The organism is Streptomyces sp. WZ-12, from assembly GCF_028898845.1.
Taxonomy (GTDB): domain Bacteria; phylum Actinomycetota; class Actinomycetes; order Streptomycetales; family Streptomycetaceae; genus Streptomyces.
This window is the reverse complement of record NZ_CP118574.1, coordinates 7,086,252-7,141,724: the sequence shown is the minus strand read 5'-3', so window position 1 is coordinate 7,141,724 and position 55,473 is coordinate 7,086,252. Positions and strand designations below refer to the sequence as shown.

Annotated in this window: 65 protein-coding genes and 1 pseudogene (2 of these 66 running past the window's edge); 38 read left to right on the top strand and 28 right to left on the bottom strand. The window is 65.7% G+C overall.

The features are described from left to right. The 6 genes from PV796_RS31050 to PV796_RS31025 form a co-directional block, all read right to left on the bottom strand. Positions 1-1,140, bottom strand: partial view of a phage portal protein gene (locus tag PV796_RS31050; protein ID WP_274916874.1) — the 5' portion only. The gene continues 576 nt to the left of window position 1, outside the view; 1,140 of the gene's 1,716 nt are visible here — the first part of the coding sequence; it begins with the start codon at positions 1,138-1,140; its stop codon lies off the left edge, out of view. A gap of 123 nt (positions 1,141-1,263) precedes the next feature. Continuing rightward, positions 1,264-1,674, bottom strand: coding sequence for a hypothetical protein (locus PV796_RS31045; RefSeq protein ID WP_274916873.1), 411 nt, complete (start codon positions 1,672-1,674; stop codon positions 1,264-1,266). 65 nt (positions 1,675-1,739) lie between these two features. Then, on the bottom strand, positions 1,740-2,378 hold the full coding sequence (locus PV796_RS31040; protein WP_274916871.1) for a GNAT family N-acetyltransferase: 639 nt from the start codon (positions 2,376-2,378) through the stop codon (positions 1,740-1,742). A 24-nt stretch (positions 2,379-2,402) separates the two neighbouring features. Further along, on the bottom strand, positions 2,403-2,771 hold the full coding sequence (locus tag PV796_RS31035) for a hypothetical protein (protein WP_274916869.1): 369 nt from the start codon (positions 2,769-2,771) through the stop codon (positions 2,403-2,405). A gap of 113 nt (positions 2,772-2,884) precedes the next feature. Continuing rightward, positions 2,885-3,445 carry a hypothetical protein gene (locus PV796_RS31030; RefSeq protein ID WP_274916868.1) on the bottom strand — a complete coding sequence of 187 codons (561 nt, stop codon included), beginning with the start codon at positions 3,443-3,445 and terminating at the stop codon, positions 2,885-2,887. A gap of 495 nt (positions 3,446-3,940) precedes the next feature. Further along, positions 3,941-5,491, bottom strand: a complete 1,551-nt coding sequence (locus PV796_RS31025; RefSeq protein ID WP_274916866.1) for a phage terminase large subunit family protein — start codon at positions 5,489-5,491, stop codon at positions 3,941-3,943. Positions 5,492-5,648: 157 nt separating this feature from the next. On the opposite strand from PV796_RS31025, the gene PV796_RS31020 reads away from it, so the two are divergent. Both PV796_RS31020 and PV796_RS31015 read left to right on the top strand, forming a co-directional pair. Further along, complete coding sequence (locus PV796_RS31020) at positions 5,649-6,287, top strand: hypothetical protein (protein WP_274916865.1); 639 nt, start codon at positions 5,649-5,651, stop codon at positions 6,285-6,287. 10 nt (positions 6,288-6,297) lie between these two features. Beyond that, entirely contained in the window at positions 6,298-6,648 is a 351-nt protein-coding gene (locus PV796_RS31015) for a hypothetical protein (RefSeq protein WP_274916864.1), read from the top strand. Positions 6,649-6,937: 289 nt separating this feature from the next. On the opposite strand, the gene PV796_RS31010 is transcribed toward PV796_RS31015, so the two are convergent. The 4 genes and pseudogenes from PV796_RS31010 to PV796_RS30995 form a co-directional block, all read right to left on the bottom strand. Beyond that, positions 6,938-7,177 (bottom strand): hypothetical protein, encoded by a 240-nt coding sequence (locus tag PV796_RS31010; protein WP_274916863.1) that lies wholly within the window; start codon positions 7,175-7,177, stop codon positions 6,938-6,940. Between the two features lie 34 nt (positions 7,178-7,211). Beyond that, a complete protein-coding gene (locus PV796_RS31005; protein ID WP_274916862.1) occupies positions 7,212-7,637 on the bottom strand; it encodes a KTSC domain-containing protein in 426 nt (141 codons plus the stop codon). Between the two features lie 145 nt (positions 7,638-7,782). Further along, entirely contained in the window at positions 7,783-7,965 is a 183-nt protein-coding gene (locus PV796_RS31000) for a hypothetical protein (protein WP_274916861.1), read from the bottom strand. A gap of 9 nt (positions 7,966-7,974) precedes the next feature. Continuing rightward, a pseudogene (locus PV796_RS30995) lies at positions 7,975-8,364 on the bottom strand (MazG nucleotide pyrophosphohydrolase domain-containing protein); the annotation flags it as partial. Between the two features lie 304 nt (positions 8,365-8,668). Between PV796_RS30995 and PV796_RS30990 the strand changes: the two are divergent. Then, complete coding sequence (locus PV796_RS30990) at positions 8,669-9,301, top strand: M15 family metallopeptidase (protein ID WP_274916859.1); 633 nt, start codon at positions 8,669-8,671, stop codon at positions 9,299-9,301. 17 nt (positions 9,302-9,318) lie between these two features. Here the strand turns inward: PV796_RS30990 and istB are convergent, their stop codons facing one another. From istB to PV796_RS30965, 5 genes are all read right to left on the bottom strand, one after another. Continuing rightward, the gene (gene istB, locus PV796_RS30985) at positions 9,319-10,149 is read right to left on the bottom strand and encodes an IS21-like element helper ATPase IstB (RefSeq protein ID WP_342456935.1); all 831 of its coding nucleotides are present in this window, start codon (positions 10,147-10,149) and stop codon (positions 9,319-9,321) included. After that, on the bottom strand, positions 10,146-11,822 hold the full coding sequence (istA, locus tag PV796_RS30980) for an IS21 family transposase (protein WP_446750638.1): 1,677 nt from the start codon (positions 11,820-11,822) through the stop codon (positions 10,146-10,148). Before istA ends, istB begins: the two co-directional genes overlap by 4 nt. 379 nt (positions 11,823-12,201) lie before the next feature. Continuing rightward, on the bottom strand, positions 12,202-13,269 hold the full coding sequence (locus tag PV796_RS30975) for a tyrosine-type recombinase/integrase (RefSeq protein WP_274916858.1): 1,068 nt from the start codon (positions 13,267-13,269) through the stop codon (positions 12,202-12,204). 196 nt (positions 13,270-13,465) lie between these two features. After that, on the bottom strand, positions 13,466-14,107 hold the full coding sequence (locus tag PV796_RS30970) for a hypothetical protein (protein WP_274916856.1): 642 nt from the start codon (positions 14,105-14,107) through the stop codon (positions 13,466-13,468). Between the two features lie 189 nt (positions 14,108-14,296). Next, positions 14,297-14,488, bottom strand: coding sequence for a hypothetical protein (locus PV796_RS30965; RefSeq protein ID WP_274916855.1), 192 nt, complete (start codon positions 14,486-14,488; stop codon positions 14,297-14,299). Between the two features lie 388 nt (positions 14,489-14,876). Here PV796_RS30965 and PV796_RS30960 point away from each other — a divergent pair, with 388 nt between their 5' ends. Beyond that, complete coding sequence (locus PV796_RS30960) at positions 14,877-15,386, top strand: hypothetical protein (RefSeq protein WP_274916853.1); 510 nt, start codon at positions 14,877-14,879, stop codon at positions 15,384-15,386. Here PV796_RS30960 and PV796_RS30955 read toward each other — a convergent pair. Further along, the gene (locus PV796_RS30955) at positions 15,369-15,644 is read right to left on the bottom strand and encodes a hypothetical protein (protein ID WP_274916852.1); all 276 of its coding nucleotides are present in this window, start codon (positions 15,642-15,644) and stop codon (positions 15,369-15,371) included. The two genes, PV796_RS30960 and PV796_RS30955, sit on opposite strands and share 18 nt — an antisense overlap. Between PV796_RS30955 and PV796_RS30950 the strand changes: the two genes are divergently transcribed. The 28 genes from PV796_RS30950 to PV796_RS30815 all read left to right on the top strand — a co-directional run bounded on the left by PV796_RS30950 (position 15,631) and on the right by PV796_RS30815 (position 35,444). Next, complete coding sequence (locus tag PV796_RS30950; protein WP_274916851.1) at positions 15,631-16,197, top strand: hypothetical protein; 567 nt, start codon at positions 15,631-15,633, stop codon at positions 16,195-16,197. The two genes, PV796_RS30955 and PV796_RS30950, sit on opposite strands and share 14 nt — an antisense overlap. A 2,387-nt stretch (positions 16,198-18,584) precedes the next feature. Continuing rightward, the gene (locus PV796_RS30945; protein ID WP_274916849.1) at positions 18,585-18,797 is read left to right on the top strand and encodes a hypothetical protein; all 213 of its coding nucleotides are present in this window, start codon (positions 18,585-18,587) and stop codon (positions 18,795-18,797) included. Between the two features lie 10 nt (positions 18,798-18,807). After that, on the top strand, positions 18,808-19,320 hold the full coding sequence (locus PV796_RS30940) for a hypothetical protein (protein ID WP_274916848.1): 513 nt from the start codon (positions 18,808-18,810) through the stop codon (positions 19,318-19,320). A gap of 44 nt (positions 19,321-19,364) precedes the next feature. Continuing rightward, positions 19,365-20,138 (top strand): hypothetical protein, encoded by a 774-nt coding sequence (locus PV796_RS30935; protein WP_274916846.1) that lies wholly within the window; start codon positions 19,365-19,367, stop codon positions 20,136-20,138. 9 nt (positions 20,139-20,147) lie between these two features. Beyond that, positions 20,148-20,360 (top strand): hypothetical protein, encoded by a 213-nt coding sequence (locus tag PV796_RS30930; protein WP_274916845.1) that lies wholly within the window; start codon positions 20,148-20,150, stop codon positions 20,358-20,360. A gap of 14 nt (positions 20,361-20,374) precedes the next feature. Beyond that, positions 20,375-20,551, top strand: a complete 177-nt coding sequence (locus PV796_RS30925; RefSeq protein WP_274916844.1) for a hypothetical protein — start codon at positions 20,375-20,377, stop codon at positions 20,549-20,551. Positions 20,552-20,647: 96 nt separating this feature from the next. Continuing rightward, on the top strand, positions 20,648-21,130 hold the full coding sequence (locus tag PV796_RS30920; RefSeq protein ID WP_274916843.1) for a hypothetical protein: 483 nt from the start codon (positions 20,648-20,650) through the stop codon (positions 21,128-21,130). A gap of 86 nt (positions 21,131-21,216) precedes the next feature. Further along, positions 21,217-21,648 carry a hypothetical protein gene (locus PV796_RS30915; RefSeq protein WP_274916842.1) on the top strand — a complete coding sequence of 144 codons (432 nt, stop codon included), beginning with the start codon at positions 21,217-21,219 and terminating at the stop codon, positions 21,646-21,648. A gap of 7 nt (positions 21,649-21,655) precedes the next feature. Further along, a complete protein-coding gene (locus PV796_RS30910) occupies positions 21,656-21,967 on the top strand; it encodes a hypothetical protein (protein ID WP_274916841.1) in 312 nt (103 codons plus the stop codon). Between the two features lie 18 nt (positions 21,968-21,985). Further along, positions 21,986-22,417 (top strand): hypothetical protein, encoded by a 432-nt coding sequence (locus PV796_RS30905; RefSeq protein ID WP_274916840.1) that lies wholly within the window; start codon positions 21,986-21,988, stop codon positions 22,415-22,417. Between the two features lie 291 nt (positions 22,418-22,708). Beyond that, a complete protein-coding gene (locus PV796_RS30900) occupies positions 22,709-22,960 on the top strand; it encodes a hypothetical protein (protein ID WP_274916838.1) in 252 nt (83 codons plus the stop codon). Then, positions 22,957-23,268 (top strand): hypothetical protein, encoded by a 312-nt coding sequence (locus tag PV796_RS30895; protein WP_274916837.1) that lies wholly within the window; start codon positions 22,957-22,959, stop codon positions 23,266-23,268. The genes PV796_RS30900 and PV796_RS30895 overlap by 4 nt, the downstream gene beginning before the upstream one ends. A 1-nt stretch (position 23,269) precedes the next feature. Next, on the top strand, positions 23,270-23,632 hold the full coding sequence (locus PV796_RS30890; protein ID WP_274916836.1) for a hypothetical protein: 363 nt from the start codon (positions 23,270-23,272) through the stop codon (positions 23,630-23,632). 173 nt (positions 23,633-23,805) lie between these two features. Beyond that, a complete protein-coding gene (locus tag PV796_RS30885; RefSeq protein ID WP_274916835.1) occupies positions 23,806-24,162 on the top strand; it encodes a hypothetical protein in 357 nt (118 codons plus the stop codon). 88 nt (positions 24,163-24,250) lie between these two features. Further along, positions 24,251-24,757 (top strand): hypothetical protein, encoded by a 507-nt coding sequence (locus PV796_RS30880; RefSeq protein WP_274916833.1) that lies wholly within the window; start codon positions 24,251-24,253, stop codon positions 24,755-24,757. Next, positions 24,750-25,061 carry a hypothetical protein gene (locus tag PV796_RS30875; RefSeq protein ID WP_274916832.1) on the top strand — a complete coding sequence of 104 codons (312 nt, stop codon included), beginning with the start codon at positions 24,750-24,752 and terminating at the stop codon, positions 25,059-25,061. The genes PV796_RS30880 and PV796_RS30875 overlap by 8 nt, the downstream gene beginning before the upstream one ends. 212 nt (positions 25,062-25,273) lie before the next feature. Next, on the top strand, positions 25,274-25,702 hold the full coding sequence (locus PV796_RS30870) for a hypothetical protein (RefSeq protein ID WP_274916831.1): 429 nt from the start codon (positions 25,274-25,276) through the stop codon (positions 25,700-25,702). A gap of 180 nt (positions 25,703-25,882) precedes the next feature. After that, positions 25,883-26,647, top strand: a complete 765-nt coding sequence (locus tag PV796_RS30865; RefSeq protein WP_274918887.1) for an IS5 family transposase — start codon at positions 25,883-25,885, stop codon at positions 26,645-26,647. A 126-nt stretch (positions 26,648-26,773) separates the two neighbouring features. Further along, positions 26,774-27,529 (top strand): hypothetical protein, encoded by a 756-nt coding sequence (locus PV796_RS30860; RefSeq protein WP_274916830.1) that lies wholly within the window; start codon positions 26,774-26,776, stop codon positions 27,527-27,529. Positions 27,530-27,626: 97 nt separating this feature from the next. Next, positions 27,627-28,070, top strand: a complete 444-nt coding sequence (locus tag PV796_RS30855; RefSeq protein ID WP_274916829.1) for a hypothetical protein — start codon at positions 27,627-27,629, stop codon at positions 28,068-28,070. A gap of 15 nt (positions 28,071-28,085) precedes the next feature. Beyond that, positions 28,086-29,219 (top strand): hypothetical protein, encoded by a 1,134-nt coding sequence (locus PV796_RS30850; RefSeq protein WP_274916828.1) that lies wholly within the window; start codon positions 28,086-28,088, stop codon positions 29,217-29,219. A 16-nt stretch (positions 29,220-29,235) separates the two neighbouring features. Then, complete coding sequence (locus tag PV796_RS30845) at positions 29,236-29,571, top strand: hypothetical protein (protein WP_274916826.1); 336 nt, start codon at positions 29,236-29,238, stop codon at positions 29,569-29,571. Positions 29,572-29,626: 55 nt separating this feature from the next. After that, on the top strand, positions 29,627-30,109 hold the full coding sequence (locus PV796_RS30840; protein WP_274916825.1) for a hypothetical protein: 483 nt from the start codon (positions 29,627-29,629) through the stop codon (positions 30,107-30,109). 57 nt (positions 30,110-30,166) lie between these two features. Then, on the top strand, positions 30,167-31,240 hold the full coding sequence (locus PV796_RS30835) for a hypothetical protein (RefSeq protein ID WP_274916823.1): 1,074 nt from the start codon (positions 30,167-30,169) through the stop codon (positions 31,238-31,240). 40 nt (positions 31,241-31,280) lie between these two features. Beyond that, complete coding sequence (locus tag PV796_RS30830) at positions 31,281-32,327, top strand: hypothetical protein (RefSeq protein ID WP_274916822.1); 1,047 nt, start codon at positions 31,281-31,283, stop codon at positions 32,325-32,327. A gap of 113 nt (positions 32,328-32,440) precedes the next feature. Then, the gene (locus PV796_RS30825) at positions 32,441-32,776 is read left to right on the top strand and encodes a histone-like nucleoid-structuring protein Lsr2 (RefSeq protein WP_274916821.1); all 336 of its coding nucleotides are present in this window, start codon (positions 32,441-32,443) and stop codon (positions 32,774-32,776) included. Then, positions 32,773-33,366: a hypothetical protein gene (locus PV796_RS30820; RefSeq protein ID WP_274916820.1), complete on the top strand. Its 594-nt coding sequence runs from the start codon at positions 32,773-32,775 to the stop codon at positions 33,364-33,366. The genes PV796_RS30825 and PV796_RS30820 overlap by 4 nt, the downstream gene beginning before the upstream one ends. Positions 33,367-33,575: 209 nt before the next feature. Beyond that, a complete protein-coding gene (locus tag PV796_RS30815) occupies positions 33,576-35,444 on the top strand; it encodes a DUF2075 domain-containing protein (protein WP_274916819.1) in 1,869 nt (622 codons plus the stop codon). A gap of 338 nt (positions 35,445-35,782) precedes the next feature. Here PV796_RS30815 and PV796_RS30810 read toward each other — a convergent pair whose 3' ends face one another. After that, entirely contained in the window at positions 35,783-37,147 is a 1,365-nt protein-coding gene (locus PV796_RS30810) for a tyrosine-type recombinase/integrase (RefSeq protein WP_274916817.1), read from the bottom strand. A 368-nt stretch (positions 37,148-37,515) separates the two neighbouring features. Between PV796_RS30810 and PV796_RS30805 the strand changes: the two genes are divergently transcribed. The 3 genes from PV796_RS30805 (at position 37,516) to PV796_RS30795 (ending at position 38,501) form a co-directional block, all read left to right on the top strand. Next, positions 37,516-37,704 carry a hypothetical protein gene (locus PV796_RS30805; RefSeq protein ID WP_274916815.1) on the top strand — a complete coding sequence of 63 codons (189 nt, stop codon included), beginning with the start codon at positions 37,516-37,518 and terminating at the stop codon, positions 37,702-37,704. Between the two features lie 156 nt (positions 37,705-37,860). Further along, a complete protein-coding gene (locus tag PV796_RS30800) occupies positions 37,861-38,124 on the top strand; it encodes a hypothetical protein (RefSeq protein ID WP_274916813.1) in 264 nt (87 codons plus the stop codon). Continuing rightward, positions 38,121-38,501, top strand: coding sequence for a hypothetical protein (locus PV796_RS30795; protein WP_274916811.1), 381 nt, complete (start codon positions 38,121-38,123; stop codon positions 38,499-38,501). The genes PV796_RS30800 and PV796_RS30795 overlap by 4 nt, the downstream gene beginning before the upstream one ends. Positions 38,502-38,510: 9 nt before the next feature. Here the strand turns inward: PV796_RS30795 and PV796_RS30790 are convergent, their stop codons facing one another. From PV796_RS30790 to PV796_RS30755, 8 genes are all read right to left on the bottom strand, one after another. Further along, on the bottom strand, positions 38,511-39,419 hold the full coding sequence (locus tag PV796_RS30790; protein ID WP_274916809.1) for a TrmH family RNA methyltransferase: 909 nt from the start codon (positions 39,417-39,419) through the stop codon (positions 38,511-38,513). 53 nt (positions 39,420-39,472) lie between these two features. Beyond that, entirely contained in the window at positions 39,473-40,714 is a 1,242-nt protein-coding gene (gene cobA, locus PV796_RS30785) for a uroporphyrinogen-III C-methyltransferase (RefSeq protein WP_274916808.1), read from the bottom strand. Between the two features lie 173 nt (positions 40,715-40,887). After that, entirely contained in the window at positions 40,888-45,135 is a 4,248-nt protein-coding gene (gene cobT, locus PV796_RS30780) for a nicotinate-nucleotide--dimethylbenzimidazole phosphoribosyltransferase (protein WP_274916806.1), read from the bottom strand. 235 nt (positions 45,136-45,370) lie between these two features. Then, positions 45,371-46,591 carry a precorrin-6y C5,15-methyltransferase (decarboxylating) subunit CbiE gene (gene cbiE, locus PV796_RS30775; RefSeq protein ID WP_274916804.1) on the bottom strand — a complete coding sequence of 407 codons (1,221 nt, stop codon included), beginning with the start codon at positions 46,589-46,591 and terminating at the stop codon, positions 45,371-45,373. 175 nt (positions 46,592-46,766) lie between these two features. Continuing rightward, the gene (locus PV796_RS30770; RefSeq protein WP_274916803.1) at positions 46,767-47,402 is read right to left on the bottom strand and encodes a GNAT family N-acetyltransferase; all 636 of its coding nucleotides are present in this window, start codon (positions 47,400-47,402) and stop codon (positions 46,767-46,769) included. A gap of 407 nt (positions 47,403-47,809) precedes the next feature. Further along, positions 47,810-48,667 carry a MetQ/NlpA family ABC transporter substrate-binding protein gene (locus PV796_RS30765; protein ID WP_274916802.1) on the bottom strand — a complete coding sequence of 286 codons (858 nt, stop codon included), beginning with the start codon at positions 48,665-48,667 and terminating at the stop codon, positions 47,810-47,812. A gap of 102 nt (positions 48,668-48,769) precedes the next feature. Continuing rightward, positions 48,770-49,504: a methionine ABC transporter permease gene (locus PV796_RS30760; protein WP_274916801.1), complete on the bottom strand. Its 735-nt coding sequence runs from the start codon at positions 49,502-49,504 to the stop codon at positions 48,770-48,772. After that, on the bottom strand, positions 49,501-50,553 hold the full coding sequence (locus tag PV796_RS30755; protein WP_274916800.1) for a methionine ABC transporter ATP-binding protein: 1,053 nt from the start codon (positions 50,551-50,553) through the stop codon (positions 49,501-49,503). Before PV796_RS30755 ends, PV796_RS30760 begins: the two co-directional genes overlap by 4 nt. Before the next feature lie 662 nt (positions 50,554-51,215). Between PV796_RS30755 and PV796_RS30750 the strand changes: the two genes are divergently transcribed. Together PV796_RS30750 and PV796_RS30745 are read left to right on the top strand one after the other, a co-directional pair. Next, positions 51,216-51,584: a hypothetical protein gene (locus tag PV796_RS30750; RefSeq protein WP_274916798.1), complete on the top strand. Its 369-nt coding sequence runs from the start codon at positions 51,216-51,218 to the stop codon at positions 51,582-51,584. After that, entirely contained in the window at positions 51,577-52,038 is a 462-nt protein-coding gene (locus tag PV796_RS30745; RefSeq protein ID WP_376569378.1) for a hypothetical protein, read from the top strand. Before PV796_RS30750 ends, PV796_RS30745 begins: the two co-directional genes overlap by 8 nt. Positions 52,039-52,089: 51 nt before the next feature. Here the strand turns inward: PV796_RS30745 and PV796_RS30740 are convergent, their stop codons facing one another. Together PV796_RS30740 and PV796_RS30735 are read right to left on the bottom strand one after the other, a co-directional pair. Beyond that, the gene (locus tag PV796_RS30740) at positions 52,090-52,578 is read right to left on the bottom strand and encodes a GNAT family N-acetyltransferase (protein ID WP_274916797.1); all 489 of its coding nucleotides are present in this window, start codon (positions 52,576-52,578) and stop codon (positions 52,090-52,092) included. 218 nt (positions 52,579-52,796) lie between these two features. Continuing rightward, a complete protein-coding gene (locus PV796_RS30735; protein WP_274916796.1) occupies positions 52,797-53,978 on the bottom strand; it encodes a glycerophosphodiester phosphodiesterase in 1,182 nt (393 codons plus the stop codon). A 327-nt stretch (positions 53,979-54,305) separates the two neighbouring features. Between PV796_RS30735 and PV796_RS30730 the strand changes: the two genes are divergently transcribed. Then, positions 54,306-54,977, top strand: a complete 672-nt coding sequence (locus tag PV796_RS30730) for a lysophospholipid acyltransferase family protein (RefSeq protein WP_274919310.1) — start codon at positions 54,306-54,308, stop codon at positions 54,975-54,977. An 83-nt stretch (positions 54,978-55,060) separates the two neighbouring features. Here the strand turns inward: PV796_RS30730 and PV796_RS30725 are convergent, their stop codons facing one another. Beyond that, on the bottom strand, positions 55,061-55,473 hold the 3' end of the coding sequence (locus PV796_RS30725; protein ID WP_274916795.1) for a bifunctional metallophosphatase/5'-nucleotidase. It continues 1,558 nt past the right edge of the window; 413 of the gene's 1,971 nt are visible here — the last part of the coding sequence; the start codon falls outside the window, past its right edge; it ends in the stop codon at positions 55,061-55,063.

The following is a 55,473-nucleotide window of genomic DNA, read 5'->3' as shown; positions in this document are numbered from 1 at the left end:
GAAGCCCAGCGTGTACTGCATCTGCTTGAGGGAAGCGCGCTGCACCAGCGGCTGGAACTGGATGGCCAGGGCCACTCCGGATGTGTTGCTCACGGGCTGCATGGCGCCAAGTGCTGTTGCCGGGACACCAACCAGCTCGTGCATGGATTGCTTGAGAACGTCCAGGTACTCCAGTGGCCCCTTGAGGTCAACGCCCGATTCGAGGTTGAAAACCGAGGCGTCTTTCGGAAGGCCACCCCACAGTTTCCGCGCGCCCTTCTCCAAGTTGGTGGCCTTGGCGCCGGTGATAACGGTGGTGGGAGCGGCATGGTAATTGACGATGTCGGCGATGTCGTTGGTGACGTTGTTGTACTCCCGGTTGAGCGGGATGATGTCATCGATGTCGCTCTTGCCCCAGGGGCTGCCGCTGATCGCGATGTTCTTGATGTGGGCGATGGGGATGATGCCCAGCGGGTTCGGTCGTTCGTCCACCAGGTCGTCGTTGATGAACTCCCGGATGCGGTCGTCGGTTAGCTCCTCGACGTAGGTGTAAGTGGTGCGTGTTCCCTCGGTGGTGGTTCCGAAGAACTTGTACTTGATCTTGCAGCGGATCATCCGCTCCCGGTCGTGGGGATGCCATTCGGGGAACACGTGGGCGCTCGAAAGCGGCAGGATGCGGACGCGGCCGGGATGCTCGCGACCGGCGGCGTCGGTTCGTGCCTCCTCGTAGGCGACTTTCACGAAGCTGTCCCCTGTGACTCCACCGTTCTCACCGATCTCGTAGAGAAGGGACCGCTTGTCGTTGTCCTCTTCCCAAGCACGTCGGAGGAGGGCGGGCACGATGTGCTCGTACCGCTTCTTCACCTCGAAGTGAATGCCCCGTCCGAAGGTGAAGTGGTTGACGTAACGGGCCAGGGCCCCGACGTAGTTGATGGTGTTCTGGGTCTCCCCCGCCTCCCGTCGGTAGGAGTGGTGAAAGCCCAAGTAGAAGGCCCAGTTAGTGGAGTAGCGTGACAGTCGTTGACCATGTATTTCAAACTCAACCGAAGGGTCTCTCCTCGTCAGACAACTCAACCAACCCCAAAGGGGAGATGGATATGGCAAGGTCTGACGAGGCAGCGCGCATACTCGGCGGGTAGAACGCGAAGGACATCCGGGCATCACCTCCCATACAGGTACGTGCAGGAGGCGACCCTCGGAGCACGACTTCAACTTACGCAGAAAATCCTCCCAGCGAGTCTGGAAAGACCGGTAGCCGGGAGGATGTTCTGGTGTCGTGCCTGTTTACTTGTTGGAGTCGGAAATCCGCGCGTAGTTGGGACGGTTCTGGTGACCGCCATCGCGAACAGCCGCCTGGTACTTCAGCTCCGCGCCCGAGCCAGCGCCGTCGACGAAGGACCCAAGAAACTGGGGTCCCTCCGGCCATGCAGCGGAGCCGACATGTGCCCGCTCCTGGAGCGTCTCAGCAGCGGGCTTAATCCAGACACGCTTGTTGTGATTAGGTCGACCGGGTGCGGTCTCATAACCGGAGAGCACGCCAACTCCGAAATCGCGCGGAACATCTGTATCCGTGGCGAGGCCCTCTTCGAAACGCAGACGACCCTTCCGGGAGGCGTTGGTGGTGGTCTTGTTGGTGTACTCAGGCTGTCCCCTCTCAGGGACGCCCGGAACCGGCGCGAGTGGGCTGGAAGGCATATCAGTACCTCATTCATGGAGAGAGTGCACTCTTCTCCATGCTGCGGGCGGCTCCAGCCCGAGTGTTATCCGCGCTTCTGCTCGACGAAGAGGCAGGTCTCCTGGCCAACCTGAGCGCGGGTCAGTCGGCAGCCAGGCTGGATGGCCTTGGCGGCCAGGAGGTATCCGTCGCCCGTGTCGACGAGACTGAGAGGGCCTCGGCTGCTGGTGAGGATGATCGGCTCGCTCGGTGCGGCGATCGTGTAGCCCCGGCGCCTGTACCAGACCAGGATCTTGCGGTCCCGAAGGTCGACGTTCGCAAACAGGAGGTGAGCGCCTCGGTCCCTCTCGGCCGTCTCCACTGCTGAGATGAGTGCACCGCCGACCCCTTGCTCGCGCTGTTCCTCCCGGACGGCGAGGAGCTCGACCTTGGTGAAGTAGCGGGCGAGTAGGGGTTGGACGGCGGCGGGATGCGCCTCGATCCAGGAAACGGGTGGGGCTGTGTAGACCATCCCCACTACACCCTTGTCGTCTGCGGCGACGCGGCAGGTGCCTGTGCCGTGTGGCACCTCGACGTACCCGCCATGAGCGTCGATCTGCGCCGGCAGCCCCTTCCCCGGGTCGGGATCAGTACATCCCAGGGCGACGGCGGCGAGATCGCCGACGCTGGCGCCGTCACCGGCGGCGGCCGTACGGATGGACCAGGAGGTGGTGATCGGGCTCATGGTCCTGAGCCTACGCGGTGGCCGTCACCTGTTCATCCAGTTGTAGGTGTGGCTATTCAGCCGGGGGACGGGGATCTGTTGGTAGGGCTCGTCAGCCTCCAGGGCGTGGAGTTGCTGGACGGTGTCCCCAACGCCGGAGGGGACGCGGATTGTGAACGTGCGCCCACTCGGCATCACCTCCCAGACCGAGTAATAGATCGGCGTGGCCAGGGTCGGGCCGTTGGAGGCGGGCAGGGTCATCGTGAGCTTGCCGTCCCAGATGGGGACACGTGCTGTCTGTGGCAGAACGACCAATCCCTCCTTGGTGTCCACAAGAGGGGCGTTGGCGCGTACGAGGAGGCTGGCTCGGTAGGTGTCGGCCGTCCCCCACAGGAACCGAGCCTGGATCGTCACCTGCTCGATGTGCTTGGGGAACAGCGGCGGCTCCTCGGCGCCATCGCAGCAGGGCGGCCGGATCGGGTGCTGAGATGTCCAGCCAGGTATCCACCATGGATCGCATCGACATGTCACTGGACGACCGCGCGGACCGCCAAGGGCGCCGGCCGTCGACCGTCCGCTCCCACGGCCGTGACGCCGAAGAGGTACGACGGGGAGCGCGCGATGCTGCCCTTGAACGTCCAGGTATAGGAGGTGAGTTGGCCGTCGACCTCAACGAAGCGGTAGTGCTGCGGCCCCTCGATCTCGCCCTCGCGCATGTCGATGCGATACAGAGCCGGCGCGCCAGCCTCGGGTGTCTTCCAGGCGAAGGTGAACTGGGGGACGTTGTCGTCCAATGTGTACGCCGCCGTCAGCGCAGTGGGGCTCGTTGGCTTCCCGATGCGGGGCTGTTGGATGGTGTACCCCTCGGTGAGGAACGGGTCGTCCGAGGGAGTCGTCGGGTAGAACTGCGAAGGCTTCAGCCCGAGTAGGGCATCCTTCAGCTCCTCAGCCAGGCTGGTTTTGTCGTGTTCAAGCTGGGAGTTGCGTGCCGCCAGTTCGGCATTCTGCTTCTTGAGTCCCCCCACTTCCTTGTTGACTTCCGCGATCTGCCTCTTGAGATCTTCGATGGGGTCGGGCGGTGTCGACATAGGGCCTCCTGATACCAGCACGGTCAGCATCAATTATCCGGAAACATAAGGGGACTAGGTATCACATAACGGATGCAAGATGATCATGTCTGCTAAGATCACCACTTATCCTCTACCGCCTCGAATCACATAAGGACTGAACGTGAAGAAGTTAATAGCCCCTATCTCGATTGCCGCGGGTTCCCTGATCACTGGACTCGCCATTGGACTTACCGTCACGTCAGCCAGCGCCAAGGAGCCTGGCAAGGCTCCGTACATGGAGTGCTTCTTGACTGGCGAGGGAAAACCAACTCTGCCTACCTCACCTCCTCCGACCATTTCGCCCACACATGGCGGGACTCCTGGTCCCACCCATCCCATCGAAGGCACACCAGAAGGCACCACCGCAGGTGGGGCTAGTAATGGCAGCTAAGCTGATTCCTGTCGCCACTACTACGCCCAAAACACGCTGAACTTAATGAGCTAACCCTGGGCATCTCCGAAAGCAGCCTAGGGTTAGCTCGCATAAAAGGGGTTGGAGCTGCTTTGAACCTCGGGCATAGATAGCTCTGCTGACGCCCAGGTGGACAGAGCCAGGGAATCCACATAGTCGTCATGTGCGCCCACTTCGTCAGGCGCTGCCACGATAACGTTCGGACCCTCGAAGCGGAGTTCCGCATCCTCCATCTGCTGCTGGAAGCGCCGCCACACCTTGAGCCTGCGAGCCTTCGAATGACCGGGCCAGCCGATCTTTCCCTGCCGCATGAGCTCCATCAAATGCTTCCAACGCTGAGACTGAGCACCCCGGTCCGACTTACACTCGACGAGTTCGACGTCAGGCATGAGTACCTTCAGACGACTTGCCACGACGTCACCAACGCCACCAATATCGACAGCTATGGCCCATATCTTGTAGGCAGACAAGAAATCAACGATCCGATAGTACTGCTCTTCCCATTCCAATCCACCCAAGTCGAGCCAGTTCAGCACCCGGTGCTCATAGGTTCCATACTCGTCAGGATGATCCCAGTCCACCCAAGTAACCGTGACGATCGTCGAGTCCTGTTTGCGAGCCGGGTCAATGCCCACCAGGACAGGCGACAAGTTGTACGCCTTCAAGGTCTGCATCGAGTTGTCACACAGTCGCTCAAATTTCTCTGAGGTCGTGAGCATTCCCTTGTCGAGCATCCAGATGAGCCGGTAACTCAGCTTGAACTCATCGGAATCCTCGCCAATTTTGAGTTTCTCGGCTTCGACATAGACCCCGTAGTCAGGATGCGCTCGGGCGACGTCACGCCACGTAGCTTCGAAATGATTCTGGCGTACACTGCGCTTGGTCTGGGCTCGCTTGTTCTGCTGGATTACCTTGTAAAAGACACCCTTGTGATAGGTCGGCGTGCCCGTGAGAATCATCGTTCCTCGGGTGCTCGCCAGCATCGGGCTGATCGACTTGTTAACCACCCGCTCATCGGCGACCTGGGCCTCATCCACTAGGACTACGTGGTAGGTCCGGCCCTCGATCTGCGCCCTCGGATGGCACGTTTGTTTACGCACCAACGAGCCACACTTAACGAGCTTCAGTTCCTGAGTACGAGCCGATACCTTGTCATCGATCTCCGGGTCCTGGAGAAGCTCCTGAGCGCGTTCAGAGGTGAGCCGAGACGCAAAACGGCCGAATAGGTTGGACGCCATATCCTCAACCGGCGCAAACGCCCCCACCCACACACCCTCACGAAATCTCCCCATAAGGTTGGGGAAGATAGGGGCGAGTCGGGGAAACATGATCATCGCGGCACTGATCGTATTGACCAACACCTCCGTCTTTCCACTCTGACGAGCCCAGCATGCCGTGAGAGTTTTGGCGTCGCCGATGATGAGCGATTCCAAGATGCGCCGCGCCATGGGTATCTGATAAGGGCGCAGCGGGTGCCCCGACAGTTCATCGACGACTAGAAGCATCTTGTCGAGGACCTGGTCTACAGTTTTCTGACTGAACTCCTCTTGGACATCCTTGGCGATGACATCATCCGCTGTCTCCCCTGACTGTTGCTCGATGACTTCGGGCATCGATTTCCCCCTCAAACCTCTAGGAATGGTTCGAGGCTAAAATTCGTGCCGAACAACCTGTTACCCGCCAATTCCCGTACCAGTACGCCCAGGTGTGGGCGAAACGATCACTGGTCAGTAGGGTGGGAGTCCACGTCGTCAGGGTGGGGAGGATGCTGTGGACGTCTTCAGCGCAGCCGGGTGGGGATCAGCTGGAGTCCAATGGGGCGCAGGACTGGTCGATGAGTGGCGCGACCGCCAGGAGCACGGCGACGCCTGGGTGGAACGCAAGGTCGCCAGATGCCGCGGCTACGCCAACCAATGCACCTTCTACTCAAGAGTGCACCGCACCCTCACCGTGACCTCGGGAGTGGGCTTAGCCGGCGGCTTCGTGGCTCTGTTCATCACGATGCTCGCCAAGCCGTCCGGCGACTACGACGAGCACTACAACTGGATCGAGCCCGACCTGACGGTGCACAACGTCCTCGTCGCCGTCCTCTACACCGTCACGCTGGTATCGCTCCCCCTCTACCTCGCCACAGCAATACGGACGTTCACGAGGCTCATGCGAGCCTGGAACAGGGTCGAGCTGACCAGCCAACTACCGAAGTCGCACTCCGGCTTGGAGTACGCCACGCGCACCATGTCCCAGCCGGTCTACTGGATGTTCACCACGATGGGTCGCGCCGTGCTGTCAGCGCTGCCGGCCCCCCAGTGGCATACAAGGCTGTACCGTGAGGCGATCTACTGCTGCCTGTACCGAGGCATCGACACTGGCGACCTGCCGGGTACGCCGTGGCGCCGTCCTCATCGGTGAGGGGTTCCTCGTGTCGCTGATCAACCTGATCCGTTTCTACGGCGTCGCAGTCGAATCAGGACTGCTGGACGAGCAGATCGCTGTCGAGCATCTTGCACGCGACAGCAAGGGCCAGCTCACGCCCAGCGCAGCTGCCTCATGGCTTGATGACTGGCGAGCGAAAGTTGACCATCTGGAGCGCCGTCTCTGGGACATTGACGACATGCTCCATGCTCTCCAGCATGGCAAGCCAATCCCAGAGCATCTTCTGCACCGCGCGGATGCCCGTGTCCGGGCCGACTCACTCAACTTGGTCCGGCGCCCTCGGAAGCGTCAACTCGACAGCGACGGGCCAAAGTTTCGAAGGCGCCAACAAGAATGACCAGCGCCTCAGTTCCCTCCTCTAGGGCATCGGGAGTCGCGTTCTCCCGCAGCTGACGCATGGTCGCGCCGAGCTGGGTCTGGGCATTGTCGGCGATGGTGAGCACCTGGCCCCTGTCTGCCGTCTCCAACCGCCGGAGAACGGTGCTCCGGTGACGATGGGCAGGGAGCAGGTCCTTGAGGCGCTTCGTTACTCGCATTCGTGCATCAACCCCAGCATCTCCAGCAGTTCCATCTCCTCGTCGACGTCGGCGGCCTGGCGGGCAACGAGGTCTCGCACCACGTCGTGCTCAGCCATCCGCATACCTCAAGTCCAGCCGGTCCTGCCGGAAGACGGCAGCCATCGCCGCATCTTCGTTCGGCAGCGCTGCTTCCCACCTGCCGAAGGCGATGGCATGGTGTCCGCCGACGCGGACGACGAGGGTGTTCTCACAGCGCCGGTACGGCGAGGACATCTCTTGGGTCCACGTCCGGAAGACAAGCCGCTGGCCCTGGTTGACTCGGGTCCTGCGTACAAAGAAGTTCCTCATGCCTCAGAACGTATGTAGGGGCATGAGGAACGTGTTAGGCGATTCGCCGGTACGGATAGTTGTTGATGGTCGAATTGATGTACCGACCCTCAGACCGGGCCTTGCGGACATGGCGCCATACGTTCTCGGGAACTCGGTAGTACTCATACACCGCGCCGCCCCTTGTCCCACGCCCGTCTTCACCGTTACGGAACATCACGCGAAGAGTGTGCGTCCCGTAGTCGTATCCAGCAGCGACAGTTCGAGGACGGTTCCGGTTGATGGTGTGGTCCGGATAGGTGTTAAACGTGACAAGCGCGTCCAAGTCACCACTGTCGAAGGCTTCCAGGCGCTCCCGCGCCTTAGGACTGGCGTTCTTGCGGGCTTGATACTGGAGACGGTCGAGCTGCCGCTTCGAGTATTTCCCGGACTTGAGATGTGGCTGCGGAGTGGGGCGCGGCTTGGGGTATTTCTTGGCCATGGAGCTGCTCCTGCTGGTCGACTTCATCAATCGTCTGTCAGCGGTGCAGTCGGTCGTTAGCTTGCATCTGAGAGGCGGAGACCTTCCCAACTTCTGCAATGCGAAGGTCCCCGCCCTCCACGGGCGGGGACCTGTGTTGTCAGTTCTATTCGCTGTCTATCAGGTAGATCGGCCACTGAGGTTTACCGTTTATCCAGACCCGCTCGCCAATTCTCACGCCGTAGCGGGGTGTCTGCTTGAGCCGGGTCAAGTTCCGGGCGTAGGCGTGCAGATAGTCGCTGGCATCCTGATGGCTAAGAAAGGTGTCGAGCCGCTCCACAACCGTCATCTCAATCCCTCACGCAGCCATCTTCCCGGACATCACCCCAGCGACGTCCGCCTCCTGGTAGTTGGGGCCCTTCAGTACCTTGCCGTCGTGCCGTCGCACCGGTCGGCCACTGAGCCCCAGCTTGGACATGTTGCTGCGGTGCACCTCCTGGAAGACGTCCTCCAGGGGGATGCCGAGGATTTCAGCAGTGCCATAGGTGACGTACAGAATGTCGGCCAACTCCTTTGCCAACGCCACCCGGGCACTCTGTCCATACTGACCGCGCGCCAGCCTGCGCCCCAGGCGCGTCAACTCAACAGCGGCCTCCTTGCACTCCTCCTCGATGAGGCGCCGGCGCAGCGCGAGCAGGTTCTCCTTGTCGTCCGTGGAGCCTTCACGCTCGACGCCGAAACGATCGTGGAACTCCCTGACTGTTTTTGCCGGGGCATATGAGAGCCGGGGTTCCGGTGAGAAGCGGAGCCAGTGTTAGGCCGTCCGCGGTGGGGATGGACTCGGCAGAGGGGCCGTAGTCTTCGGCGGGATTGAGAGCCACCTATCGGGTGATGCCCGGTGTGGTGCGGAGTGTCCCGGATCGCGGCAGAGACCGCGCGGATAGCTTGGCGGTCCGGGTCCTCCGGATTACGTCCCTGACAGACGTGGTCTGTGGGGCCCGGTTCTGTTTGTCCGAACGGTTGCTGAGTTCGAGGCGTTAGGCTGACGGCTCATGGTCTTGCTGAGCGATCCTCGGGTGATCAACATCCCTGTGTTCGATTGTGGCGAACCCCTGGTAGAGATCGCGACCGTTCCGGCTGTGACGCTGGACCCACGGGAACGGGACGAGGCTGGGGAGTGTGGGCGGGTCAGGGCCGGGGTGCTCGACCGCTTGCGCTCAGCGTCCGAGAAGCTCCCTGCGGGCATCAGGTTCCTCGTCATCGAGGGCCATCGCAGCCTGGCTGAACAAGGACGTCGGTTCGCGCTGTATGAGGAACGTTTGCGCCTTTCGGGGATCACGGACTCGGCCGAGCGTCGGCGCCGGGCCAGCGCGTTCGTCTCTCCGGTCGAGGTGGCCCCGCACTGTGCCGGCTCCGCCATCGATCTGACGCTCATCGACGCCGATGGCGTCGAGCTGGATATGGGCGGTCCGGTGAACGGACACCGCACGGGCGATGAAAGGACATGCCCACTTGACGCTCCGGGGCTGTCGCAGGCCGCACGGGATAATCGCAGCCTCTTGGCCCAGTGCCTGCGTGAAGAGGGCTTCGTGAACTATCCCAGCGAATGGTGGCATTGGTCTTATGGAGATCGCTACTGGGCGCTCATGACTGGTGCCCGCGCCGCCATCTACGGGCCGATCTGACCCTCCGCGTCGTTCGCTCACCGTCCAGAGGCGTTGGCGCGTTCAGACGCGGTGGCTTGGAAACGGTAGGACTCGGTGCCGGTTTGGATGAGCGTGCAGCGGAAGGTGATCCGATCGGCGATGGCCGCGCAGAGGCGAGCGTCGCCGAAGGTCTTGTCCCACTCGGCGAACGGGGAGTTTGTGGCAACCGCGGTGGCCTTCCGCTCCTCCCGCTCCGTGAAAATCTGGAACAGCAGCTTCGCACCCTTCCGGTCCAGGTTGAGGTATCCGAACTCGTCCAGGCACAGAAGGTCGACCTTGCTGTAGCGGGCGATCACCGAGGACAGGCGGCGGCCAGCATCGGCCTCGGCAAGCTCGTTGACCAGCGCGGAGGTGGTGGTGTAGCGGACCGAGAGGCCGGCTTCGGCGATCGCGGTGCCGACCCCGATCAGCAAGTGGGACTTGCCGGTGCCGGAGTCGCCGATCAGCACCAGAGGGCGTCCCTCACGGACCCAGGCCGGCGACTTCAGGTCCGCCACGACCTCCGGGGTGACGTTCGGATTCTTGGAGAAGTCGAAGTCTTCCAGCCGCTTGGGCCGGGGGAACCTCGCGGAGCGGACCAGCCGCTGCTGGCGGCGAACCTCACGGTCAGCGAGCTCGACCTGCAGCAACTCCAGCAGGAACTGCTTGTAGGTGGCCTGCTCACGCCGCGCGGTGGCAGCCAGTTCGACGAACCGCTCGCGGAACGCAGGGAGTCTCAGGTCCCGGCATGCCTCGTCGATCAGCACGTCTTCCGGGTCCCCGGGCAGCGACATCCGCCGCGGCGGCACCTTTCCCGCGTCGGTGATCGGCTCCGCAATCGCGGTCATGCCCCATGTCCTTTCCTCGTGGTGGCCTGACGGGTTTTCGCCACCGGTGTCAGCAGCCGGTCGTACTTGCTCATGTCAGGCAGCGACGTGCGTGGGTCCGGCGGCAGCCGACGGGCATGCAGCGAGATCACCCGGGCGCCCCCGGCATCCGCGACCGGCTCGCCAGCCTCGTCGCCCTCGGGAGGGGCCGAGGAGAACTCGGCGTCCTCGGCGTCGGTGCCTTCCATCGCCTTGCGGGCCTCGATCGCGACCAGGTCGGTGGAGACCGAGCCGACCCGCAAGCAGGTCTCCATCGCGGTGACCAGGGCATCGGCGGGAAGTTGCCGGTGCAGGAGCAGGACCTCGATCAGCATCCGGGTGCCTTCGCGGTCCCCGGCCTTCTTCTTCGCCGCGGCCCAGAACGCCTCGTGGACCTTGGTAAAGCCGCCCTCCGCACGTGCCTGCGCAAGAGCGGAGGCCCCAGCGAACGCGCCGGGCTTGACCAGCAGGATCTCCAGGTAGTGGTCAAGGATGTCGTGGTAGGTGTAACGGCGCGTCAGCCTCGGGTGCCGAGCGACGACTTCACGGCCATCGAACACCCACAATTCGTTGGCCCGCAGCTTCACCCGCACCTTGGAGCCGATGAACTTCGCCGGCACCGAGTAGTAGCACTGCCGCACCGTGATCCGGCCGTTGCGGGCGACCACCGGCGTCAGGTCGATCCCGCAGTCGTAGCCGTCGCCCGGCACCGGACGCAGCAACCCGCGCTCCTGCTCGAAATCGAACCCGATCGAGGTCGGACGGCCGTGGACATGACGGGCATCCTCCGCCGCGTCGATCGCGGCCAGGCGCTCGTTCAACTCCGCCAGTGAATCCACCTCAGGCGGCGGGACCAGGTGCTTCCTGCGGAACCTACCGCCCTCATGCTCCACCCCACCCTTCTCATGGGCTCCCTCTTCGCCCGGGGTGCAGTAGAACGCGGAGAAGGAGTACCAGGACTTGAACGCCGCCCACCTCGCCGACTCCGCCCGCGACCGCCCGAACAACACCTGTTTAACCGCCGGCTTGAGGTTGTCGTACCGGATGTGGACGGTCGGCACCCCGCCCAGGGCCTCGAACGCCTCCACATGGCCTTCCAAGAACGCCTCCTGGGATGGCGTCGCGTAGACCCGGTGCACCGCCTTCCCGCTGTAGGACATGCGCAGCGTGAACAGCACGCACTTGCGCCGCTGCCCGGCCAGGTCCAGCCACACGTCCGCGAAGTCGACCTCCGCCTCCTCGCCCGGCTGCTTGGCCTGCGGAACCATCCCCTCCAGAAACCGGCGCCCCTCGGCCATCTCCAGGGCGATCTCCGGCCGCCGCTTCTTCACGTACTCCCACACCGTGGTGTGCCGGGCCAGCTCGAAATCGTGCTCAGCCGCCAACCGCTCCATGATCCGCACGATGGTGTGCCGCTGCTTGGACGGAGCATTCACGTCTTCACGCAGCATCGCGTCGATGAAGCCCTTCACCGGCTCCAGCACGCTCGGCCGCGGCGGCGGCTTCTTCCGCTTCGGCGGCACCGGTGACGCAAGTGCCTTCCGCACCGTGTTCCGCGACACCTTGAACCGCACGGCCAACGCCCGCCCCGACAGACCCTGCTCCCGCTGGGCCTGGCGGATCTTCTCGAACAGCCACTCACGCGACCTGGACACACGGGTCTCCTGACACGACCGTGATCATCAAGCACAGCGTGAACGGCCAAACAGCCCAAGCCACCCATTACGCCAACAGCGGCATGCCACACACCATCACACCACCCGGCTCCCAAACTCACCGGAACTGCACTGGCCCCACTTCTCGCCGGAACAGTGGCTCCCAAACACCTCGGTAAAAACACCCTGACCATGGCCATTGGGGCGTACGTCACGCCAGGCAGCGTCGGGTAGATCTCTTCCAGGATGAGCTTCGCCTTGAGCTGGTATGTCAACCGAAGCTCGTAGCCGCTCGTGCAGTTGTGGTCCATCATGTGACCTACGCCATCGGTTTCGGCGATGGCCATGGCGACGTACTCGACGTCAGCTTGCGAATAGTTCATGTAGTCAACTCCTCCACAATTTCCTTGACTTGACCGTCGAAGCGCATCTTGAGCAACGGGTAGATCCGCTCCAGGAGGTCCCGGGCCTCGGCCAACTCTGGCGGAAGTACCGAGGAGGCAGCAGTCCTCGCAGTCGGTGAAGCCGCAGCTGCGTCGAACGCAGACTCGTGGTCGGCTTCCTCGTCCTTGTCGGGGTGGGCGAGGTGGGCCCCCAGCGCATGCGTCGGCGAGGACGACAGCGCGCGCCGACGCGAGTCGTAGTCCTTCGTCGTTCGGGGGTCCTTGTGATGCACCGCTTCCTGGACGAAGTCGAGGGGGATGCCCATCTCCAAGGCGAGCGTAATGAACGTCGCTCGCAGGTCATGCGGGTGCATGTGGCGAGAGAAGGCGCGGCGCGCCAGGCGCACGATGGTGTCGTAAGCGCCCTGCCTAGTGAGTCTCTTCCCGGTGCGCGTAACGAACAGCGCGCCGCTCGTACGGCCGTCCACGGTGCGCAGAAGCGCGCTGTACACCCGGCGGTTCAAGGGGGTGTCTACGGGAGTGTCTTCACCCTTGACGATCGTGGTCAGCACGGGCTGGTTGAGCACAGTCCCGAGGTCGGCGACGTCGGCTTCCACCACCTCGCTAACGCGCAGACCGGTCTCCAGGAGAAGGAGCACCAGGGCGTACAGACGCGGGCCTGAGTAGTACGCCTCCGTCAGGAGCACCTCCGCCTGTTCCTTCGTCAGGCCGAGCGACTTCTTCGACGAGACCGTCGCACGCTGAGTCCCTTCGGCAGGGTTGCGCTGGCAGCGTTCGGTCTCGCGGGCTGCGTAGTTGTAGAAGCTCTTTACGGCGGCCCGAGCTCGGTTCCACGCGGCCGGTCCGACGCCATGTTCGGTCAACCAGGTCGCGTAGCTGTCGACGTCGATTTGCCGGGCATCGAGCGGGTTGGTCTCGCGCCGTTCGCAGTGTTCGAAGTAGCGCCGCACATCCCGCTCGTACTCGGTCCGGGTGCGTCCCCGCAGTGACTCCAGCCAGTCCTCCTTGGCCTTGTCCGCGTCCGGGTATGCGACTGCGGGCATGGTGTTCCTCTCCCCTGGCTAGGACGGACGGGATTGCTACACCGCCCCATGAAGTCCGGTGCACTTGTTGATCAGCACCTGGAGGATCACCTTAACAGCCAACAAAGAGCACTCCAAGAGCATTGCTCTTGCCGTTCGGTTTAGACATGCAAAAAGGACCCGCCCCTACAGGACGGGTCCCTGATACTGCGACAGCTCACCCGGTCTTAGCTTGCGCCGCCTCGTGCATGGCCATCACCTTGCCGTAGAGCACCAATGCCTCCGGCGGAAGATTGGCCCCCTTGGGCAACCTTCCGACGAGCGCGGCCTCCTTCTCACTGAACTGACCGGGATTCCGCTGGAGTTCGTACCGCAGCACGCCACGGATCTCAGCCATGTCTTCCAAGTCACCGGTGTGCTGTTCCCAGCTACCGTCGGCGTCATCGACGGTTGAGCGCAACCGTCGCCAGGCGGCGATGCACTTGTCAGGCATCCGCCCTTGGCGGTGCTGCGGTCGGTCGCTGGTCATCATCTCGACGAGAGCTTGAACGGCTTCCTTCTCAGCGTCATCCAAGAAGAGCTTTGGGTTGCTCTCCCAGGCCCGCTTCAGCCACGACTTGATGTCATCCGAGGTGGCCAGGAAGCCAGTGTCATCGCGCCAGACTTTCTTGGCTCCATCGGGGGCCGCCTGGTTGCCCTTGATGAGCTTCTTCAGGAAACGTTCGGTGGGGGCAACATGCTGCCCACACAGCCAGACCTCGTAGTTCTCGCCATTGAGGCTGACCGGGTATGGGCGGCCCTTCACCTGCGCACCACACAGATCTTCGCCGTGCAGTTCGTACCCGCAGATCCCACCCATACCGTCTCCCAGCAGTCGTGTTTACACCTCGCAGCTGGTTGCAGGCACGCCCGCAACCGCCCTCGTAGGGTTGCACGGGCGACTGTAACAGGTGCGCACTAGTTGGTATGCATGAGCAGTGCTCTTTTGATCAAACCCATACGCCATAGATGGGCGCCCTGTCAGAGGATGAACGCGCCGGCTGGGCAGTCACGCCGCTTCCTGCACTCCTGACGATGCACGAACTTCATCGGCCATCTGCCGCAGCAGCCGGCGTTCCCAGTCAGAGGGCACCACGTAACGCACTTCCCCAGTGTTCCGGTTGACCACGAACGGCAGCCCGTCCAACCCACCGAAGGCGTACAGGAGCTTGGCTTCAACCGAGTCCGCACCCAGCTCCACGGTTCCCCCCAAGCGACTCCCCCTCTGCCGTCCCACACGAGCAGGGCCGACCTCGCCGTCCAGGGCGGCCCCATCCCCCCTTCCGCCGCGCCACTGGTTCGGCAGATTACGCATCCCTACCCCCTCGCCCCCGAAAGACGTTGTCCTGCTGCACGCCCACCATATCGAACAAGATTCGAACACTTGATGGTGCGCACGCGCCTGCCCTGCCGGGCGAGCATGCACCCGAAAACGGCGCACTTGGTCTGTTACTGACGATCACGATCATGTATCGCAGAATGCCTACTGTCAACTAAAGTGATCAGTGCGCTCGTTATCTGCTCCACCCTGACCGGACCAGCCAAATCCGGGCAAGACACCCCACATCCCCGGCAGACGGACCCGCCCCATGCCCACCCTCGCTGCAAAGCTGGCCTACCTCCTGCGTAGGAGACGCCGCCCAGACGGCGAGCTGCCCTCAAATCGCGACCTCTCCGGCGCCATCCAGCAGCTTCCCGGGTACACGCGCGGAGGGTCAGTCGGCCAACTCTCCAAGCTGCGACGCGGCGAGGACGAGAACCCCAGCATCAACACCGTCCACCAACTCGCCTCGGTTCTCGATGCTCCCGCAGCCTTCCTGCTCCCCGGCTGGGACGACTACATCGCCCTCGACGTCCTCAACCGCGACTCGACGGCCCGCGACATCGTCAGACACCTACGCGACCTACCGCCCAACGAAGTTGCCCACCTCCTCACCTATCTACAAGAGCGACGCGAGCAGCTCGGCCTGGAGCGCCACGTCTCCACGGACACTGTCGACGAGACCCCCGACTCAGGTGACGTTAACCGCAGGCACCGACGCCGCCGGACCATGAGGGAGGCCGCAGAATATGCGGCAGACTCACTGGAAGGCGTCTGAGCTCTTGAACAGCACCACAACAACGGCATCATCCACACCCTGGGACGCCGCAATCTTCGGCAGCGTTGCCCTCCTCGGCGCGATCGTCACCGCACTCTGCCTCATACGCGCCAGGCGGTCGCCCACTGTGGCCAACAGATCGATCACCGTGGCCTTCGGCATCTGCTCCATCGGCGTCACTTTCGCCATCCCGGCCGTCCACCAGGCCGCTTCGGACATCACCGGCATCGACAACATCGCGAAGTTGATCGCCCACATCTGCGCGATCCTCTGGTGCGCCGCACTCCAGGTCACGATGGTCGACATCGCGTATGACCCCAGCTATCTACGCACCGCCATCTACCAGCGCGCCACAGTTGCCGTCGTCGTCCTCGCCGCGATGATCCCGCTCTGGTCCAGCGCCAACGCCCACGATGGCATCGAGTTCACCACCGCACACGCCAGCGACACCGAAGTCAGGATCTACCTGCTCATATACCTCGGCTACACGTTCCTCACGTGCACCGAGCTGGCCTTCATGTGCGGCAAGAGCGCATTCCTCAACTGGCCCGGCCGCCCCTGGTCGAGCTGCGGCTATGGCTCCTCCGCCATCGCCGCCGTCTTCGGCATCGCCTACACCATCTCGAAGGGGAGCTACCTGATCGCCTACACGGTGGGATCGCCCTGGGACCTCAAGATCGAAGAGAAGCTGAGCCCCGCATTGTCGGGCATCTCGATCATGTTCCTCTTCATCGGACTGACCTTGCCCGTGTTCGGCTGGCTCATCCGCAAGGCCCGCCGGAAGCCCGTCGCCCTGGAAGCCGACGCCTAGCTCACCGCGACACCGAAGCCCCTGGAGTGAGGACCTTCTCCAGGGGCTTTCGCATGCCCAGCACCTGATCAGTCGCCGACGAGGGAACACCGCAGCGCCAACCTGACGCCCAATCAGCTTGATAGATCGTCAGGTGACGAGGATTCGACTGCACATGGTGAGAATGGGCCCGTTTTCCGGCCTGAGCGGACGTCACGCTAAGCGACATCGCCCATATTGCCTGATACTGCCTCACCGTCAGGGCCTCGTGCCGAGAGTGACACCAGGGGGCGCTTTTCACAAGCGCACGTTTAAGGGTGGGGGGTGTCACTTTGGGTGACCTTTCGCAAGAGAGTGGCACACATCACACGCCGCAGCATCATTGGCACGCGTTTCAAGATGTCCGCGAATGTCGCTTGCGCCAGGTATCACACAGACCAAACGCGCGTTTGGACAAGGTTCCCGCCGACGCGAGAGAAGAAAGCTCGCAGCTGTCAAGGGTCGTGCGTGCTGCCGCATACGCAGCGTGGAACGCACCCGCACACAGCGCCACAGAAAAGGTCACGGAAAGTACCGGCGAAAGGCGAGCGGCAAAAGGTGCAAAAGGTCGCTCGCGGCATTCTGATACTGCATCAGATTTCAGGGCACCCCGTGGGGCCACACCCTGACTAACGGACCATCACGCAACACGGAGAGTTGATACGCACACAGCGTAGACAATGAGGGGCATGCGCAGCCAGAGCGCGGGAGCACCTCAGCGCCTCTCTCTGCCTATATGGGAGTAGGGGTATGGGCGTTTCCCCGTCGCCCCCGAAAAACCTTGCGGGGAACGCAGGGTAGCCATGGCGGAGAGTCATTGAAGCGCGTACCAAGATAGACCAATCGCGGGGTGCTGTAACGGCGCGACGACGGGGCGCAATGGCAGCGCAATATGACACATCGTCAAGTAAAAAAACTGACACGGCATCACCTTTCCTTGCGTGACAACTCCGCGCGCTCATCACAAGGCGCCCCACGAGCGACGGTTCCGGCAAGGCGCGTAACCGCCCCGCCCCAATCGCCGACGCCCCAGTCGGGCGCCACGACCGGAGAGTCACACAGGGCGCGCGTGTGGGCCTCGTAGCGCTTACCGCGACAAGGGACACGGGCGCCAATACGCGCCGGCACACCGCCGTTGCGGGCCATGCGGTCGCACCACAGCGCAGAGCCACTCCCGACACCACCGACCACACTCCCCACCCTTGACGTTGTTGTGCAACGTCAAGCGATGTGCAATGATGTGGCTACGCCGAACAGCACGGGGCGCACACCTCGGGCAGGGAAGCTAGTCATTACCTCGCACTGCATACCGAGTAGGGGGCATGGAGCCCCTGAACATGCGGCGCAAGGGATGGCACCCCAAACAGATGACTTGACGTCGCTAGACAACGTCAAATCATCTGGTAGAGTGGGAACCACACCGACCGGGAACGGCGGGACCGGCCACAACGGCGCTCCCCCACGTGAACGGGAGGCGGCTTCTGCGCCTTGAGCGCATGAGGGAGTCGTGACACGACCACAAACAAAAACCGTCGTAGGTGACTCGTGAGGCTTGAAAGCCCACTGGCCGACCCCGATTACTCCCGTGGCCGATTCGTCCGGCACGGGCCGGCAGGTAATCAACTGCTTGCCGGGTGGTTTTCGTCAGTAACCCAGTGGAGTAAATCCAGAGCCTGTGATCGATAGACGTGCTGCACCCTGTTTCCCGACAGGTCCGGTTTCCGAGCCGGAACCATGTGCGGTGGTCGCAATACGAACGGTTCGTTCCTTGATTCGATAAACCGAGTAGGCAACGCTGGGAAGCCGCGCCGAAAGGGGGTGAGTCACACTGTCTCTGACAAAGATGGTGTGCGGTCGGTGGAAACAACCACATGGACTCATGGGGCACCCTGCCTAGCGGGGCACCTATGGGAGACGGGGCTAATGTAACGACAGCCGACGATAAATAAGACGTGTTATACCCCCGCGAACTGAGCCACGCGGCCTAAGTAGCCGGTGGTGCGGTAGTCGGGTGGACGGACACGCAGCAATTAGCGCAAGGCGGACTACGGGAGTTTTCTGCAACGCACCTTGTTTGGGCACCAACCCACTTGCGCCGGGTAACTCGCAGTTATGCGAGACCCAAAATCTTTGGTTGGACGGACATGCGCTCATTCCAGTAGCGGGTACCTGAGCGGCCCGCGTCCTATCAGCTAGTAGGTGAGGTAACAGCTCACCTAGGCAATGACGGGAGTCCTGCACGGAGCCTACCGTGCCCGGATTTCGATCCGGAGGGATGAGAATCCGGGACGTGAATTAGTGTATGTCCGTCCCCCAAATCGAGTCGCACGGACAGTAGGGTCCGTCGGCTGGATACGGGAGAGCCAGAGATGAACTATCTCAACCACACTTTTACGTACACGATCGCTGGAAGGGTGGTGACTTCCGGTCAGATCAAGACGTGGGAACCTGACGGTCGCACGACCTTCCGGGTCTTTGAATCCGCCTATCCTGATCTTTGGCCGGTCGGCAGCATCGGCGAGCTGTACCAGGTGCTGTTCCAGCGCAAGGATCTGATCACTATCACCAGCCGCATCAAGTAGGTAGGTCTCCATGGTCATTAAGCTCTGCCAGTTCTGTGACGACGAGACTCCGGCCGTCGCCCGCGTCTACTTCGCCTGGACTCGGCTATCTGACGGCGAACGCGAGGAGTCCGAGAAGAACCTGTGCGCAGACCACATGCGTAGCAAGCGCTCAGAGTTCACCGACGGCTCCGAGGATGGTCCGATGGACCCGGCCTTCGAGGTCTTGGCGGAGTTCGACGAGGCGCTGGAGGCTGTCGCGAGCGGGCAGTGGGACCAAGAGCTGGGGTACATCCACCCGTCGGGGATGCGGTTCGTGTGGCACCACGGCGCGTACATCGACGTGTTCGTGGAGTTTGGCGACAGCACCGCCGTCGCGACGATCGGGGTCTACGACTACGGCAAGGGTGCGCCCACGATCTCCACGTACGAGGAGTTCAAGCGGGAGTGTGACGAGTGGGTGACCGAACTCGACGACCATGACCGCCAGGCATACGCCAGCGAAGCCTTCTGGCAGAACAGGGACAGTCGAGAGCAGCGCTGACACCACGATTTAGTAGGGCCGAGCGGTTACCCGGGAGGGGAATCATGCAGATCAGTATTTCGATGACGGATGAAAAGGGCTTCGCGATCGTTGCTCAGCCGGATGAGAAGCACGTATCGGGACCGTACCCCGCCCCCCTGGGCCCGATGAACCGAATCGACGACACAGACAAGACCAACGGGGCGTGGAACGACGGGTACTGCATCATCGTCGACTCCGCGAAGTGGATTGAGCAACGCACCGCTGGCGAAGCCGAGGAGATGACGGAGCGGTGGGAGCACTTCAAGGACGCGGTGGCGGAAGAGATCGATAAGTACGCGGACGAGCACAGCGTGCTGCGCGCGTTCCTCAAGTCGCTTGAGATCGATCCGGACAACGGTGACGATGTCCTGACTGTCTTCATGCCCAACGTGGAGACCAACCTGGACCAGGAGCTTTCCGTCCTCGCTTTCGAGCACGACGGCTCCTGCTACGCCGCTGTCGCGGAGGTGAGCAACCACCGTGCGGGCTCGTACACGATCTACACCGACCCCACAACGGATCGGGCGTACTGGTACGAATACGACTACTACGAGCTGGCCTGCCCGAAGAACTACGAGCACAGTCTGACTGTCCAGGGCTCGGAGATCGTCGACTACGGCGGCAGCTTTCACACGTTCCGAGACCTGTTCCCTGACGGGCTGATCCAGGACTGCCACGACGAAGAGGACGCCGGCGAGGGACACCCGACGTGCGGCGCGTACGCCGTGTGCGGGAGTCACCACGTGTTCTGCCCGGAGTGCGGGACAGTCATGGTCCCCTACAGTCGCGAGTTCTGAAGGAGAGCCATGTCTTTGATCGTTCGTGAACGCAAGATGGGCATTCTGAAGGCTGGGAAGATCGAGTTCAGCAACGACAACGGGCGGTTGATTTGGTCCCCGAACACAGGCGCCTTCTACAGGCCGGTCGGCACGGCCGAGTTCTTGCTTAACGACGTGGGAGCGGAAACGCGCACTGAAGCCAAACGTATCGCTGTCAAATACCTCCACGGAACCTACTGATAGGGGCAAGTCGAATGGACCCCAATGAGGCGCTGAAGAACATCCGGAAGGCATTGCAGGATTACGAGGCGGATACTGACTACGACGAGGACGGAAGGATCGAAGCGGTGAGCCGGTTGCAGGAAGCCTTCGAGTGTCTCGACGAGTGGTTGAAGAAGGGCGGTTTCCCGCCGTCGGACTGGCAATGCTGAACTCGGTAGCCCCGTGAGGAGAAGGCGACCGGTTCGAATCCGGCGCGGGGCACTCACAGATACGACCAGTTCTTTAGATCCAGGAGAGGACTTCTCATGCGCACGTTGCAGGAATTGATCGAAGCTAACGGGATCAAGGTGCTGCCCGTCTACACGCACTCAGTGGATGGTGCACCCGACGGCGGAAAGGATTACGACGTCTTCGATTGCCTCCTGACGCTGGAGGCGGAGGTGAGTCTGTACGGCGGTCGGTTCAACGCCCGCACCCTCCTCTTCCGTGGGTTCGGGCAGTCCCCCACTCTCAGCCGCCGTCAGAACGGTGACGAGTTGGTGCCACCCACGGCGCCAGAGGTCCTGGAGTGGGCGCTCTCTGATGCTTTGGGTATCGACAGTCACGATGACTGGCGAGAGTGGGCCCGTGAGTACATGGGCAGCGACAGCGGCGCGGCCGGATTCGAGGAAGGGCTGACCGCGTATGACAAGTACCAGGAAGCCAAGCGGTGGCGTGACGACCTGGTGGCCTTCCTCGGTCCGGAGTTCGAGCAGTTCAAGAACGCAGTGCTGAACGGTGAGGGCTGAGTAGGTACGACCGCATCCCTGTTCCTCTCTTCTCTATCCCGATCCATTTCTTGGGTCGGGATTTTCGTTTTTTGGCAGGAGGATCGTTGTTCACTGAATCCGAGATCCGAGAGGCGCTCAAGGAACAGCAGCAGTGTGGCTGGGATGATCCCCAGAACAGCCTGGAGATTTCCCTGGTGGACATGTATGGCCGTCAGCAACACGACGCCACCGTGGTCGCGGCCGTCGTCTCCTATCTGACGGAACACATCCCGTCGAGCAATGGCCTGTTCGAATTCGTCGACCTCGATGCGGCGGAACGTGCTTTCCAGCGGATATACGCCGCCGCCGACGAAGTCGCACGAGACTGGGCGGAGGATCATTGGGACGGCTTCAATGAGGTTGGAGGCGAGCACTTCGACTACGCCGCTTTCGGGCAACGCCTCATGAGAGACAGCCCCGATGTGTTCATCACCGAGCCTGACTCCGGTCAGCTCGTATGCTTTTGGAACCCCAACGGCATCCCCAATTCGAGGTAGGCACGCCATGGCAATGAATGACGCAATCACTCTGGAGATCAAAGGGCGTGGTCAGTACCAGACGACTGCGCACCACCTCTCTGAACTCGTAGCGGAATACTTGCCTGCATCTATCGAATCTCTACGCAAAGTGCTGCGTGAATTCTCAGGGGATGAGTGCGAGGGGCACTACGACGATGACGACACACTGATGTCAGGCTCGGGCATTGGCGAGGCCACCCGTTGTGACGGTTCGTGTGTTCGCGCATACGGAGATCTCCAGACAGTCATCGAGTGCTTAATGGTCATCGCTGAATATCGCGGATACGCGACGAACTGAATCGGAGGTTGGTACGACATGCAGGACGACCAGGAGCAGAAGCAGAGGAAGGGCCAGTACTTCCACTTCGAGCCGTTCGTGTACGACATTGATGCCGCTCTGGAGATCATTCGCACTGAGCCACGGCCAGATCGCCTTCAGGAGATCGATGTCGTCGTCTGGGCACGGTCCCTCGGCCTGGATAAGAGTCGGGAAGAGATTCTGCAAGGCAGCAGCATTCCACTGCTGATCGGCGAGGTCGATGAGCAGTACGCCCGCACGCAGGTTGATCTGAGTGTGCCACTCATCTTCGCCGACCTTTCCCAAGAGGGCGAGGAACCGGGCTACATGCTGATCGATGGTACGCACCGACTCCGACGGGCCTCTATCGAGGGTGTGGCGAAGCTGCCTGTGTTCCTTCTCGATCGTGTCGAAGCGCTGCGCATCAGGGATGTGAAGTTCTACCGGTGAATTGGTGGCCCCAGAGCATGCCGTGAGGGTGCCGGATCGAATCTGGCCTGGGGCGCTCATCTCGTGAGGTTGCGGATCAACTCAACTGAATTAGTTGGTCCGTTGATGAATTTTCGAGTGCCGACGGATAGTGTTCGTCGGCATCGCGTCGTTTTGGGGAGAGGACAACGCATGTCGCAGACGACTTACACGCGGTACAACGCCCTTACGGGGCCAGAGGTTCGGCCGATTGGGGAGCCGGTAACTCATGTCGGCGATTCCGCTGATGCTCTGGCTGAGCAACAACGCCTTGTGCGCGTACGGCCCTTCTACCAGGTCGCCGAAAGCAGGAGCTGCCTGACGCCGGTGCGAAGCCCCTACGCGTTCGAGGCCAGGGTCACGCGGGCCTGGTCCGACGACATGGTCTCGGTCCAGTTGACGTGGAGCACGGCGAACGAGTGGGCACTGAGGGCTGCCTACAAGGTGAGCGAGTTGCACGACGTGCACGCATGTGAGTGCGCAGCTTGTGTCGGTGACGGCATCCACGCGAAGGAGGGGGCGTGACTACAAATCAGCTCACCGTTGACGGGGGCACCGCTGAGCAGTTCCTGGCCGAGCTGTTTGAGTTCGAGTACTGCGTCGAGTGCGGAGGCGATGCCGAGCACCACACGGCATCCCCTGACATGTTCGGCAAGTGGCACGCCTGGTGCGATGCCAATGGCACGTCGGTCCCTTCTGAGCCCGGCTATCACTCCACCTTGTGCGGCAGTCCGGTGTGGGAGGGCAACGGCTCAGGTACAAGGTACTGCGCCAGTCTCAAGGGCAAGGGGCTGGACTGGTGCCCCAAGCACGACCGTCTGAAGAGGAGTTGATATGGGCGACCACTTTCACATCGGGTTCAACACCGTCGGCTTCGAGCCGAACCCGGAAGATGTGCAGTGCCTTGACGACGACGTCTTGGCAGTCTCGGCGTTCGAGGACCTGCTGACGGACTACATCGACGAGTCTGCGGAGCAGTGCGCCCACTTCGGAAATGATTCGGAGTGGGTCGGGTGCTCGTGCGCCTGGTGCGCCCTCGTCCTCCAGGTCGAGAGGTACCGGGACGACATCGGTGACGACTCAATCTGGCACCGCCTCCTAGAGAACGGTCGGGACGGCGAGGTGTTCGGCCCACCCGGCCTCCAGAAGATCGCGTTCTGGGTGAAGCGGATGGACGGTGCTTGCTGTGCCGCGTAGGTACGACGACCAGGGCTTCGTGATCGTGCGGGACAACTCGGACCGCTGCCGAGACTGCGGTGAAGACAACGAGAACATCTGTTACCAGGAGATTTGCCCGGAGACGCTGATGAGCGCGTCCGTGTTCTGCCTGTGCAGGAAGTGCGACACGGACCGAGAGACGGAGCAGGATCATGCCGGGAGCTGAAGTAGCGCACCAGATTGGGGCCGAGGAAGCCAGTACAGCGTCGTACGGCTGGATCATTGACATCGAGCACGAACCGTCGGGGGGACGCGACGAGACCGGCACCATGGGTCCGCGCAACATCGCCCCCCAGATTGAGGCGCGGCTGCGTAAGGGCGAGGGGCGCACCTTCCGCATGTACGACGCCGATCAGGTCCTGAACTACACGGGCCGGATCATCACCTCGGAGGACGACGAGGGCAACGAGGACGACTTCGCCCCGCTCGATGGCTTCGGCGAGCCCAATGTGGGCTGCACTGAGATCCACTACTTCGACTCCGCCACTCAGTCGTGGCGCGAGCTGTAGGTACGACACCTGCCTGGCCCGAGACACACGTGGATGTAGGAGGCCGGGCTTTTCATGCCCGAAAACTCTGGGAGAGACGATGTCGACGATGTACACCCTGGTCCAGCACTCCGGCGGGTTGGGGTTCGAGAGGGCGGTGGAGGAAGTTTCGGTCTCCACCAAGGGGGAGCAAGCCCGCATCCAGCGCGCGGGGGGTGTTCTGTTCAAGACGTACAAGGCGGCTTCGGACGCTGCGGATGCGGAGAACTTCCCGCCTGGCATCGAGGGGATCATCCCGCAGGCCAGAGGCACCTTCTCCGACAAGCTCGTCAACGGGCTGCGGCTCTACATCCCGCCTACCGGATTCAACGCTCCCGTGGTGAAGGACCCGGTGATGATCCAGGGCTGGGAAGTCAAGCTGTGCTACCCCGTTGCCGACCGTCGGCTGATCTTCGCCCAACGCGGTCCCGAGGAGTTCGTGGTGGCCACTATCCCGGCTGAAGGGATCCCGTACGAGTGGGCCCACGGTTCCTACCGGTCGGATCCCGGCAGCACGGCGCAGCAGTTCGCTACCCGGTATGCCTCCCTGGCAAGCCTGGAGCTGGCGGATGGCTAAGCGGGTCCAGTCCGGTGGCAAGACGCTCATTGAAGGAGAGGGTGGTATCGGCTGGGAGCGCCAGTCGACGGGCACGTACCAGGCCGGGCTGTTTGGTGTGATCTACGAGCTGGAGAAGCGCCGCAGGTCCACGGTCGAGCAGGGAGCCACCGGCTGGTACCTGTACAGCAGCGGCGCCCCGGACGGCAACTTCTTCGGCGATTACGCGAGCAGCACTCTGTTGGAGGCCATCGACGAAGCCAACGACATGATCCATCGGCTCGATCTGCGCGGCCCCGGCTACGAGCCTCAATCCGAAAAGTAGATATCAGTGCGTGCGCAGGGCGGCCCTACGTCTCGTCACATCAGCGGGGCCGCCCTGCCAGCCAGTCACTCCACAGAGCACTGGAGGCTCAGTATGGCACTCTACGTCGTTCAACTCAGCAGCGTCATCTACGGTTTCGGTGCAGCTCTTCAGAAGCAGCGCCTGTGAGGGCGCGGCTGTACACCCACTGGTCCGTCGGCCTGGACTCATGGGTGAGCACCTACGAGTGCGCGGTTGACAGGGGCCCCGTCGAGTTCACGTACTACCTGTCGACGGCCGTGGAGACCATTCCCGGGGTAGAGGAGACCGAGACGTGGTTCTACGGGCTGCGCACTGGGGCCGCTCGGGTGGTCAACGGCCGGATTATTGTGCGTATGCACTGGAGCGTGGACGTTCCGGTGGAGAAGTGGCGGGCCTGGCGTGCTGAGTACGACTGGGGTGTGGTCGTGCAGCCCGGCGTGCGACGGGATGCCCTGCGGTTCATCGCTCAGCAGTTGTACAGCTCGGGCATGCTGCCGGAGACCGACGCCGTGATGACCGTGACGCGGGCCAGAGAAGGCCGCACGGCCCTTTGGCGCACCATTCCTGACCCGATCCGCGTGTATCGGCCTGAGGACCGCAAGCGCGCTGGGGCACGGTAGCTCGCTGCGCTCCGTTGCCTGTCGTTCGATTCTCAGCACTTGATGCACCCGTGACAGTGAGCCTTTGCCAACCTGCTGGGCTTGATGGGGTGTTGGGGTGGGGCCCAGGTGCGTGACATGACGAAGCTCCTGGTAGACGAGTTCACGACCAAGATCGCTCGTCTGCTCCAGGAGCTTCGCGTGCTTGTCTACCCGTCCGCGCTCGACCTGTCCACTTCCCACCTGCGGTTTCTGACGGCTCAACTGGCTGCACACCGGGCCGGGCGGGGTACGCGCTGGCGCCGGCTGCCCGCTGGCCGACAGGCCCTGCTGGTGTTGGCGCACCTGCGCTGTGGGCACACGTATGCGCAGCTCGCAGCCGGGTTCAAGGTTGGTCTCAGCACCGTCTACCGATATGTCGCCGAAGCCGTGGAACTGCTGGCCGCCCTGGCGCCGGAGCTCGCGGCGGCGGTGAAGGCGGCACAGGGCAAGGCGTTCGTCATCTTGGACGGGACCCTGCTGCCGATCGACCGGATCGCCGCCGACCGACCCTTCTATTCGGGCAAGCATCGCAAGCACGGGATGAACGTGCAGGTCCTCACCGACCCGCACGGCCGACTGTTGTGGGCATCGCCCGCCCTGCCCGGCGCCGTCCACGACATCAAGGCCGCCCGCACTCACGGCATCATCAACGCCCTGTCTGATGCCGACCTGGCCTGCTGGGCGGACAAGGGATACCAGGGCGCCGGCGGGAGTGTCCGGGTGCCCTTCCGCGGCCGGCACAACAACCTCTCCGCAGGTCAGCAAGCTGTTAACGTCGCACATGCGCGCATTCGGGCTCTCGGAGAGCAGGCGATGGCCACGCTCAAAACGTGGCGCCTCCTGCGCAAACTCCGCTGCAGCACCACCCGCATCACCGGCGTCGTTCAAGCAGTGCTGACGCTTCACCTGAACTGCTCAAAGTGAGGTTGGCAAAGGCTCAGTGCTCAATGACTTTCAGCTCATGCGCGCTGTCACGTTCTCATGCTCAATTCGCTTGGTGGTGGTTCAAGTTAGGGCCGAGCCACTGCTCCGACTATGACAAGGATGCAGATGTCCGAGAAGAGCTACATGGACGTGGTGGACCCGTGGCTGCGCCAGCGGGTGGAGGCAATCCAGGAGCTGGTCGAGAAGGTCGATCTGCCTCACTTCGATGCTCAGGCCGCCGAGATCGAGATGCTTTGGAAAGACGTGTGCAGCTATGAGGAGACGCGTCGCATGCGCCGGGAAGCCCAGCGGAAGCCGAGGCTAGCAGCCCTGACCGTCAACCAGTTGGCCGAGATGCTCAAGGAGATGTCATCCGGCCCGTGGCCCTCACGGAAGGGCGCGCTGATGGCCGCCGTGCTGGAGATGGAGTGGCACAGCAATGTGGTCTGGAAGGCGTACCAGGACGCGCGACAGTCCTACCACCAGTTCGATAGCTGGCGCGCCGCGCTCAAGCAACTGCCGAGTCAGCTTCAGGATCTGGAGGACGAGGCGGCTGGCATCGTGGGGCGTTTGGAAGGCGAGAGCAGCTCCGAGAGTGTGTACAACATGAAGCGGTACGGGATGAGCAGCATGGTCTCGCTCTACCTGGCGGAGGCTGCGGTGAGCGCGCGGCTGGCGTACCAGGAGGGGGGCTACTATCCGGCGGTGATCGAGCTGATCAATCAGGCTCGTCGGATGCTCTTCTTCACCTCCGCGAGCCGGATGGAGGTCAGCCTGGACGGCGCGAGCGAGGTGGCGAAGCTGTTCGCTGCTCGGGAGTTGCTGCGCCTGGTGTCGCGTTGGGTGCCGCCGGCTATGCGAGTGTACGTTCCGGCTCCCTAGCCTGGTACAGCCCACGTCTGCCAGGCCCCGGTCCTTGCATCTGAGCCCAGTAGAATCTGGGAAATGAACTATTTCCCAGGAAGAGGCTAGGTACGACATGGCCGAAGACGTCGAATGGTTGCGGCCGGATTTTCGCGACAAGTGGGGCGAACTGATCTCAGGCCCTGATGTGGTTTCGCGTGCGGGGATCTCGCGCCAGACTTTCTCCAACTGGCGCAAGTCCCTCAAGACCGTATGCCTAAAGAAGCGTCAGTCTGGCGGGGGCCATCCCGTCCCTTATTTCGTCGAGGCTGAGGTCGCTTCCTACATCGAGAAGTACAGCGAGCGACTCCGCGATGGAAAGAGTGAGGAACGCTACAAGAATTCATGTAAGGAGCTGAGCGAGAACAATCGACGCCTGACATGGCTGGCTGAGCAGAAACAGGCGGTAGAGAGTCAACTTACGGCCCTCCGTGAAGAGGAAAAGAAGCTTCAAGATCGCAATCTGAGCCTGGAGCCGTTCGTGAAATCTTACGAGCGCGAACACGGCATCACTAATTAAGAATGAAGGGGAGCAGTGAGTACGCAAGCTGTGCCTGAACGCCGCACGAGCAAGCAAGTTCTCGAAATCGCGAAGAAATGCATCGAGGCGCTTGCAGGGCACATCAGCTACTGCACGTCCACTCCTGGGGTGCGCGAATACGCCGCCTTGCTATTGGAGGCCAGGGAGGACACTCGTGTACCTCCGCACCTGATCAAGTTCCTCCCCACTCACAGTGCGGCAGCGTACAGCGACTTCATGGCGTCGGCTCGGGATACCGCGATCTTCAACTTGTGGGGGAAGTCGAAGGTCGTCTACGCCATGGACGATCTCATGCTCCATTACCTCTCTGAGTCTTCCGTGAGCAAGATCCCCACGACCGTCCTGGAGGATCTTCCGCACTCGAACCCGTTCGTGATGCTTCCTCGGCCCGACTGGTCCGACCCCGAGGTCGCCTACTATCGGGAGCACATTGGGGTACCCATAGGAGCGATCGTCTTCGGCCGCTTCAACTCGGCCCGGCAGGTGTGCTCCACCAACGAGGTACGCCGCGAGGATCTCGGCCTGATGTTCGTCGGATGGCTCGACGCCCCCGGTCGTGGGCCGGTCCTCCAAACTCTGCGCTGCACCATTCCTCTACGAGGCGAGCACTTGACGGTCGACGACGTAGTCAACGCGACCGTTGCGAAGTTCCACTTCAACGATGACCTCGGCGAAGAGGACAACAGCAAGCTGGAGGCATGGCTGCGTCGCTACGTCACGCAGGTGTTCAACTCGCTGTTGTACGTCTGCACGGACCAGCCCGATACCGAGACCTACCAGCCTGCGGTCAACCGTGCCGGGAAGGCGAAGGCCGGCAAGAAGCAGCGACGGTCCCGCCCCAGCGACATCGACACCGTCGTCAAGGTGGGTTTCCGGCTCGGTCCCGCGCTGCATGCCGCGAAGCAACGCTCGGGCGCCAACGCCCAAAGCGGCGGCGAGGAGAGCGGTCGACGTCAGCGTCCTCACCAGCGTTCTGGTCACTGGAGAACCTTCTGGACCGGGCAGGGGCGCGCAACCGAGAGACTGAAGTGGGTCAAGCCCTACTGGGTTTCTCAGGACCTCCTCGACCAAGGATCTGTCCACGACGTTGCAGTCCGCCCCGTGAAGATGAAGGAGAAGAAGCAATGAGCAAGGAGAAGAAGCAATGAGCCCGGTCAATGTCTGGATCGAGGAGCTGGACGTCAACCAGCACATCGACGCCGCCAGGGGGCTTGACCTCACCACTGAGGAGGGCGCCGCCCGCTTTGAGCAGGTGAAGGAGGCTGTGTGCACGGAGCTGCGCAAGTCTCGTCACTACCGCACAGACGAACAGCTCCAGCAGCTCCGCTCCAACCCCCGCACCAATGAGCGTGGTGAGGGCTTGGTTCTGGCCCGCTTGATCAGGGATCTGAAGGAGGCAGGCAGCGTGGAGCAGTTCGACCGTGAGATGAAGTACGTCTACCTGTGGGGCAACGATCGCCGCGTCTGGCTCGGAGGATAGGTACGACCGTCCAGGAGCCCTGAAGCCCTCACGCCCATCACGAAGAACGGCTGACATGCCTGCCCCCTACGTCATGATCTCCGCCCAGGAGTTTTGTGAAATCACGGGCCTGACCATGGCCCGCTTCAAGCGCTACCGCACCCTTCTCCGCAACGCACCGCCCGATCAGAAACCATTTCCGACGGAGGTGTACGAATACAAGACCACTGTGATCTTCGACGTTGAGGAGCTTTGTGGCTGGTTCATCGACCTCTACGAGGACATGGTGGCCCTGGAGGAAAAGCGACTGAGCGAGGCAGTCAAGACGCTCCAGATCAGCACGGGAGCAAAGGACCTGGACGCGCTCGTCGATCTGTCTTCAGCCGTATCCCGGGCCCGCCTCGGCTTGGCCCTTTACTCCAACCGGGAACGGCCCAAACTGCAAAAGCAGCTTGACGAGGCGCACAAGAACTATGTGAAGCTGCCCAAGGAGATCCTCGCCAGTAAGAAGGTTCTCGCTGAAGCCCAGCGCCTTCTCAAGAAGCTAGATGCTGCATGACGGACCTTCCCGCCCCCTATTTCACACTCAAAGCAGCACAGACCAACTGGAACCGCCATGCCTAGCCCGTTCCCGTTCAAGCGGCAGTTGCCCATTACGGCCTCAACCCTGATTGAGTCAATCCAGAAGGTTCAGGTCGAAACCGTCGAGCAGTACCTCCGCCGCTTCAACGCGCTTGACTACGCTAAGACGCTCTCCAACGGCGGCAATCCCCTGCCTGGCCAAGAGAACAAGGAACTGCGCCTGCCAACAGAGAACATCGCCAAGTCGATCCAGATCAGCGCAGGCGACTACGCCGTCTACTGGACCTGGCAGAAGGCGAAGATCGTCTACGACGTCGAACCGACACTGATGCGATCCCTCGCTGAGATGGACACCACCGATATCCTTCCCGGCGGTGTTCTAAGTCAACTGCCCCACCCCAATCCGGTCTTCGTCTTCACCTCCGGGTATCCCATCCTTCACAAGGATCAGATGCCCGGCCTGCTGCGGGCGATGTATGTCACTGGCCGCCGTGCTGACAACACCATGTGTGACACCAGCGACCCTGAAGCCACGCAGTACCAGCTGACCTTTAACTCCGACCTCGTCAACGACGAAGGCAACGTGATCGACGGCGACAGCGTCCGCATCTCCATCCACCTCACCGAACACAGTTTCACCATCCGCAGCGTCATCGACAAAGTCCTCAAGGATTACGCCTGGGAACCGCTGCTCGGCGACCATGCCAGCGAAGAGCAAAAACGCACCTACCTAGAAACTCTCGCCCACTTCGGCGTGGCCCACCTGCTGTACGTGTGCTCAGACAAGGCGGACAGTCAGCGCAGGCCCGTCGGCCGCAAGCCTCCCAAGAAGGGGCAGCGCCCTCCACGCCCGCTCCAACTCCACCAAGTTGGCTGGCGTATTGGCCCCACCATCAAGGCCACTCGCGAGATGATCGAAAACGACCGTCGCTCTCAAAGCGGCGCTGGTCGAACGGTGACGCCTCACATCCGCAAGGCACACCTGCATACCTTCAAGCACGGCCCGGGACGAACGCTATCCAAGGTGAAGTGGCTCCCCCCGATCTTCGTCAACTCTCACGGCGAGCAGATCACAATCGAGGGAACTATCGTGCCCGTCCAGAAGTAGGTCCAGGTACAACGCGCCCTGTTCACACCGAAAGAACACCATGACACTTCAGGCTGACGCCGCTCGGGCCGCCAACACCAGAAAGCAACTGCTCGAATGGTTCACCGGGGACCAGGGCGAGAACACAATGCGAGTGCTCATGAACGAGCGCCCTCTCACTGCCGAGCAGCTACGAATCGCCGAACAGACCCGCCGAGCCACACGGCCGCACACCTACCAACCCGGTGAAGTAGCGCGAGAACAAGTAGACATCTCCGCTACCGCGCGGAGGCTGGCCGACATCGCTCGTGTAGGAACCCAGTTCGCTGACCTCTTCTTGGCCGAGGCCAGCATGTGCGACCTCGTGGAACAGGCCGGCCCCAGCATGCCGGACCAGCCACTGCGCGAGGACGACCCGATCTCTCCCTACGGTTTGGTGTACTTCCAGAAGCCGCTGGCCGACATCGGAACACACCTGCTGCCCATCGAAGCGATGCTGTGGTACCCACTCCCGCCTCAACGACCTGCCTCCATCGAAGAGGAAGGCATCTGCATCCTGCCCTGGGTCTCCACCGAGACCGTCGCACGGCTAACAGACCAGCGTGAGATCGTCGGGAGAGTCCCGAAGCTCTACTGCACAGCTTCCGTGATCTGGCCCTATGGCAACAAGTGGGGCCAGATGATCAAGGGTGCTCCACCGCCTGAAGGAGCCACACCAGAGCACTACCAGCAGCTCCTCGCAGCGTTCTGGGCACTCTGCAAGCAGGACAACGTCGCCGATCAGGAGAACGGCCCAGGCATCAAGCGGGGCGACTCCAGGCGATTTGCCAACGCAGGCATTCGACGCCCCGACCAACCAGTGCGCATCGTGAGCCTGCAACGTCGCCACACCACTCGGGACCCAGGTACGACGGGCGACTCCCGGGAGGTGGAGTGGAAGCACCAGTGGTGGGTCAACGGCTATTGGCGCAACACCTACTATTCCAGCATCGACTCGCACCGTCAGCAGTACATCCCGGGCCACTGGAAGGGTCCGGAGGACAAGCCAGTCCTCGGCGGCGAGAAGGTCATCGCGGTCAAAGCTCCGAGGAAACGGCCTAGCACATAGCCCCCTCAAAATCCGCAAATTCGACATCACACAGTAGGTGGCAATTGAACGGCTTAAAGTCAATGCCATCAGGCTGCTAGCCTCGCCACCTCTATACGCAAGGAGAAATACCAGTGGCACAGAAGGTTCAGGTCCTGCTCGTCGACGACCTCGACGGCGGCGAGGCCCACGAGACGGTCGTTTTCGCACTCGACGGTAAGTCCTACGAGATCGACCTCTCCGACGCCAACGCGGAGAAGCTGCGCAAGTCGCTGGCCAACTTCGTGAAGGCCAGCCGCAAGACCGGTGGGCGTGCCACGCCCGGACGCGGCAAGGCGCGTGCAGCGTCCAACGGGTCCCCCGACACTGCGAAGATCCGCGCCTGGGCGAAGGAGAACGGCTACAGCATCAACGAGCGTGGCCGCGTGCCCGCTGACATCCGCGAGGCGTACGAGGCGGCGCAGGTATGAGCCAGAACGACCCCCGGCTCGACGGCACTAGCCACCCCACGCCAGACACACTTGACTATCAGCGCCTTACCGAGGCCACAGACATGACCGTCGAGTGGGACATCCATGTCGACGGGGGAACTCGCGCTGCCGCCAGCAAGCGCTTTGACATGAACGCTGTCGACAAGTTGGCCATGAAGCGAGCGGATGAGACATCTGGCCTCTGGTCGACCCCTAGCCCTCGGGCTGACGAGATCCTCAGGAACTTCATCCACGTCTGGTCGGAAGGACTGATGCACGGAATTGTTTTCGTAGAGCAACGCAAGACGACTTCGATCTTCGGGAAGCTGCCCGATCACAATCTCCTGGGCGCTACCAACAGCATCATTGGTGGCCACTGGAGCCACGACCGCGAGCAACAGTGGGCACGACGCATCGATCCGAAGACGATGGTGCATGTTGCTCAAGCTCGCAGTACTCAGGCTGTCCAGATGCTCAAGCTGGATCGTCCTGACCCACTGAAACTGCGGTCCGCGCACGCGGCGCAGTGGGAAGACGGGTTCTTGATGGGGTTCCTCTTCGCTGAGCTGGGCGGTCACCGAGACGACTGACCTCAGCGGCCTGGCCCTGCCTGCTGTCGTCTGGTAGGCCGGGCAAGGCCGTGAGTTCTGTACGCAGGCTCTCAACTGCCGGTGGCACCCATTAGAGTGATCGTCGTTCTGGTTGCGGCCCGCCGGGCTTCTGCGCGCAGACGCGGACATGCCCCCACCCGCACACGTTTCGTCGTGTTGCCTGGGGATGTTCTGTGTCTTTACTGCGCATGTCTGCTCGTGCCCTCGTTAAGGAAGCTGCTGCCAACACGCTCGTCGAGAACCTCGCCGGGCAGTTCCGGTTCACCTACGGGTACGAGGCAGGCGTGAGCGAGCAGCGATCCTGGAAGCGCAGCCTCCCGGCCCTGGCCAACACTCTGCTCGACGCTGGGCTGGGAGACGTTGAGGTCTTCATCGAATACCCCGTACCGCTCTCCAGCTACCGAGTAGACGCTCTCCTCGCCGGTGCTCACCCCAAGACCGGTGAGCCCTCCTACGTGGTCGTCGAACTCAAGCAGTGGACCGAGGTTAGCGTGGTTCCCGATGCCGACGACCTCGTCGTAGTCAAGGGCATGGGGAACCACGCGAAGCTGCACCCCGTCGCCCAAGTCCGCCGCTACTGCGACCACATCGCCGACTTCACCAAGTCCCTTCATGGCAACGAACACCGCATTAGCGGAGCAGCCTTCCTCCACAACGCCACAGACTTCGGCGTCGACCCGCTGTTTGACCTAGACCCAAACGAGTACGGGCAGTTGTTCACCGGCTCCAGCAAGGGCAAGTTCCAGCAGTACCTCACCGACCGCCTTGCCCCCGTAACGGGCGCCGAAGCCGCAGACGCCCTGCACCCGGAAGCCATCGCCCCGAGCAAGCAGCTCATGCAGGTCGCCGCCGAAGAGATCAAGGAACGCGCCCAGTTCAACCTCCTCAACGAACAGCAGGTCGCCTACTCCTTGGTCCTGCGAGCGGTGAAGAAGGCCAAGCAGTCTGACTTCAAGGAAGTCATCGTCGTCACAGGCGGCCCTGGTTCAGGCAAGAGCGTCATCGCCCTCGAAATCCTCGGCGAGATGTACCGCAACAACTACACCGCCGTACACGCCACCGGCTCGAAGTCCTTCACCACGACCTTGCAGAAGGTCGCAGGCAAGGGCTCTTCCCGAATCCAGAAGCTCTTCCGCTACTTCAACAACTTCGTCCAAGCCGAGAAGAACGGCCTCGACGTGCTGATCTGCGACGAGTCCCACCGCATCCGGGAAAGCTCCAACACCCGCTTCACACGCACCGAGAAGCGCAGCAACCGCCGCCAGATCGAAGAACTCCTCGACGCAGCACGCGTCCCCGTCTTCCTCCTCGACGAGCACCAGGTGGTACGCCCCGGCGAAATGGGCACCGTTCAGGAGATCGACGACGCAGCCGCAGCCAAGGGCCTCGCCGTCCGTCACGTTAACCTCGACGGCCAGTTCCGCTGCGGCGGAAGCCGCGCTTACGAAGAGTGGGTCCTGCGTCTCCTCGGCCTGGCTCCCGGCGGCCCTGCTCCCTGGGCGGGCGACGATCACTTCCAGGTCCAGGTCGCCGACACTCCCCAAGAGATGGAAGCCATCCTCCAGTCCCACCAGGGCAACGGATACCAGGCCCGCATGACCGCAGGCTTCTGCTGGCCGTGGAGCGAACCCGTCATCGATGACAACAAGACGTTCGTTGGACTCGTCGATGATGTCCAACTCCCCGATTTTGACTGGAAGCGTCCCTGGAATGTCCAGGGAGATCGCGCTGTTGGAGGCTATCCCTCGAAGAATCTGTGGGCCACCGACCCCGCCGGCTTCTCCCAAGTCGGCTGCGTCTACACCGCCCAAGGCTTCGAGTACGACTGGAACGGCGTCATCATCGGCCCCGACTTCGTCTGGCGCGACGGCGTCTGGATCGCCAACAAGAAGGCCAGCGAGGACACCGTCGTCGCCCGCGCCAAGCAGGACGAGTTCGAGAACCTCATCCGCAACACCTACAAGGTCCTCCTCACCCGAGGCATGCAGGGCACCGTGCTTTTCTCCCCCGACAAGGAGACCCGCGACATGCTCCGCAGCCTCGTAGATGATCAATAGCCGTAAATAGCCGCAACTTAGGGAGCCTGTCCGACCTTCCGGATAGGCTCCCTTTCTCATACGGAAGGAGACCTTGATGAACAGTCGTCAGAGCTTGTACCACCCGAGTGCAGACGAAGTGATCACAGCGCTCAACGCATCCCCACACCCCCTCAAACTGTCGTGGCGGCAACGCCACCGTGGGTTCAAATCCCACAGCCTCCGCGCAGGTGAGAAAACGTGCAGGTGGGTGGGGTTTCCGGCGCGGTCCGGGGCCCCGCCCACCTGCTTTCTTGTCTCACCTCGGTTCGGTCTGGCGCACCGCTGACCAGCCTGTGTGGACGGAGCGTGGACGGGGATTAGGGCTCCGAGACCCGCGGCCGCTCCGCGCGCATCGCTCGCTCGATCAGTGCATTGGCCTGGTCCCGCTGCCCGTCCAGCACCTTGGCGTAGAACTTGTAGAGGACGGCCACGCTGTGGCCCGCGCGACGGGCCACCTCGGTCGGGGCGACGCCTGACGTGATCCAGAGGGAGATGCCGGCCTTGCGCCCGGCGTACGGCACCTCTGCGAAGTGCTGAGCGATCTGCTCGGCAGTGAGCGCCACCTTGCGAGCCTCCTGCCAGAGGTCTGTGTACTCCTTGCTGAGCACGACCCCACCCTGGGCCGCTCGGAACAGCCGCCCGTTCGGAGCCGTGCCGTACCGGTCGATGTGGGCACGCAGCATCTTCACCAGCTTCGGTGGGATCGGAACGTCGCGCACGGACGAACGAGCCCGGCGCTTCAGCCCGCGTTCTTCGTAGGACTTACCGTCGTCCGTCCAGGCCGCTCCCACCCGCGACGCGCTGCCGGAGAGCAGCAGGACGCCCCACCCGTCCTTGGGAAGGGTGCAGTCGCTTTTCCGGAGGTTCATCGCCTCGGCTGGGCGCGTGGCCGCGTAGTAGATGCACGCGAAGAAGGCATGGAGGTGTTCACCGCGAGCGCCGAGCGTCCCGACGGCGTTGATGAGTTCCTCTGCTTGTCGCGGGTTTGGGACGTATCGGAAGTCGATCTCGTCGTCCGTCGCCGGAGGAGACCAGTCGATGGCCGGCAGCGGATTGATCGCGATGCGCTTCCGCTCAACGGCGTACCGCAGCGCGTTGTTGAAGACCGTCCGGCGGTTCGTGATCGTGGTCGCCGCCGCTCGCTTCCCGTTGAGCCGCGTGCTCAGCGCTTTCAGCGCGGAGCGGACCGGCTCGGAGTCGTCCTCCAGGGCGGACATGGGCAGGGCCTTGGCCGACAGCCACGTGAGCGCGGCCATGAGCTGATCAGGCGGATCGGCCCGGTGCTCGGAGAAGTTGAAGGCGTAGCCGGTGAGCGCCCTCCGTAGTACCGCCGGCGCGGGCGCTCCGTTCATGTCCCTGACCAGAGCAGCGGTGACGGCGGCGAGGGCGTCCGCACGCGTGGCCCGGCCCTTCGCCGAAGCGGCCTCGGACCACTTCATCTCCGCATAGTCCTTGGCGTGGTCGAACCAGGTCATCCGAGGTTGGAGCGCGGCGAGTTCGGACTTGGGGAGACCCGTCTCGACGTCGAACTGCTCGCCCTTTCGAGCAGCGGCCATCAACTGGGACCGCCGGCCGTCGGCCAGGGGCTTGGTGGCGAAGCTCTTGGCATGTGTCCTCGGACCGACCAGCCAACGGACCTGGTAGGGCTTCGGGTACTGCGGCCGCACGCGGATCTCGTACATCGTGAACTCGAAGGTCAGCAGGGGAGACTCCAGAGATGGGAGCGGGCCCGACTACCTGCCGGGCCCGCAGCGGCGGATGGATCAGGCGGCGAGTTACTCTTCCTGCTGGTCCCACCAGGCGTCGAGGTCGGCGCCGAGAACGTGGCCAAGCTCCAGGAGGCCGTCAAGCCCTTCGTCGCCGTAGCTCGTGGCTCAGAGACTCCCGATTCGAAGCCAGTGCGCAAGAAGCGGGGCAGGCCCAAGAAGGCCGAGTAGGTACGACATTAGCCCTTCCCAGGCAGTTTGGGGCAGTTCTGGGAGGGGCTACTCTCGTTAGAACGGCTGCCAGCAGCTACAAGCGGGCCTCTGAGTGGAGAGAGAAGTAAGCCATGGAGCAGGGAAACGTCTTCGGGATTCTCGGAGCAGCGATTTTCGAAGAGGAGGTAGCGGGACAGAAGGAAGCACAGGTACTTCTTCCGGGGGGATCCGTAGTGCGTATCAGTGTGCCAGCAGATTTAACCTCTGAAGAGGTCGAAACAGTCGTTAAGCAGGCGCAAGAGCACATGAAGGGGATCTAGTGACCAAGAGGCTGGAAATGAAGAGGGATTGGAAGGTGTAAGGCGACGAACCTGAGCCCCTCTACCCGAACTTGACGCACGGCGAGGCAAAGACCATGCTCGCCGAAGAAGGCCGATACGACGTTTATGCACAGAATGATGAGACCGGGGACACCTATGAGCCTTGAGGATCAAAAGAGCGAGTCAGAGGACTACGAGGTCGTCACGGCCGAGGATGTCACCGAGGAAATCCTAGAAATCGTCCAGGGCATCGTCGAGGGTTGGTACAACGAGGGACCGGTCGACTGGGAGAACGTCTGGGACCGCATGGAGAAGTACAGCCTAGAAGACGGTCGTGGCATCGACATGGGTGGAGACCTCAGCTCCCCGGCCATCCGCAAGATTCAGCGCGAGATCCGCAAGTGGCGGGCGCAGGGATGACGAACTCCGACAAAAAAGGCGATAGACCTGCGTCTATTCGCACAACCTCAAGCAACACCCCTATAGAAGAACAGTGGGAGCAAGCTACGCGCTGGGCGCTAGAGCAAGGGCTGGAGATTGTGGAGTCCTGCGATTCCATCGGCGAGCATGATCGGTACTTGGACCTGCTGAACGGCCTCCTTTCGGGAAAGCACAACGACGTCGCGCTCAATGACGTTGAGGCCACTGACAGTTCAGCTCAACGCACAGCGCTCATCAACATTGCACAGAGATCCGAAGCGGAGGTGCATCTCGCAACCGAAGGAACATCCGCCTCGCACGACAGACATCCCTCGAACGCCGACAACAATGATGAATCTCGCGGCGCGCCCTACTGAGCCGGTTAATCACCGCAGCGTGTAGAAGCTGATCGCTGCCGCAGCAGCGATGTTGAGGGAGTCAACTCCGTGGGACATGGGAATGCGCACCCACTCATCGGCGGCTCGCAGCCAATTCGACGAGAGCCCATGCCCCTCAGAACCAAGCATCACTCCGAATTTTTCGAGTTCCTCTCGGTCTACCTCGTCGAGCAGTGTTGCCTTCACGTCGGGCGTCAATGCCAGCATTTTGAAGCCCGCGTCCCTCACCACCTCAAGAGCGCGAGGACCAGGTTCAAGTCGGGCGTAGGGGATAGTGAACACCGCCCCCATGGAGACCTTCACAGCCCGCCGGTAGAGAGGGTCGGCACAGTCGGAGGACAGCAGCACAGCTTCGATGCCCAGGGCGGCAGCGCTTCGGTACACCGTGCCTAGGTTCGCGTGGTCCACGATGCCCTCCAGGAGGGCGATCCGACGGGGCGGCGCCACGTTTTCGCAGGTCAGAGCCCCTTGCGTACTTGGGTATGATGCTGTGTCACACATGTTGGTGTGGTCGTTGACCGCCTCCATGACCGCGATCCGGCGGGTGCCGGCGAGGAGTTCGGCGGCGGTGGGCAGCGGCTTGCGCTGCATGGAGGCGAGCGCGCCGCGGTGCACGTGATAGCCCGTCACGCGCTCCGCGAGGTCGGGGCTGACGGCGTAGACCGGGGCCGGGACCTCGTCGATGACGTCGCGCATCGCGTCGACCCACTTGGACGACAGGAGCATCGAGCGCATCTCGTAACCGGCGTGCCGGGCGCGGCGGATGACCTTCTCGCCCTCGGCGATGAAGAGTCCTTCGGCCGGTTCGCGCCGGCGGCGCAGCTCGACGTCGGTGAGGTCGGTGTAGTCGCGCAGCCGCGGGTCGTCCGGGTCCTCGACGGTGATGATTTCTGCCACGGGGAGAGGGTGCCTTGTCGGTGTCGGGGTGCCAATGGGCGGGCGCGCGGGGGTTATTCGGCTGCGGGGGCGGGCGGGGTGAGGCCGACCACGTCGCCGATGACGATGACGGCGGGCGGGCGGACGCCTTCGGCCCGTACGGTCTCGCCGAGGGTGGCGAGGGTGGCGTCCACGCGGCGCTGGGCGGCGGTGGTGCCCTCCTGGACGACGGCGGCGGGGGTGTCGGCGGGGCGGCCGCACGCTATGAGCTTGGCGGCGATGGCGCCGCTGTTCTCCACGCCCATGAGGATGACGAGGGTGCCGCGGAGCGTGGCGAGCGCCGGCCAGTCGACCAGGGAGCGTGCGTCGTCGGGGGCGACGTGGCCGCTGACGACGGTGAACTCGTGGGCCACCCCGCGGTGGGTGACGGGGATGCCGGCGGCGCCGGGGACGGAGATGGTGCTGGAGATGCCGGGGACGACGGTGCAGGGGATGCCGGCCTCGGCGAGCGCCTGGGCCTCCTCCATGCCGCGGCCGAAGACGAACGGGTCGCCGCCCTTGAGGCGGACCACGGCCTTGCCGGCCTTGGCGTGCTCGATGAGGGCGTTGTTGATGGCCTCCTGGGCCATGAAGCGGCCGTACGGGATCTTCGCGGCGTCGATCACCTCGACGTGCGGCGGGAGTTCGGCGAGCAGGTCGCGCGGGCCGAGCCGGTCGGCGATGACGACGTCGGCCTCGGCGAGCAGGCGGCGGCCGCGGACGGTGATCAGGTCGGGGTCGCCGGGGCCGCCGCCGACCAGCGCCACGCTGGGGGTGTGCGAGCGGCGGTGGTGCGGGGCGGCGATGCTGCCGTTGTGCAGGCCCTCGACGATGGCGTCGCGGACGGCGGCGGAGCGGCGCGGGTCGCGGCCGGTGAGGACGGCCACGGTGACGCCCTCGCTGCGGCCGGTGGCCGGGGTCCAGGCGGTGGCGGCGCCGGCGTCGTCGGAGCGGACCGCCCAGACGCGGCGCTCCTCGGCCTCCTGGGAGGCGGCGGCGTTGGCCTCGGGGTCGTCGGTGGAGATCAGCGCGTACCAGGCGCCGTCGAGGTCGCCGGGGCGGTAGCGGCGGCGTTCCCAGCGCAGTTCGCCGGCGTCGGCCATGGCCTCGACGGAGGCGGTGGCGGACGGGGAGATCAGCAGCACGTCGGCGCCGGCGGCGAGGAGCGAGGGGAGGCGGCGCTGGGCGACCTGGCCGGCGCCGAGGACGACCACGCGACGGCCGGAGAGCCGCAGTCCGACGGGGTAGGCGACGTGTTCGGCGACGGGCTCGGCCATGGTGGTGTGGCTCCTCGTGGAGTGGTGCGAGTTCGACGACCGTGTCAGTCGCTGCGGCGCCGGAGCGGCGCAGAGGGGTACGGCCGAGGGGAACGTACGGCCCCGGCCCACAGCCTATGGGGCTGCGGGCCGGGGGTCATGCGGGGGCGGCCGCCTACCGGCCGGCCCCGGTGTCAGCCCTTTTCGGTGACCCCGGCGGCGTCGAAGGTGGCGACCTCGTGCATGGCACGGGCGGCGCTCTGCACGACGGGGAGCGCCAGCAGGGCGCCGGTGCCCTCGCCGAGCCGCAGGTCGAGGTCGACCAGCGGGCGCAGGCCGAGCTTGTTGAGCGCGGCGACGTGGCCGGGCTCGGCGCTGCGGTGGCCGGCGATGCAGGCGGCCAGGGCCTCGGGGGCGATGGCCCGGGCGACCAGGGCGGCGGCGCCGGCGCTGACGCCGTCCAGGATCACCGGGGTGCGCAGCGAGGCGCCGCCGAGGATCAGGCCGACCATGGCCGCGTGCTCCAGGCCGCCGAGGGCGGCGAGGATGCCGATCGGGTCGGCCGGGTCCGGCTGGTGGAGCTCCAGGGCGCGGCGGACCACCTCGACCTTGCGGGCGTGCGTCTCGTCGTTGATGCCGGTGCCGCGGCCGGTGACCTCGGCCGGGTCGACGCCGGTGTAGACGGCGATCAGGGCGGCCGACGCGGTGGTGTTGGCGATGCCCATCTCGCCGGTCAGCAGCGCCTTGTTGCCGGCCGCGACGAGGTCCCGGGCGGTCTCGATGCCGACCTCGATGGCCTTGAGGGCGTCCTCCTGGGTCATCGCCGGGCCCTGGGTGAAGTCGGCGGTGCCGGGGCGGACCTTGCGGGGCAACAGGCCGGGTGTGGCCGGGAGTTCGCCGGCGACGCCGACGTCGACGACGCAGACCTCGGCGCCGACCTGGTTGGCGAAGGCGTTGCAGACCGCGCCGCCGCCCAGGAAGTTGGCGACCATCTGGCCGGTGACCTCCTGGGGCCAGGGGGTCACGCCCTGGGCGTGCACGCCGTGGTCACCGGCGAAGATCGCGACCGCGGCCGGCTCCGGGATGGGCGGCGGGCACTTGCGGGACAGGCCGCAGAGCTGCGCGGAGATGATCTCCAGCATGCCGAGCGCGCCGGCCGGCTTGGTCATCCGCTTCTGCCGCTCCCACGCCTCGCCGAGCGCCTTGGCGTCCAGCGGGCGGATGCCGGCGAGGGTCTCCTGGAGGAGGTCGTGCGGGTCCTCGCCCGGGAGGGCGCGGCGGCCGTAGGTCTCCTCGTGGACGACCCAGGACAGCGGGCGGCGCTTGGACCATCCGGCCTGGAGGAGCTCGGGGTCGTCCGGGAACTCGTCGACGTAGCCGACGCAGAGGTAGGCGACGACTTCGAGGTGTTCGGGCAGGCCCAGTTCGCGGACCATCTCCCGCTCGTCGAAGAAGCTGACCCAGCCGACGCCCAGGCCCTCGGCGCGGGCGGCGAGCCAGAGGTTCTCGACGGCGAGCGCGGAGGAGTACGGGGCCATTTGCGGCTGGGTGTGCCGGCCGAGGGTGTGCCGGCCGCCGCGGGTGGAGTCGGCGGTGACGACGATGTTCACCGGCGTTTCGAGGATCGCCTCGATCTTCAGCTCGCGGAACTGCTTGGCGCGGGCCTTGGGCAGCGACTGGGCGTACGCCTCGCGCTGCCGCATGGCGAGCTCGTGCATCTTGGCGCGGGTCTCTTCCGACCGGATGACGACGAAGTCCCAGGGCTGGGAGTGGCCGACGCTGGGGGCGGTGTGGGCCGCCTCCAGGACGCGCAGCAGGACCTCGTTGGGGATCGGGTCGGGGCGGAAGCCGTTGCGGATGTCGCGGCGTTCGCGGATGACGCGGTGGACGGCGGCCCGCTCGGAGTCGTCGTAGGCGGCCGCGGGAGCGGTCGTCGGCTCGGGCTGTGCGGTGGGGGCCTGGGCCTCGGCGGGGTGCCCGTCGTCACCGTCGGCGTGCTCGACGAACTGGGCGTCGTCCTGGGCGTGCGGGCGGTCGTCGGCCTCGGCCGGGACGAGTTGGTCGGGGGCGGGGGCCTGCGGGGCCTCGGCGGCGGGCTCCTGCGGGGTGGCTTCGGCGGCCGGGACGGAGTCCCGCTCGTGGGTGGCCTGGGCCGGGATCTGGGGGGTGGCGGCCGGCGCCTCGGGGGCGGCGGGCTGGGCGGGGGCCTCGGTGGGGGCCTCGGCCTGAGCGGCGTCGGCGGCCTCGGGCTGCGCGGTCGGCTGCTCGTCGGCCGGGGCGGCCGGCGGCTGCGCGGGCTCCGCGGCGGGCGGTCGGACCTCGGTCTCCGCGGCCGCGGCGGGCTGCGACTGGCCGGCTGCGTCCTGGGGTTGTGCCTCGGGCGCCTCTATGACGGGCTGTTGGGCGGCCGGCTGCTGGTCGGCCGGGGTGACGTCCGCGCGGGCCGGCTCGGCCTCGGTGGACTGCTGGGCGTCGGCGGGCTGTTGGGCCTCGACGGCGGGCTGCTCGGGCTGCTGGACCGGCTGTTCCGGGGTGGCGGCGGGCTCGGGGGCCTCGACGGAGGCCTCGGGGGCCGGCGCTTCCGCGGCCTCGGGGGTGGGCTGCGGGGCGGCGGCCGCTTCGGGCTGCGGCTGGTCCGGGGCGGGGGCCGGGGCCTGGTCCGCCGGGGCGTCGGCCGGCTGTTGGGCGGCGGGCCGCTCGGCCGGTTCCGCGGGGGCCGGGGCCGGCTCGGCGACCGGCGGCTGGCCGGCGGCGGGCGCCTCCGCCGCCTCGGGCTGCTGCGACGCGACCGGGACGGTGTCCTGGGCGGCCGGGCCGGCGGCGTCGGCGGCGGGCTGCTCGGAGGTCGGGGTCGGCTGGGGCTGGGCCTGCGGGGCGGCGGGCTCGACGGTATCGGCCTGCTGAGCGGCGTCGGCCGCGGGCTCCGCGACCGGGGCCGGGGCGGGGGTCTCGGCCTGGGGTGACGACTGCTCGGCGGGCGCCTGCGCGGGGGCCGGAGCGGCGGCGGCCTCGGGGGTGCCGGCCTCCGCCGGGGCCTCGGCCGGAACGTCCTGAGTGGCGACGCCGGTCGCGTCCACAACGATGGGAGCGGCGGCACTCTCGACGACCCCAGGGGCGGCGGCCTCCGCCGCCGGCTCCTGCTGGGGCTGCTCCTCGGGCACCTCCTGCGGCTGCGCCGCCACACCCTGCGGCGGCTGCTCCGCCTGTACGGCCTCGGCCTGCTGCATCTGCTCCGCCGCCGTCTGCGCCACCGCGGCCTGCTCGGCCGGCAGTTGCTCGGTGGGGGGCTGCTCAACGGACGGCTGCTCGGCCGGCAGGTGCGTGGCCGGCGGCTGCTCGGTGGGCAGCGCGCCGTCCTGGGCGTCGGGCTGAACGTGCGGCCGGGCGTCCTGCGGGACGTCTGCCCGGACATCTCCCTGGACGTCCTGCGGCACTGGTGCGACCGGCGGCCGGGCCTCCGAACCGGGGCCCTCCGGCGCCTGGTTGACGGGCACCTGAGCCTCCGGCGCCGGCCCCTGCGGCACGGCCGCTTCCACCGCGGCCTGGGCGGGCGCCTCGGGCCACGGCTGCGCCTGGACCGGCGCATGGGGCGGGATCTGGCCCAACTGCGGCCCGGGCAGCGGGCCTTGACCCGCGGCCCCGTAGGACTGCTCGGCGTACGCCTGGCCTGCGTAGGGCTGCTGGTCGGAAGCCGGCAGCGGTGCGGCCGGCGGGGCCTGGTGGGCGGCGTCCGCGGGCGCGACGGGCCGGGGGGAGGGCTGGCCGGGCGCCGACCCGTCGGCGGCGGGCTGCGGCTCCGCGGGCTGGCCCTCGGTGGGCTGCGGGAGCGGCGGAGCGGTCTCGACGGGGGCGTCGAGGTACTCGGGGCCGGGGGCCGGGGCGGCCTGCCGGGCGGCCGGCTGGGGCGCGTCCGCGGGGCCGCGGTCGGCCAGCGAACGGACCACGCCGCCGGTCGCGTCCGGGACCGGCGGGCCCATGTGGAGCGGGCGGCGGGGCGCGGCGACACCACGGGCACGGGCCGGCTGCTGGGGTGCGGCCGGCGGCGGGATGCGGACGGCACCGAGGTCGACGGAACCGGAGTCCCGGCCCCCGGTCTCGTGGTCGCCGGCCGGGGCGGCCACCGGTTCGTAGGCGGCGACCGGGGCGCCGGTGGCGGGGTCGTACGGTGCGGCCGGCTGCGGCGGTACGGCCTGCGGCTGCGGGAGTTGCTGGGCGGGCTGCGGCATCTGCTGGGCGCCCTGCTCGCTCCAGGCGCCCTGGGCGCCCGGCATCAGCAGGTCGTCCTCCTCGACGGCGCCGTCACCGGGGCCGAGGTAGGGGTAGTCGCCGGGGTGCTGGGCGGAGCCGGGGGCGGCAGGGGTGGGGACGGCCTGCGGCTGCCCGCGGTGTCCGCCTGCGCTCTCCGGCTGTCCCTGGCCCGGGACCTGGCCGGTGTCGGTCATGCGTACCCCTCGCCCACTGCTAGTGCTCCTTCCAACCGCTCGTGCGACGCGCCGACCGGTGCGCACCGACGCCCCAATAGCGAGAACGAGCGAGCACGCCTCCCGGCACGTCCGCCCTCAAGAGCTTCATTTTCGTCCAAAACCACGGCAAATTCGGGATATTGGCGTACGAAGCCGAACGCGGAACGGCGGCGCAACGATCCGCCAGCCTACCCCGCGCGGGTGGTCTTCCTGGTCACGGGTGAGGAACGCGATAGCCGCTCAGCAAAAACACCACAGCGCGTTCACGTTCGACCCAAACGGAAGTGTCCAGTTCTACGGACTGCAGGAGGGCGCACTCGACTTCGTAGCCGCCGTCGGCGAGCGCGCGGCCCAGCTCCTCGGCCTCGTCGCGGGTGGCGGCGTGGGTGACGATCCGTTCGGGGCGGCGGGCCGCGCAGGCGGTGACCACGGCCACTCCCCCGGCGCCGATCCGCACCACGTCGGGCTCGGGGAGGTCCTCCAGGATCTGCGGTGCGCGGCCGTGCACGGCCTGGAGTTGGACTCCGTGCCGGCGGGCCAGGGCGGCGGCGCGGCCGCAGGCGTCCGGGTCGGCGTCGACCGCGATGACCGCGGCGCCGAACCGCGCGGCCTCCACTGCCGCGGCCCCACTGCCCGAGCCGATGTCCCAGACCAGGTCGCCCATCCGCGGCCCGAGGCGGGCGAGTTGTGCGGTGCGCAGTTGGGCGGACTCGCCCTCTCCGAGCACGCCTCCGTGGGCGCGGGCCGGAAGTCCCCAGCCGCGCGGGCCCGTCGGGTACCCGACCTCGTGGCCGGCGAGCCAGCCGGTGCCCTGGGCGGCGGCGCCGGCGGGCGAACCGCCCACGACGATCACGACGTTGGGGTCGCGCCATACGTGGTCGGCGACCTTGTCGGATGTGAGGACGGTCACCCGTTCCCGTTCGGTGCCGAGGTCCTCGCAGATGACGAAGGTGCGGTGCACGCCGTCCAGGAGGAGGGCGAGTTCGGCGGGGCCGGCGCCGGGCGAGGTGAGCACCGCGACCTTGGGGTGGGCGCGGCAGACGTTGACCGCGCGGCGCAGGTCGCGGCTGTGGGCGACGACGATTTGAGCGTCGTCCCAGGGCATGCCGGCCCGGGCGAAGGCGGCGGCGACGGCGGAGACGGCCGGCACCACCTCGACCTCCAGGCCGTGTTCGGGGGCGCGCAGGGTGCGGACGACGCCGAAGAAGCCGGGGTCGCCGTCGGCGAGGACGACGGCGGTGCCGCGGTGCTGGGCGATGCGGCGGGCGGCCAGGGTGACGCTGCCGAGCCGGATCCGTTCGGCGGCCGGCGGGACCTCGGGCAGCGCGAGGTGGTGGGCGGCGCCGGCGACCAGGGTCGCGGCGCCGAGGGCGGCGCGGGCGACCGCGGTCAGCGGAGAGCCGTCCCATCCGATCACCGTGACCCGGTCGGCCATGCTGGTCTGTCTCCTGGGGCTGGTGGGGTTTCCGGGCGGGCGGCTGGCAGGCGCGTCGGCCGGCCGGCGGGCGGGGGCGCTGCGGGGTGCCGGTCCGCGCTGGTCGGGCAGGCCCGGCCGGTGTCCGGCAGGCCGAGGGTACCGCGGGGGTGGCGGGTGGGAGGTGGCGCGGGGGTCAGTTCCACTCGGGGTAGGCGAAGCCGTTGGCGTCGACCATCTGGGGCGGGAGTCCGTCGAGGTCCTCGGGGAGCAGGCTCCAGACGATCTGGTCCGTGCGGAGGTCGGTCCAGGTGCCGTCCTCGGCGCGGCTCCTGGCTATGCAGGCGTTGCGCAGTACGCCCTCGCTGATGCAGCCGATCTTCTGGGCGACCTGTTGGGAGGCCGTGTTGCCGGCGGCGGTGCGCAGTTCCAGGCGCTCGAACTTCTGGTCCTGGAAGAGCCAGCGGGCGGTGGCGAGGGCGGCCTCGGAGGCGTATCCCTCGCCGCGGGCCCAGGAGGCGACGATGTAGGAGAGTTCGGTGGAGCGAACGCGCCAGTTGGTGCGGCTGAGTTGGATGATGCCGACCAGGCGCTGGGTGAGGAACTCGGTGACCGCGAGGTCCAGGCCGCGGCCCGCGATGCGTTCGGTGGGGGCGTATCTGGTGATCCAGGCGCGGGCGGCGTCCTCGGAATAGGGCTGGGGCACCGCGGTCCAGGCGGCGATGAGTTCGTCGTCCATCATCGCGGCCAGGGCGGGGGCGTCGTCCTCGTCGAGCGGGCGCAGCACCAACCGGTCCGTGCTGAGGGAGATGTCCGGGAAGGTGGATGTCATGCCGATGCTCCAACGCCGTTGACTGGGTGCTCCCGGACGTCGCGCGGACCCTGTGCGCCGCGCGGCCGGGGCCCGCTGACCAGTCCCGCCCACCCCCCGAAGGGGGGTGGGCGGCGGGGAAAAAAAACAAGAGGCGCGGGTGGGCGGCGGGCTATACGGGACAGCCCCCTCGCCCGTAGGTGAGCGCCCGAACCACCGCCGGACGCCTCGTCCTTGACGGGACGGGCTTCTCGCCCGTAGACGAGCGAGCAGCCCGCCCACCCGTAGGCAAGGAAGCGACCCGTCCGCCCGTAGGCGAGCGAGTCGCCCGTCCACCCCGTAGGCGAGGGGACGGCTCTCCCGCCCCGTAGTCGGGGGAGCGCCCGCCCGCCTCAGGGGCAGAGCGGCGCGCCCCCGCTACCGGGGCGTCAGCTCTTGACCGGGCCGAAGGCCGGAATGACCGAGCCGTCCTTGTACTTGTCCTCGATGAACTTCTTGACCTCGTCGGAGTTGAGGAGCTTGGCCAGCTTCTTCACCCGGGGGTCGTTCTCGTTGCCCTTCTTGACGGCGAGGAAGTTGGCGTAGGGGTTGCCCTTCGCCTTCTCCAGGGCGAGGGCGTCCTTGGAGGGCTTGAGGTGGGCGCCGACCGCGAAGTTGCCGTTGATGACGGCGGCGTCGACGTCGGCCAGGCGCGGCGCGGTCTGCGCGGCCTCCAGCTCGGTGATCTTGATGCCCTTGTTGTCCTTGACGTCGGTCAGCTTGGCGTCGGAGCCGACGCCCGGCTTGAGGGTGATGACGCCGTTGTCGGCGAGCAGCTTGAGCGCGCGGCCCTCATTGGACGGGTCGTTGGGGACGGAGATGGTGTCGCCGGCCTTGAGGTCGGAGAGCTTGTGGACCTTGTTGGAGTAGACGCCCAGCGGCTCGATCTCGACGTTGACGACCGGCACGATGTGGGTGCCGTTCTCCTTGTTGAAGGTGTCCAGGAACGGCTTGTGCTGGAAGAAGTTGGCGTCTACCTGGCCGTCGTCGGTGACCTTGTTGGGCATCTTGTAGTCGTTGAACGTCTTCACGACCAACTTGAGGCCGACCTGCGGCGCCAGCTTGTCCTTGACGTAGTCGAGGATCGTGGCGTGCGGGGTGGGGCTGGCGGCGACGACGAGGGGGGCGTTCTTGTCGTTCTTGTCGCTGCTCGCGGTGGCGTCGGAGGGGGCGCTGCACGCGCTCGCGCCGAGAGCGACGGCGGAGGCTGCGGCTATCGCCACGGTGATCTTGATGGTGTTACGCACGAAGAGTGCCTCTTTCTTGTGCACACGGGGTCCGTGTGGGCTGCGCCCGGCAAAGGGTCCGGGCTTGCGGGGTGACGCGGAGGGTACGGGTGGTGCGCGGGGTCAGGCAGCCTCGGTGACCGGCGCGGGCTCCTCGGTGCGGACCCGGCGCAGGCCGACCCGCAGGGAGGAGGCGCGGGAGCCGCGGCGGGCGAGCCGGCGGACGATCAGGTCGCCGAGCAACTGGACGACGGTGACGATGACGATCAGCTCGACCACGGTGATGATCATGAGCGAGGTCTCGTACTGCTGGTAGCCGTAGGTGTAGGCGAGGTTGCCCAGTCCGCCGCCGCCGACCGCGCCGGCGATCGCCGAGTAGCCGATCAGCGTGATGACGGTGGTGGTGATGGCGGCGACCAGGGCCGGCAGCGCCTGCGGGAGCAGCACCTTGAAGATGACGGTCCAGGTGCCGCCGCCCATCGCCTGGGCGGCCTCGACCAGCCCGTGGTCGACCTCCCGCAGCGCGGCCTCGACGAGGCGGGCGAAGAACGGGATGGCCGCGATGGCGAGCGGGACCACGGCGCCGGTCGGGCCGATGGAGACGCCGACGACGAGCCGGGTGAAGGGGATCAGCACCACGATCAGGATCAGGAACGGGAAGGACCGCCCGATGTTCACGATCGCGCCGAGGGCCTTGTTCACCACGACGTTCTGGAGCAGGCCGCCGCGGACGGTCAGGTGCAGCAGGACGCCGACGGGGATGCCGACGAGGACCGCGTAGAACGTGGACCACCACACCATGAAGAGGGTGTCGAGGGTGGCGTCGGACAGCAGCGGCTGCATGTCGTTCCAGCTCACTGTGCACCTTCCTTCTGGAGCGGGGTGGTGGTCGTCGGGGCGGCGTCCTCGCCGACGACGTCCACCTGGAGGCCCTGCTCGCGCAGGAAGCCGATGGGCACGACGTTGTCCTCGAAGCGACCGGGCAGCTCGATGCGCATCCGGCCGACCTGCTTGCCGCCGATGGTGTCCATGGCGGCGCCGAGGATGGAGACGTCGACGTTGTAGGTGCGGGCCAGCTCGGAGATGACCGGGCGGGTGGCGGCCGAGCCGTGGAAGGTGACGTCGACGACGGTGCGGTCCTCGGCGGAGGGCTCGCCGCCGACCGGGAACAGCTCCCGGGCGAGCTCGGAGCCGGGGGTGGCGAGGAGATCGGCGACGGTGCCCTGCTCGATGATCCGGCCGCCCTTCATCAGCGCGGCGGAGTCGCAGATGGTCTTGACGACGTCCATCTCGTGCGTGATGAGGACGACGGTCAGGCCGAGCTGCCGGTTGAGGTCGCGCAGCAGCGTCAGGATGGAACGGGTGGTCTCCGGGTCGAGGGCGCTGGTGGCCTCGTCGGAGAGCAGCACCTTGGGGTCGCCGGCCAGCGCCCGGGCGATGCCGACGCGCTGCTTCTGGCCGCCGGAGAGCTGTGCGGGGTACGCGTGGGCCTTGTCGGCGAGGCCGACCAGGTCCAGCAGCTCCAGGGCCTTGCGGGCGCGGTCGCGGCGGGAGACCTTGAGGATCTCCAGCGGCAGCTCGACGTTGTCCTGGACGGTGCGCGAGGACAACAGGTTGAAGTGCTGGAAGACCATGCCGATGTGGCTGCGCGCGGCGCGCAGCGCGGCATTGGCGCGCTGACCCCGTCCGCCGAGGGCGGTGAGGTCCTGGCCGGCCACGGTGACCGTGCCGGAGGTGGGGCGCTCCAGGAGGTTGAGGCAGCGGATGAGGGTGGACTTACCGGCGCCGCTCTGACCGATGACGCCGTACACCTCGCCCTCGCGGACGTGTAGGTCGACGCCGTCCAGGGCGGCGACCTCGCGGCCTCCGGATCGGTAGACCTTGGTCAGGCCCGTTGTGGTGATCACAGGGAATTCCGTCACTGTCGAGTGCTCGGCGGCTGGCCCGCCGGGCACGGGGCATTCTGGCGAGTGCGGCAGGGGGAAACGGGGAGCGGCGGTGGGCGCGGGGCCCGGCTCCGGGTTCCGGTGACGCGGGGCGGCCGAAGGGCGCGTGCTGCGTCGTCCGGCTCATGGCGGAAGGCTCGCTTCGGGGCGCGAGGCGTACGGCGGGGGCCCTCAGCGGTCACACATTCGACACATGCAACGAGCACCGGGCATGAGGAATGCCTCGGTCGCGGGGGTGCGGCGGCTCGTCGTGGTCATGGCGGCCAGTAAACCAGACGGCGGTGTGGCCGAATCAAGCCCGTCCGCATAGCGGACAGTGCCGCTCGCTCCCTGGACCGGGCCGCCGGAGCCGGACGATCTCGGTGCGGTCGCCGGTGGCCTGGGCGGATGTCGGCGGGGGCGCGGGGCCCGGTGGTCCAGCCGGCGGGCGGTGGCGGCGCGGGCTGTGGCCAACACCACGGCCGGTGGGCCGGTCGCCCGCCGGGACGACGGGCCGGCATCGGGCGGCCATCGGGCCGGCGGGCCGCGGCGGGGCCGGACGCGGCGGGCCGCCCGGCGCCGATTAGCATCGGGCCCATGCCCCACAACCCCACGGCGCGCGGCCGCCTCGCCCGGAGGCCGCGGTGATCGACGCGCTGACGCTCGCGGTCGGCGTGACCGCTCTCGCGCTGGCCGCCTGGTGCGGCTTCGCCGCGTACCGCAACGAGCCCACCAAGGACTGGCACTTCATCGGCATGGCCGTGGTGTCCCTGCTGTGCATCGTCCAACTGGTCATCTCCCTCGTGCAGTTGGCGCGCGGGCAGCACCCGGACAAGGGCACCGCGCTGTTCCTGGCGTATCTGCTCGGGGCGGCCGCGTGCGTGCCGGCGACCGGGTTCATGTCGCTCTCCGAGCGGACCCGGTGGGGCTCGGCCACCGTCGCCGCGGGCTCCGTGGTGCTGGCGGTTTTGGAAGTACGGCTCTTCGACATCTGGGGAGGCGGCAGTGCCTGAGGCTGCCCCGAAGACCACTGCGGCACGGGCCGCGCAGCAGACCACGGAGCGGGATCCGGGCACGAGGCTGGGCGCCGGCCCGGGGCGGCTGTTGGTCACCGTCTACGGCGTCTTCACCGTGGCCGCCGCGTCCCGCTCGCTCTACCAACTGATCGCCCAGTTCGACCGCGCCCCGCTGGCGTACGTGCTGTCGGCGGTCTCCGCGTTGATCTACGGCTTCATCACCTTCTCGCTGGTGCGCGGCGGCGAGGTGGCCCGACGGGCGGCGATCGTCTGCTGCGCGCTGGAGATCCTCGGGGTGCTGGGCATCGGCACCTGGACGCTGGTGGATCCGGCGGCGTTCGCGGACTCCACGGTCTGGTCGTACTACGGCATGGACTACCTCTTCATCCCGGTCGCCCTGCCGGTCACCGGTCTGATGTGGCTGCGCCGGGCCCGTACCGCGAAGGTCTGACCCCGTACGGAGGTCTCCGGGCCCGCCCGTGGTGCGGGCCCGGTGACGGCGTCACGGCGCGGCGGTGAGCGTCTTCTCCAGCGTGATCAGGCTGAGCCGGCGGGTCAGTTGCTCGGTGCCGACGGGGGCGTAGCCGTGGTCGCGGTAGAGGCGGAGGTTGGCCTCGCTGCGGTGGCCGGTGAACAGGCGGTAGCGCTTGGCGGACCGCTCCGTCGCGAGCCGCTGCTCGACGGCGGCCAGCAGTCGGCCGCCGAGCCCATGCCGCTGGAGCCGGGGGTGCACGATCAACTTGCCGATCTTCGCGGTGCCGTCGGCGTCGACCGTGCCGCGTACCGAGCCGACCACCTCTTGGCCGAGTCTGGCCACCATGACGCAGCCGTCGGCGAGTTCGGCGCGCAGCGAGTCCAGGGTCTGGGTCAGGGGCTCGATCCCGTAGTCGTCGTAGAGCGCGGCCTCGGACTGGTAACAGAGGTATTGGAGTTTGAGGATCTGCTCGGCGTCGTCGTCGGTCGCCGTCGAGATCGTCACGCTCGTGCCCATGCGCGTGTGCCTCCCCATTCGGTTCAATGTCCGCTGTGGTTCGCTGTCCGCTTCCGGACTCCCCGGACTGCGGCCGCGGCAATCTCCGCGGAGAGCATTCTGCGCGGGCATATGGGACAAGCGGAACGGACCGGCGCCAAGCTCCCCTGTGACATTCCCAACTCAGATGAGTGGGCGGGTGGATGGGGGCCGGGCGCCGGTCCGGGGCGTCGGGCGCGTCAGTGCCGGCGGAACTCCTCGGCGGCGACCAGCGCGGTGTCCGGGTTGTCCGAGAACAGGCCGTCGATGCCGGTGGCGAAGAGCGCCTTGAAGTACGCGAGCGCATTCCCGTAATCGCCCGGGTTCTTGCCGACCTGGAAGTCCAGCGGCAGGAAGCTGTTCTCGTTCCGCACGGTGTACGGGTGGACGACCAGGCCCGCCGCGTGCGCGTCGCGGACCAGGGTGGTGGGCTTGCCCAACGCGCCCTTGTCGTCCTGCGCGATGATCTGCGGCAGCCAGGGGCCGATGCCCTGGGCAAAGCCGGCGATCCACTTGAGCCCCGCGGGCTTGAGCAGGTCGGCGGTGGTGCGCGGGTCACCGGCCTCGACGAAGTCCCAGGGCCGGACGGACGGCTCGTCGAGCAGGACGACCTTCGGGCACTTCACGCCCAGTTCGCCGAGCCGCTTGAGGCTGCTGGGCTCGAAGGACTGCAGGAAGTTCGGGGCGTGGGCGGTGTGCCGGCCGTACCGGCGCAGCAGCTTGGCGAGCCGCTCCTCCAGGCCCAGGCCCAGCTTGCGGAAGTAGGTCGGGTGCTTGGTCTCGATGTGCAGCCAGACCGGGCGGCCGCGCTCGCGCCCCTTCTTCTCGGCCCAGCGCAGGGCCTCTTCGAAGGTGGGTATCTCCCAGACGCCGTTGTAGAGGGTGTTGTGCTGGCGGATGTCCGGTATGCGCTCCTTGGCGCGCAGCGTCTTGATCTCGGCGAGCGTGAAGTCCTCGGTGAACCAGCCGGTGATCTTCTTGCCGTCGATGGTCTTGGTCGTCCGGCGGCCGGCGAACTCCGGGTGGTCCGCGACGTCGGTGGTGCCGCTGATGTCGGGCTCGTGCCGCAGGATCAGGTGCCCGTCCTTGGTGGGGACGAGGTCACCGGCCTCGATGACGTCCGCGCCCATGTCGAGGGCGAGTTGGTAGGAGCCGAAGGTGTGCTCGGGGCGGTAGCCGCTGGCCCCGCGGTGGCCGACGACCAGCGGGAACGGCAGCTTCTTGGGCCGCCCCGCGGGCGTCGACCGGGCCGCCTGCGCCGCCGCGGACTCCGACCGGCCGGCCGCGCTCGCCTGCCCCGCACCGGCCAGTACGGCCGCCCCCGCGCCCAAGGCGGCGGCTCCCAGTACCGTCCGCCGCCCCGGCTCGTGCCGCTTCTCCATGCCCGCGCTCCTCGCTGTCCGTTGCGCCCCTGCCGGGCCCGGTGGCATCCCGGCCCGGCAGGGTTCTGTGCTTGTCTCTCGGCCTCTCGGCTGCCCAGGAAGGCGTGGTCGACACCCCTCCCGGAAAGCTCCTTGATCGTAAGCACGGACGGGTGATGTCGGGGAGACGTCCGGGAGGACTGTGGGGAACATGGACGTAACGCACGTCAACTCTGCGTATCGGCCTGGTGAACCCGATGTGCGCGCGGGAGTAACTCGCGAGTATGGTCCTGGGCTGCAGAGTGCTGCGCCCCCTTGAACCTGACCAGCCGCGACCCGGAGGACCCGTTGTCCCGCATTGTGCTGAAGGCGATTCTCGGACTCGTGATGCGCGTCCTGTTCCGTCCGAAAGTCGAGGGCCTGGAGCGGATCCCCGGGACCGGGCCGGTGATCCTGGCCGGCAACCACGTCACGTTCATCGACTCGATGTTCCTGACGCTGGTGGTCAAGCGGCCGGTGTACTTCATCGGCAAGGACGAGTACGTCACCGGCAAGGGCCTCAAGGGCCGGCTGATGGCCTGGTTCTTCACCTCCGCCGGGATGATCCCGGTGGACCGGGACGGCGGGCACGGCGGGGTCGCCGCGCTGATGACCGGCCGCCGCATCCTGGACGAGGGCCGCGCCTTCGGCATCTACCCGGAGGGCACCCGCTCCCCCGACGGCCGCCTCTACCGCGGCCGGACCGGCATCGCCCGGCTCACGCTGATGACCGGCGCCCCGGTCGTCCCGTTCGCGGTGATCGGCACGGACAAGGTGCAGCCCGGCGGCAAGGGCCGCCCGCACATCGCCCCGGTGACCGTGCGCTTCGGCGAACCGCTGGACTTCTCCCGCTACGAGGGCATGGACCGGGACCGCTACGTCCTGCGGGCCGTCACCGACGAGGTGATGAGCGACGTGATGGAGCTGTCCGGTCAGGAGTACGTCGACGTCTACGCCACGAAGGTGCGCACGGCCGCCTGAGACCCCGCCCACGCACTCGCGCCGAGGGCCCCGTCCGCTCAACGGACGGGGCCCTCGGCGTCGTTGCGGCTATCGACGGACGGTCAGCACGGCACCCGGAAGCCGCCGAGCGCCCGCTGGCCCTCGGCATCGCCGATCAGCGCGGTGCGCAGGGCCGCCTCCACCCGCGGCACCAGATTGCCGTCGGCGGCGAGGAGTTGCTGGTGCACGGCGACGGAACCGATGCGGGCGCCGGGGAGATGGGCGTTCTTGGCCGTGACGCGGTCCGGCTCGGCCGGCGACAGCCGCCGCTTGGCGCGGACATAGGCGACGAAGCTCTCGAAGTCCCGGGTGTGCCGGACCGGTTCGGTGAAGCCGGTGAAGGCGCTGAAGCCGTCCTGGTTGGTCAGGGTGTAGGAGGGCGCGGCCAGGCGGTAGCGGCGGGCCGGTCTGAGCGGCTCGTCGTCGATCAGGACCTCGGCGGGGTCGATCCGCCGTCCGGCCGGGGCGGTGGCGT

Coding starts and splice junctions, on each gene's coding strand:
- PV796_RS30930 (WP_274916845.1), top strand. CDS start 20,148: ATGTCTTTGATCGTTCGTGAACGCAAGATGGGCATTCTGAAGGCTGGG.
- PV796_RS30735 (WP_274916796.1), bottom strand. CDS start 53,978: ATGGAGAAGCGGCACGAGCCGGGGCGGCGGACGGTACTGGGAGCCGCC.
- PV796_RS31045 (WP_274916873.1), bottom strand. CDS start 1,674: ATGCCTTCCAGCCCACTCGCGCCGGTTCCGGGCGTCCCTGAGAGGGGA.
- PV796_RS30955 (WP_274916852.1), bottom strand. CDS start 15,644: ATGTGGGCGATCAACTTCGCGATGTTGTCGATGCCGGTGATGTCCGAA.
- PV796_RS30910 (WP_274916841.1), top strand. CDS start 21,656: ATGGCAATGAATGACGCAATCACTCTGGAGATCAAAGGGCGTGGTCAG.
- PV796_RS30945 (WP_274916849.1), top strand. CDS start 18,585: ATGAACTATCTCAACCACACTTTTACGTACACGATCGCTGGAAGGGTG.
- PV796_RS30860 (WP_274916830.1), top strand. CDS start 26,774: ATGTCCGAGAAGAGCTACATGGACGTGGTGGACCCGTGGCTGCGCCAG.
- PV796_RS30960 (WP_274916853.1), top strand. CDS start 14,877: ATGCCCACCCTCGCTGCAAAGCTGGCCTACCTCCTGCGTAGGAGACGC.
- PV796_RS30885 (WP_274916835.1), top strand. CDS start 23,806: ATGCCGGGAGCTGAAGTAGCGCACCAGATTGGGGCCGAGGAAGCCAGT.
- PV796_RS31005 (WP_274916862.1), bottom strand. CDS start 7,637: ATGGCCAAGAAATACCCCAAGCCGCGCCCCACTCCGCAGCCACATCTC.
- PV796_RS30975 (WP_274916858.1), bottom strand. CDS start 13,269: ATGCCCGCAGTCGCATACCCGGACGCGGACAAGGCCAAGGAGGACTGG.
- PV796_RS30840 (WP_274916825.1), top strand. CDS start 29,627: ATGCCTGCCCCCTACGTCATGATCTCCGCCCAGGAGTTTTGTGAAATC.
- PV796_RS31000 (WP_274916861.1), bottom strand. CDS start 7,965: ATGACGGTTGTGGAGCGGCTCGACACCTTTCTTAGCCATCAGGATGCC.
- PV796_RS30835 (WP_274916823.1), top strand. CDS start 30,167: ATGCCTAGCCCGTTCCCGTTCAAGCGGCAGTTGCCCATTACGGCCTCA.
- istB (WP_342456935.1), bottom strand. CDS start 10,149: ATGACCGCGATTGCGGAGCCGATCACCGACGCGGGAAAGGTGCCGCCG.
- PV796_RS30770 (WP_274916803.1), bottom strand. CDS start 47,402: ATGACATCCACCTTCCCGGACATCTCCCTCAGCACGGACCGGTTGGTG.
- cobA (WP_274916808.1), bottom strand. CDS start 40,714: ATGGCCGAGCCCGTCGCCGAACACGTCGCCTACCCCGTCGGACTGCGG.
- PV796_RS31010 (WP_274916863.1), bottom strand. CDS start 7,177: ATGAGGAACTTCTTTGTACGCAGGACCCGAGTCAACCAGGGCCAGCGG.
- PV796_RS30845 (WP_274916826.1), top strand. CDS start 29,236: ATGAGCCCGGTCAATGTCTGGATCGAGGAGCTGGACGTCAACCAGCAC.
- PV796_RS31025 (WP_274916866.1), bottom strand. CDS start 5,491: ATGCCCGAAGTCATCGAGCAACAGTCAGGGGAGACAGCGGATGATGTC.
- PV796_RS30925 (WP_274916844.1), top strand. CDS start 20,375: ATGGACCCCAATGAGGCGCTGAAGAACATCCGGAAGGCATTGCAGGAT.
- PV796_RS30805 (WP_274916815.1), top strand. CDS start 37,516: ATGGAGCAGGGAAACGTCTTCGGGATTCTCGGAGCAGCGATTTTCGAA.
- cobT (WP_274916806.1), bottom strand. CDS start 45,135: ATGACCGACACCGGCCAGGTCCCGGGCCAGGGACAGCCGGAGAGCGCA.
- PV796_RS30905 (WP_274916840.1), top strand. CDS start 21,986: ATGCAGGACGACCAGGAGCAGAAGCAGAGGAAGGGCCAGTACTTCCAC.
- PV796_RS30830 (WP_274916822.1), top strand. CDS start 31,281: ATGACACTTCAGGCTGACGCCGCTCGGGCCGCCAACACCAGAAAGCAA.
- PV796_RS30990 (WP_274916859.1), top strand. CDS start 8,669: ATGGTCTTGCTGAGCGATCCTCGGGTGATCAACATCCCTGTGTTCGAT.
- PV796_RS30890 (WP_274916836.1), top strand. CDS start 23,270: ATGGGCGACCACTTTCACATCGGGTTCAACACCGTCGGCTTCGAGCCG.
- PV796_RS30795 (WP_274916811.1), top strand. CDS start 38,121: ATGACGAACTCCGACAAAAAAGGCGATAGACCTGCGTCTATTCGCACA.
- PV796_RS30935 (WP_274916846.1), top strand. CDS start 19,365: ATGCAGATCAGTATTTCGATGACGGATGAAAAGGGCTTCGCGATCGTT.
- PV796_RS30740 (WP_274916797.1), bottom strand. CDS start 52,578: ATGGGCACGAGCGTGACGATCTCGACGGCGACCGACGACGACGCCGAG.
- PV796_RS31030 (WP_274916868.1), bottom strand. CDS start 3,445: ATGTCGACACCGCCCGACCCCATCGAAGATCTCAAGAGGCAGATCGCG.
- PV796_RS30970 (WP_274916856.1), bottom strand. CDS start 14,107: ATGGGTGGGATCTGCGGGTACGAACTGCACGGCGAAGATCTGTGTGGT.
- PV796_RS30875 (WP_274916832.1), top strand. CDS start 24,750: ATGGCTAAGCGGGTCCAGTCCGGTGGCAAGACGCTCATTGAAGGAGAG.
- PV796_RS30855 (WP_274916829.1), top strand. CDS start 27,627: ATGGCCGAAGACGTCGAATGGTTGCGGCCGGATTTTCGCGACAAGTGG.
- PV796_RS30800 (WP_274916813.1), top strand. CDS start 37,861: ATGAGCCTTGAGGATCAAAAGAGCGAGTCAGAGGACTACGAGGTCGTC.
- PV796_RS30940 (WP_274916848.1), top strand. CDS start 18,808: ATGGTCATTAAGCTCTGCCAGTTCTGTGACGACGAGACTCCGGCCGTC.
- PV796_RS30810 (WP_274916817.1), bottom strand. CDS start 37,147: ATGTACGAGATCCGCGTGCGGCCGCAGTACCCGAAGCCCTACCAGGTC.
- cbiE (WP_274916804.1), bottom strand. CDS start 46,591: ATGGCCGACCGGGTCACGGTGATCGGATGGGACGGCTCTCCGCTGACC.
- PV796_RS30880 (WP_274916833.1), top strand. CDS start 24,251: ATGTACACCCTGGTCCAGCACTCCGGCGGGTTGGGGTTCGAGAGGGCG.
- PV796_RS30920 (WP_274916843.1), top strand. CDS start 20,648: ATGCGCACGTTGCAGGAATTGATCGAAGCTAACGGGATCAAGGTGCTG.
- PV796_RS31040 (WP_274916871.1), bottom strand. CDS start 2,378: ATGAGCCCGATCACCACCTCCTGGTCCATCCGTACGGCCGCCGCCGGT.
- PV796_RS30815 (WP_274916819.1), top strand. CDS start 33,576: ATGTCTGCTCGTGCCCTCGTTAAGGAAGCTGCTGCCAACACGCTCGTC.
- PV796_RS30820 (WP_274916820.1), top strand. CDS start 32,773: ATGAGCCAGAACGACCCCCGGCTCGACGGCACTAGCCACCCCACGCCA.